Annotated in this window: 55 protein-coding genes and 1 pseudogene (1 of these 56 only partly in view); 33 read left to right on the top strand and 23 right to left on the bottom strand. The window is 58.8% G+C overall.

What is annotated here, in order from left to right; all coding sequences use genetic code 11:
- Both IU397_RS18635 and IU397_RS23425 read left to right on the top strand, forming a co-directional pair.
- Positions 1–137, top strand: the 3' portion of a protein-coding gene (locus tag IU397_RS18635; protein ID WP_204416676.1) for a VWA domain-containing protein. It extends 1,132 nt beyond the left edge of the window; 137 of the gene's 1,269 nt are visible here — the last part of the coding sequence; its start codon lies off the left edge, out of view; its stop codon occupies positions 135–137.
- A gap of 366 nt (positions 138–503) precedes the next feature.
- Positions 504–932 (top strand): annotated as a pseudogene (locus IU397_RS23425) (integrase core domain-containing protein); the annotation flags it as partial.
- Between the two features lie 52 nt (positions 933–984).
- Here the strand turns inward: IU397_RS23425 and IU397_RS18625 are convergent.
- Both IU397_RS18625 and acnA read right to left on the bottom strand, forming a co-directional pair.
- Entirely contained in the window at positions 985–1,677 is a 693-nt protein-coding gene (locus tag IU397_RS18625; RefSeq protein ID WP_204416674.1) for an SDR family NAD(P)-dependent oxidoreductase, read from the bottom strand.
- Positions 1,678–1,730: 53 nt separating this feature from the next.
- A complete protein-coding gene (gene acnA / locus IU397_RS18620; RefSeq protein ID WP_204416672.1) occupies positions 1,731–4,421 on the bottom strand; it encodes an aconitate hydratase AcnA in 2,691 nt (896 codons plus the stop codon).
- A 224-nt stretch (positions 4,422–4,645) separates the two neighbouring features.
- Between acnA and IU397_RS18615 the strand changes: the two genes are divergently transcribed.
- Positions 4,646–5,350, top strand: coding sequence for a thioredoxin family protein (locus IU397_RS18615; protein WP_204416670.1), 705 nt, complete (start codon positions 4,646–4,648; stop codon positions 5,348–5,350).
- Here IU397_RS18615 and IU397_RS18610 read toward each other — a convergent pair.
- Positions 5,342–5,884, bottom strand: a complete 543-nt coding sequence (locus IU397_RS18610; protein WP_370541728.1) for a DUF6886 family protein — start codon at positions 5,882–5,884, stop codon at positions 5,342–5,344. The two genes, IU397_RS18615 and IU397_RS18610, sit on opposite strands and share 9 nt — an antisense overlap.
- Before the next feature lie 19 nt (positions 5,885–5,903).
- Positions 5,904–6,785: a lysophospholipid acyltransferase family protein gene (locus IU397_RS18605; RefSeq protein WP_204416666.1), complete on the bottom strand. Its 882-nt coding sequence runs from the start codon at positions 6,783–6,785 to the stop codon at positions 5,904–5,906.
- A gap of 296 nt (positions 6,786–7,081) precedes the next feature.
- Here IU397_RS18605 and IU397_RS18600 point away from each other — a divergent pair, with 296 nt between their 5' ends.
- The 4 genes from IU397_RS18600 to IU397_RS18585 all read left to right on the top strand — a co-directional run bounded on the left by IU397_RS18600 (position 7,082) and on the right by IU397_RS18585 (position 10,048).
- Complete coding sequence (locus tag IU397_RS18600) at positions 7,082–7,249, top strand: chitin-binding domain-containing protein (protein WP_204416664.1); 168 nt, start codon at positions 7,082–7,084, stop codon at positions 7,247–7,249.
- 218 nt (positions 7,250–7,467) lie between these two features.
- Positions 7,468–8,490, top strand: a complete 1,023-nt coding sequence (locus tag IU397_RS18595; RefSeq protein WP_204416738.1) for a FliG C-terminal domain-containing protein — start codon at positions 7,468–7,470, stop codon at positions 8,488–8,490.
- A 122-nt stretch (positions 8,491–8,612) separates the two neighbouring features.
- Positions 8,613–8,975 (top strand): hypothetical protein, encoded by a 363-nt coding sequence (locus IU397_RS18590; protein ID WP_204416662.1) that lies wholly within the window; start codon positions 8,613–8,615, stop codon positions 8,973–8,975.
- Between the two features lie 125 nt (positions 8,976–9,100).
- Positions 9,101–10,048, top strand: coding sequence for a hypothetical protein (locus IU397_RS18585; protein WP_204416660.1), 948 nt, complete (start codon positions 9,101–9,103; stop codon positions 10,046–10,048).
- Positions 10,049–10,618: 570 nt separating this feature from the next.
- On the opposite strand, the gene IU397_RS18580 is transcribed toward IU397_RS18585, so the two are convergent.
- Positions 10,619–12,433: an extracellular solute-binding protein gene (locus tag IU397_RS18580; RefSeq protein WP_204416658.1), complete on the bottom strand. Its 1,815-nt coding sequence runs from the start codon at positions 12,431–12,433 to the stop codon at positions 10,619–10,621.
- A gap of 287 nt (positions 12,434–12,720) precedes the next feature.
- Complete coding sequence (locus tag IU397_RS18575) at positions 12,721–13,257, bottom strand: peroxiredoxin-like family protein (RefSeq protein WP_204416656.1); 537 nt, start codon at positions 13,255–13,257, stop codon at positions 12,721–12,723.
- Positions 13,258–13,347: 90 nt separating this feature from the next.
- On the opposite strand from IU397_RS18575, the gene IU397_RS18570 reads away from it, so the two are divergent.
- The 4 genes from IU397_RS18570 (at position 13,348) to IU397_RS18555 (ending at position 16,812) form a co-directional block, all read left to right on the top strand.
- Entirely contained in the window at positions 13,348–14,112 is a 765-nt protein-coding gene (locus IU397_RS18570; protein ID WP_204416654.1) for an AraC family transcriptional regulator, read from the top strand.
- Positions 14,113–14,225: 113 nt separating this feature from the next.
- A complete protein-coding gene (locus IU397_RS18565) occupies positions 14,226–15,242 on the top strand; it encodes an ABC transporter substrate-binding protein (RefSeq protein ID WP_204416652.1) in 1,017 nt (338 codons plus the stop codon).
- A gap of 9 nt (positions 15,243–15,251) precedes the next feature.
- Positions 15,252–16,019, top strand: a complete 768-nt coding sequence (locus tag IU397_RS18560; RefSeq protein ID WP_204416650.1) for an ABC transporter ATP-binding protein — start codon at positions 15,252–15,254, stop codon at positions 16,017–16,019.
- Positions 16,012–16,812, top strand: a complete 801-nt coding sequence (locus tag IU397_RS18555) for an ABC transporter permease (protein WP_204416648.1) — start codon at positions 16,012–16,014, stop codon at positions 16,810–16,812. Before IU397_RS18560 ends, IU397_RS18555 begins: the two co-directional genes overlap by 8 nt.
- A gap of 14 nt (positions 16,813–16,826) precedes the next feature.
- On the opposite strand, the gene IU397_RS18550 is transcribed toward IU397_RS18555, so the two are convergent.
- The 3 genes from IU397_RS18550 to IU397_RS18540 all read right to left on the bottom strand — a co-directional run bounded on the left by IU397_RS18550 (position 16,827) and on the right by IU397_RS18540 (position 20,889).
- Positions 16,827–18,206 (bottom strand): short-chain fatty acyl-CoA regulator family protein, encoded by a 1,380-nt coding sequence (locus IU397_RS18550; RefSeq protein ID WP_204416646.1) that lies wholly within the window; start codon positions 18,204–18,206, stop codon positions 16,827–16,829.
- Between the two features lie 47 nt (positions 18,207–18,253).
- Entirely contained in the window at positions 18,254–19,474 is a 1,221-nt protein-coding gene (locus IU397_RS18545; RefSeq protein WP_204416644.1) for a multidrug effflux MFS transporter, read from the bottom strand.
- Between the two features lie 68 nt (positions 19,475–19,542).
- Positions 19,543–20,889: a M10 family metallopeptidase C-terminal domain-containing protein gene (locus IU397_RS18540; RefSeq protein ID WP_204416642.1), complete on the bottom strand. Its 1,347-nt coding sequence runs from the start codon at positions 20,887–20,889 to the stop codon at positions 19,543–19,545.
- A gap of 290 nt (positions 20,890–21,179) precedes the next feature.
- Here IU397_RS18540 and IU397_RS18535 point away from each other — a divergent pair, with 290 nt between their 5' ends.
- The 9 genes from IU397_RS18535 (at position 21,180) to IU397_RS18500 (ending at position 29,210) form a co-directional block, all read left to right on the top strand.
- The gene (locus IU397_RS18535) at positions 21,180–22,712 is read left to right on the top strand and encodes an acyl-CoA carboxylase subunit beta (RefSeq protein WP_204416640.1); all 1,533 of its coding nucleotides are present in this window, start codon (positions 21,180–21,182) and stop codon (positions 22,710–22,712) included.
- Positions 22,713–22,818: 106 nt separating this feature from the next.
- Positions 22,819–23,226, top strand: coding sequence for a RidA family protein (locus IU397_RS18530; RefSeq protein WP_204416638.1), 408 nt, complete (start codon positions 22,819–22,821; stop codon positions 23,224–23,226).
- Positions 23,226–23,576, top strand: coding sequence for a hypothetical protein (locus IU397_RS18525; protein ID WP_204416636.1), 351 nt, complete (start codon positions 23,226–23,228; stop codon positions 23,574–23,576). The genes IU397_RS18530 and IU397_RS18525 overlap by 1 nt, the downstream gene beginning before the upstream one ends.
- Positions 23,573–23,956, top strand: coding sequence for a DUF6497 family protein (locus tag IU397_RS18520; protein ID WP_204416634.1), 384 nt, complete (start codon positions 23,573–23,575; stop codon positions 23,954–23,956). Before IU397_RS18525 ends, IU397_RS18520 begins: the two co-directional genes overlap by 4 nt.
- 223 nt (positions 23,957–24,179) lie before the next feature.
- Positions 24,180–24,305, top strand: a complete 126-nt coding sequence (locus IU397_RS23660; RefSeq protein WP_255569828.1) for a hypothetical protein — start codon at positions 24,180–24,182, stop codon at positions 24,303–24,305.
- Positions 24,306–24,620: 315 nt separating this feature from the next.
- Positions 24,621–24,977, top strand: a complete 357-nt coding sequence (locus IU397_RS18515) for a hypothetical protein (RefSeq protein WP_204416632.1) — start codon at positions 24,621–24,623, stop codon at positions 24,975–24,977.
- 340 nt (positions 24,978–25,317) lie between these two features.
- Positions 25,318–25,515: a hypothetical protein gene (locus tag IU397_RS18510; RefSeq protein ID WP_204416630.1), complete on the top strand. Its 198-nt coding sequence runs from the start codon at positions 25,318–25,320 to the stop codon at positions 25,513–25,515.
- Positions 25,516–25,644: 129 nt separating this feature from the next.
- Positions 25,645–27,645 carry an acetyl/propionyl/methylcrotonyl-CoA carboxylase subunit alpha gene (locus IU397_RS18505; RefSeq protein WP_204416628.1) on the top strand — a complete coding sequence of 667 codons (2,001 nt, stop codon included), beginning with the start codon at positions 25,645–25,647 and terminating at the stop codon, positions 27,643–27,645.
- The gene (locus tag IU397_RS18500) at positions 27,642–29,210 is read left to right on the top strand and encodes a hypothetical protein (protein WP_204416626.1); all 1,569 of its coding nucleotides are present in this window, start codon (positions 27,642–27,644) and stop codon (positions 29,208–29,210) included. Before IU397_RS18505 ends, IU397_RS18500 begins: the two co-directional genes overlap by 4 nt.
- 1 nt (position 29,211) lies before the next feature.
- Here the strand turns inward: IU397_RS18500 and IU397_RS18495 are convergent, their stop codons facing one another.
- Positions 29,212–29,682 (bottom strand): DUF4174 domain-containing protein, encoded by a 471-nt coding sequence (locus tag IU397_RS18495; protein WP_204416624.1) that lies wholly within the window; start codon positions 29,680–29,682, stop codon positions 29,212–29,214.
- Between the two features lie 149 nt (positions 29,683–29,831).
- Here IU397_RS18495 and scpA point away from each other — a divergent pair, with 149 nt between their 5' ends.
- Positions 29,832–31,976 carry a methylmalonyl-CoA mutase gene (gene scpA / locus IU397_RS18490; protein ID WP_204416622.1) on the top strand — a complete coding sequence of 715 codons (2,145 nt, stop codon included), beginning with the start codon at positions 29,832–29,834 and terminating at the stop codon, positions 31,974–31,976.
- Complete coding sequence (locus IU397_RS18485) at positions 31,973–32,353, top strand: nuclear transport factor 2 family protein (RefSeq protein WP_204416620.1); 381 nt, start codon at positions 31,973–31,975, stop codon at positions 32,351–32,353. The genes scpA and IU397_RS18485 overlap by 4 nt, the downstream gene beginning before the upstream one ends.
- A 22-nt stretch (positions 32,354–32,375) precedes the next feature.
- Here the strand turns inward: IU397_RS18485 and nhaA are convergent, their stop codons facing one another.
- The gene (nhaA, locus tag IU397_RS18480) at positions 32,376–33,572 is read right to left on the bottom strand and encodes a Na+/H+ antiporter NhaA (RefSeq protein WP_204416618.1); all 1,197 of its coding nucleotides are present in this window, start codon (positions 33,570–33,572) and stop codon (positions 32,376–32,378) included.
- Between the two features lie 126 nt (positions 33,573–33,698).
- Here nhaA and IU397_RS18475 point away from each other — a divergent pair, with 126 nt between their 5' ends.
- The 4 genes from IU397_RS18475 (at position 33,699) to IU397_RS18460 (ending at position 36,445) form a co-directional block, all read left to right on the top strand.
- Positions 33,699–34,301, top strand: coding sequence for a VOC family protein (locus IU397_RS18475; protein ID WP_204416616.1), 603 nt, complete (start codon positions 33,699–33,701; stop codon positions 34,299–34,301).
- A 67-nt stretch (positions 34,302–34,368) separates the two neighbouring features.
- Positions 34,369–35,040 (top strand): molecular chaperone DjiA, encoded by a 672-nt coding sequence (locus IU397_RS18470; RefSeq protein ID WP_204416614.1) that lies wholly within the window; start codon positions 34,369–34,371, stop codon positions 35,038–35,040.
- A gap of 5 nt (positions 35,041–35,045) precedes the next feature.
- Entirely contained in the window at positions 35,046–36,053 is a 1,008-nt protein-coding gene (locus IU397_RS18465) for an endonuclease/exonuclease/phosphatase family protein (RefSeq protein ID WP_204416736.1), read from the top strand.
- A gap of 38 nt (positions 36,054–36,091) precedes the next feature.
- Positions 36,092–36,445 carry a hypothetical protein gene (locus tag IU397_RS18460; RefSeq protein WP_204416612.1) on the top strand — a complete coding sequence of 118 codons (354 nt, stop codon included), beginning with the start codon at positions 36,092–36,094 and terminating at the stop codon, positions 36,443–36,445.
- 124 nt (positions 36,446–36,569) lie between these two features.
- Here the strand turns inward: IU397_RS18460 and IU397_RS18455 are convergent, their stop codons facing one another.
- The 6 genes from IU397_RS18455 to IU397_RS18430 form a co-directional block, all read right to left on the bottom strand.
- Complete coding sequence (locus tag IU397_RS18455) at positions 36,570–38,108, bottom strand: Ppx/GppA family phosphatase (protein ID WP_204416610.1); 1,539 nt, start codon at positions 38,106–38,108, stop codon at positions 36,570–36,572.
- A 100-nt stretch (positions 38,109–38,208) separates the two neighbouring features.
- Positions 38,209–40,377 (bottom strand): RNA degradosome polyphosphate kinase, encoded by a 2,169-nt coding sequence (locus IU397_RS18450; RefSeq protein ID WP_204416609.1) that lies wholly within the window; start codon positions 40,375–40,377, stop codon positions 38,209–38,211.
- Between the two features lie 84 nt (positions 40,378–40,461).
- Entirely contained in the window at positions 40,462–41,133 is a 672-nt protein-coding gene (locus IU397_RS18445) for a DnaA ATPase domain-containing protein (protein WP_204416607.1), read from the bottom strand.
- A 2-nt stretch (positions 41,134–41,135) separates the two neighbouring features.
- Positions 41,136–42,212 (bottom strand): AI-2E family transporter, encoded by a 1,077-nt coding sequence (locus tag IU397_RS18440; RefSeq protein WP_204416605.1) that lies wholly within the window; start codon positions 42,210–42,212, stop codon positions 41,136–41,138.
- A 129-nt stretch (positions 42,213–42,341) separates the two neighbouring features.
- Entirely contained in the window at positions 42,342–42,845 is a 504-nt protein-coding gene (locus IU397_RS18435) for a fasciclin domain-containing protein (RefSeq protein ID WP_204416603.1), read from the bottom strand.
- Between the two features lie 155 nt (positions 42,846–43,000).
- Positions 43,001–43,516, bottom strand: coding sequence for a fasciclin domain-containing protein (locus tag IU397_RS18430; RefSeq protein ID WP_204416601.1), 516 nt, complete (start codon positions 43,514–43,516; stop codon positions 43,001–43,003).
- A gap of 213 nt (positions 43,517–43,729) precedes the next feature.
- Between IU397_RS18430 and proS the strand changes: the two genes are divergently transcribed.
- From proS to IU397_RS18415, 3 genes are all read left to right on the top strand, one after another.
- A complete protein-coding gene (gene proS / locus IU397_RS18425) occupies positions 43,730–45,067 on the top strand; it encodes a proline--tRNA ligase (RefSeq protein ID WP_204416599.1) in 1,338 nt (445 codons plus the stop codon).
- Between the two features lie 362 nt (positions 45,068–45,429).
- Positions 45,430–46,722 (top strand): lipoprotein-releasing ABC transporter permease subunit, encoded by a 1,293-nt coding sequence (locus IU397_RS18420; protein ID WP_204416597.1) that lies wholly within the window; start codon positions 45,430–45,432, stop codon positions 46,720–46,722.
- Positions 46,715–47,389 (top strand): ABC transporter ATP-binding protein, encoded by a 675-nt coding sequence (locus IU397_RS18415; RefSeq protein ID WP_204416595.1) that lies wholly within the window; start codon positions 46,715–46,717, stop codon positions 47,387–47,389. Before IU397_RS18420 ends, IU397_RS18415 begins: the two co-directional genes overlap by 8 nt.
- Before the next feature lie 61 nt (positions 47,390–47,450).
- Here IU397_RS18415 and IU397_RS18410 read toward each other — a convergent pair whose 3' ends face one another.
- On the bottom strand, positions 47,451–47,888 hold the full coding sequence (locus IU397_RS18410; RefSeq protein ID WP_204416593.1) for a DMT family transporter: 438 nt from the start codon (positions 47,886–47,888) through the stop codon (positions 47,451–47,453).
- A gap of 479 nt (positions 47,889–48,367) precedes the next feature.
- Complete coding sequence (locus IU397_RS18405; protein WP_204416591.1) at positions 48,368–49,045, bottom strand: DNA-3-methyladenine glycosylase I; 678 nt, start codon at positions 49,043–49,045, stop codon at positions 48,368–48,370.
- Between the two features lie 136 nt (positions 49,046–49,181).
- Between IU397_RS18405 and IU397_RS18400 the strand changes: the two genes are divergently transcribed.
- From IU397_RS18400 to IU397_RS18390, 3 genes are read left to right on the top strand one after another with little or no spacing between them, the layout of a single operon-like run.
- On the top strand, positions 49,182–50,219 hold the full coding sequence (locus tag IU397_RS18400; protein ID WP_204416589.1) for an NADP-dependent oxidoreductase: 1,038 nt from the start codon (positions 49,182–49,184) through the stop codon (positions 50,217–50,219).
- The gene (locus IU397_RS18395) at positions 50,212–51,357 is read left to right on the top strand and encodes an iron-containing alcohol dehydrogenase (protein ID WP_204416587.1); all 1,146 of its coding nucleotides are present in this window, start codon (positions 50,212–50,214) and stop codon (positions 51,355–51,357) included. The genes IU397_RS18400 and IU397_RS18395 overlap by 8 nt, the downstream gene beginning before the upstream one ends.
- On the top strand, positions 51,354–51,812 hold the full coding sequence (locus IU397_RS18390; protein ID WP_370541725.1) for an acyl-CoA thioesterase: 459 nt from the start codon (positions 51,354–51,356) through the stop codon (positions 51,810–51,812). Before IU397_RS18395 ends, IU397_RS18390 begins: the two co-directional genes overlap by 4 nt.
- Before the next feature lie 100 nt (positions 51,813–51,912).
- Here IU397_RS18390 and IU397_RS18385 read toward each other — a convergent pair whose 3' ends face one another.
- Positions 51,913–52,866 carry a hypothetical protein gene (locus tag IU397_RS18385; protein ID WP_204416583.1) on the bottom strand — a complete coding sequence of 318 codons (954 nt, stop codon included), beginning with the start codon at positions 52,864–52,866 and terminating at the stop codon, positions 51,913–51,915.
- Positions 52,867–53,405: 539 nt separating this feature from the next.
- On the opposite strand from IU397_RS18385, the gene IU397_RS18380 reads away from it, so the two are divergent.
- Positions 53,406–55,031 (top strand): long-chain-fatty-acid--CoA ligase, encoded by a 1,626-nt coding sequence (locus IU397_RS18380; protein WP_204416581.1) that lies wholly within the window; start codon positions 53,406–53,408, stop codon positions 55,029–55,031.
- Between the two features lie 312 nt (positions 55,032–55,343).
- Here the strand turns inward: IU397_RS18380 and IU397_RS18375 are convergent, their stop codons facing one another.
- From IU397_RS18375 to IU397_RS18365, 3 genes are read right to left on the bottom strand one after another with little or no spacing between them, the layout of a single operon-like run.
- Positions 55,344–55,700 (bottom strand): alpha/beta fold hydrolase, encoded by a 357-nt coding sequence (locus IU397_RS18375; protein ID WP_204416580.1) that lies wholly within the window; start codon positions 55,698–55,700, stop codon positions 55,344–55,346.
- A gap of 5 nt (positions 55,701–55,705) precedes the next feature.
- Entirely contained in the window at positions 55,706–56,242 is a 537-nt protein-coding gene (locus tag IU397_RS18370; RefSeq protein ID WP_204416578.1) for an alpha/beta fold hydrolase, read from the bottom strand.
- Positions 56,229–56,534 (bottom strand): helix-turn-helix transcriptional regulator, encoded by a 306-nt coding sequence (locus tag IU397_RS18365; RefSeq protein WP_204416576.1) that lies wholly within the window; start codon positions 56,532–56,534, stop codon positions 56,229–56,231. The genes IU397_RS18370 and IU397_RS18365 overlap by 14 nt, the downstream gene beginning before the upstream one ends.
- Positions 56,535–56,769: the final 235 nt, after the last annotated feature.

Genomic DNA, 56,769 nt, shown 5'->3' with positions numbered 1-56,769 from the left:
CCATGCTGCCCCATGTCGACAGTTTCCGCGCCGGGCATTCCATTGCGTCGTTGGAAGCCTTGGCTGAGGCACTGTCAAAGTGGGACGATATGGGAGAGAAGGCGCGTCTTCTTTCGGCGTTGCGCGGGACAGATTGATATGCGTTTGCCAAATTGAGCGTGCAAGCACGCGTTTCGATATCTTGTTTAAGTGTAAAACACATAACTTGATCTGAAGGGCGTGTCAGTTTGTGGTGCTGGGGATAGTCTGCGGATTGGCCGTGGGACCGGAGCGTCTTATCGCTGGCAATGTGTGATGTTTCGCGAAGGGTCTGCAGAGGTGTTCTGCTGGAGCAGTACCGCCCCGAGGGAAGCCGCTATTCGACGTGCTTGGCCAGCCAGACATCCAGATCGACCTCTAGTGCCTCAACCCATTGGTGCAGCTTTTTGCGGAGTGGCGCGGATCAGAAAAGAAGCCACTGGGGCCTTTTCCCGAGGAACATGTCGTAGAACGCACCCTTCATCTTCAGCTGGGATTGTTTGGCTGCAATGGCGAATAGGTTCTTGTCAGGAGATCGGGTTACCCGCGAACTGGGTCGAATTGCCGAGATGCGTGGCCACCCATGCCTCCCGGTGGTCGGTGATAACGATGCGGAACTGACTTCAAACGCGATCCTGAAGTCGCAGGAAGACCGCTAGGTCGAACGGCACTCTATCGCGTTGGCCAAACCGATGCAGAACGGGTTCGTGGAAAGAAATATTCAATGGGTTCATGAGGGATGATTGCCTGAATGAGCATTCGTTCGACAGCTTGCGCAGTGCTCGCAGTTTCGTGGCGGCATGGTGCGCCGACTTCCATAATCACCGACCCCATTCCAGCCTCGCTGGCCTGACACCGGAGAAATATGTTGCCGGTCAAAAGAGGACCAAAATCTGAACGGAGCTAAACGATAACAGCGGACTAGGTGGGGAGTAGTCCAGCGGCTCCGAAACAAAACGTTTGGGGTCAAAGGCGGTAGCCGCCATTGACCGTTAGGATCTCGCCCGTGATGGCGCCAGCTTTGTCGGAGGCAAGAAAGCGTACCGCCGCAGCGATATCTTGAGCGGTCGCAAGTCGCCCTAAGGCTGTCTCTTTCTCAAATAGTGCGATGAGATCAGGGGGGCGCGCGTTTTCCGCACGTTCAACCGCGCCGGGGGCCACGGCGTTGACGCGGATGCCCCGGGGGCCGAGCGTTTTGGCCATGGCCCGCGTCCACGTTTCCAATGCGGCTTTTGAGGCGGAATAGGCCGGAGCGGCTAGGGCTGGCAAGCGTGCATTCTGAGAGCTGATATTGATCACGGCCGCGCCAGGCCGAAGATGTGGTAGGGCTGCTGCGAGAAGCGCCATGGGTGCCAAGACGTTGACTTCAAAAATCTTTCGATGCGAGGTCAGGTCGATCGCCTCGGCTGGTGTCTCGGCGATAACCCCCGCATTGTTGACGATCAGATCGAGTTGCCCGAAGTGATCCATGACTTGATTGATCAGGTGCTGTGGCGCGCCATCCGTGGCCAGATCGCAGGCAACAGCATGACCAGGGAGCCAAGTAGCGGGCATGGTGGTGTTGTAGGACAGGGCGACGTCGTGATCGGTAGCCAGATCCTCGACAATTGAACGCCCGATTCCGCTGGCGCCTCCGGTCACAAGAGCGATTTTAGGCATGCAGACCTCCAACCTATGGTAAGCTGTGACTTACCATAGGTTGGAGTGCAGTCCTAGGCGGCTTTCGCGAGGTTCCGTAGAACGTAGTGGAGGACGCCGCCATTTTCGACATACTCAATCTCGACCTCGGTATCGATCCGGCATTTCAGGGCGATCTCCTTGACCGTCCCGTCCGCCATGGTGATCGTACACGGTACCATCGCCTGGGGTTTGAGATCACCCGCAAGACCCATGATCGAGACGGTTTCTTCACCGGTCAGCCCCAGGGATTTGCGCGTGTCACCGCCGGTGAATTCGAACGGGATGACGCCCATACCGACGAGATTGGATCGGTGGATTCGCTCGAACGATTCCGCGATCACGGCCTTGACGCCCAGCAAGGACGTGCCTTTGGCGGCCCAGTCGCGAGACGAGCCCGCCCCATATTGTTCGCCACCAAAGATCACCAGCGGTGTGCCCGCATCCTTGTAGGCCATCGCGGCATCGAAGATGGAGGTTTCAGCACCGTTCGGTCCTTTGGTATAGCCGCCTTCGACGCCGTCCAGCATCTCGTTCTTGATGCGGATATTGGCGAAGGTGCCGCGCATCATGATCTCATGGTTGCCGCGGCGCGAGCCGTAGGAGTTGAATTCGCGTGGGGCCACCTGCCGCTCGACCAGATACTTGCCCGCGGGTGTGGTGTCCTTGAACGATCCGGCGGGAGAGATGTGGTCGGTCGTGATCATGTCGCCCAACAGCGCCAGCACCTTGGCATCGTTGATGTCGGTGATGATGCCGGGCTCCATCCCCATCCCCTGAAAATAGGGCGGATTCTGGACATAGGTCGAGGCCGTGGGCCAGTCATAGACCTGGCTGTCGGTCGTCTTGACCTCCTGCCATTTGTCGTCGCCTTTAAAGACGTCGGCATATTTCGATTGGAATGCCTCGCGGGTGACGGTCTGTTCGACGAGTTCCGCGATCTCGGCCTGGCTGGGCCAGATGTCTTTCAGGTAGACATCGTTTCCGTTCTTGTCCTGGGCGATCGGGTCAGAAGCCAGGTTGATGTCGAGCGTGCCGGCCAGGGCATAGGCCACGACGAGAGGCGGGGAGGCCAGGTAGTTGGCGCGCACGTCGGGGCTGATCCGGCCCTCGAAGTTGCGGTTGCCTGACAGAACGGACGTGGCGACCAGGTCGCCCTCGGCGATGGCCTCGCTGAGTTCCGCCTGAATCGGGCCGGAATTTCCGATGCAGGTTGTGCAGCCATAGCCGACCAGGTTGAAGCCGATCTTGTCGAGGTCTTCCTGTAAGCCTGCAGCCTCAAGATATGCGCTGACAACCTGGGAGCCGGGGGCAAGCGAGGTTTTTACCCAAGGCTTGCGATCCAGGCCCAAGGCGGCGGCCTTGCGAGCGACCAGGCCCGCGCCGATCATCACATAGGGGTTTGAGGTGTTGGTACAGGAGGTGATGGATGCGATAACGACCTTACCCGATTCCATGGTGTAGTCTTCACCTTTGACGGGCACTTCCTTTCCCATGGGGCGTTTGAACGTCTCTTCCATCTCCCGGCGGAAGGCGGTTTTGCCATCGGTCAGGGCGACGTAATCCTGCGGGCGTTTGGGGCCGGAAATGGCGGGGACGATCGTGCCCATGTCGAGGTGTAGCGTGTCGGTGTAGACAGGCGCATAGTCCGACCCACGCCAGAAGCCGTTTTCCTTGGCATAGGCTTCAACCAGGGCGATGCGGTCTTCGTCCCGGCCTGTGGTGCGCAGGTAGCGGAGCGTTTCGCCATCGATGGGGAAGAACCCGCAGGTCGCGCCGTATTCCGGGGCCATGTTGCCGATGGTGGCGCGGTCGGCCAGGGGCAGACGATCAAGACCTTCGCCATAGAATTCGACAAACTTGCCGACGACGCCTTTGGCGCGCAGCATCTCGACCACTTTCAGCACCAGATCAGTGCCGGTCGTGCCTTCCGTCATGGAGCCCGTTAGCTCAAACCCGATGACCTCGGGGATCAGCATTGAGATCGGCTGACCCAGCATAGCGGCCTCAGCCTCGATCCCGCCGACACCCCAGCCCAAGACGGCGGCGCCATTGACCATGGTGGTGTGGCTATCGGTGCCGACCAGCGTATCGGGATAGGCGACCTCATCCCCGTTCTGGTCGGTGTCGGTCCAAACGGTCTGGGCCAGATACTCCAGGTTCACCTGGTGGCAGATGCCGGTGCCGGGGGGAACAACCCGGAAGTTATTGAACGCGGACTGGCCCCATTTCAGGAACGTGTAACGCTCCATATTGCGCTCATATTCGCGGTCGACATTCATCTGGAAGGCACGCGGATTGCCAAACTCATCAATCATCACCGAATGGTCGATGACCAGATCGACAGGGTTCAGCGGGTTGATCTTTTCGGGGTCGCCACCCAAGGCCACGATCCCATCGCGCATTGCGGCCAAGTCGACCACGGCCGGAACACCAGTGAAGTCCTGCATCAATACACGGGCGGGGCGGTAGGCGATCTCACGCGGGTTTTGGCCACCTTTGGTCGCCCATTCCGCGAAAGCTTTGATGTCCTCAGTGTGGACGGTTTTGCCATCCTCGAACCGCAACATATTCTCAAGTACAACTTTCAGAACGGCAGGCAACTTGGAGAAATCGCCAAGACCAGCCTCGGTCGCGGCATCAATTGAATAATAGGCGATGGATTGATCGCCAGCGGTCAGGGTCTTGCGGGTCTTGGATGTGTCATGGCCAACGGTGATGGGCATTTGTGGCTCCCTTCTGTGATACCTGCGATCTGGAGTAGCTGCTGCTCTCCTGCCGCAGTCTTGGGGTCAGGATCAAGTGTTGAACGGGCAGGTGCGTCCATTTGTATACCATTGCACACAAAAAATAGTGCAAATTACTGACTGTAACGCAGCTCTCTCGATTGGTTGATTGGAGGATGAACCGGAATGGGTTTAGAAGCGACAGGCACTTTGGAGAAATCGCAATGCTGAACTCACGTATTCTTCTGCTTTTGGGTCTTGTCCTGGGCCTATCTGCGCCGTCCGCGGTTGCGGAAGACCGGAAGGTGGTGATCGAACTATATACGTCTCAGGGATGTTCTTCATGCCCACCTGCGGACGCCCTGCTGGAGCGATTGGCCGAACGTGATGATGTGATCGCCCTGTCGTTGCATGTGGATTATTGGGATTACATTGGCTGGAAGGATGTTTTCGGTCGGCCCGAGAACACCAAACGGCAAAAGGTCTATGCCCGCGTTGCGGGGAGCCGCACGATCTATACCCCGCAGATGGTGATCGGTGGGGTTGACCATGTGGTGGGGGCCAAGCCGATGGATGTGGCCGACCTGTTGGAAAAGCATAAGTCCGTGCCGGTGGCAGTTGCATTGTCGGCCAATGCCGTGGACGGGGCCGTCGTGATCACGGCGCCACAGCCCGGCACAGATATCGGCGAAGCCGTTGTTCAAATTGTGCGTTATCGCCCTGCAGCGACAGTGTCGATCAAGCGGGGTGAAAATGCGGGGCAGACCCTGAACTACACCAATATCGTCACCGAATGGGATGTGATCGGGACCTGGTCCGGCGATGGCCCGCTGGAGGTTTCGGCCGAACTGGCCGGGGACGACCGCGCAGTGGCTATCGTTCAAAAAAAAGGCCAAAAGGCTATTCTGGCGGCTGTAGAACTACCTTGATTTAAGCTGCCAGCTTTTGGCGTTCTTTAGTCGGATCCCGCTGACATGCAGGGATGTCGTCCACAATGATCGCAAGGTCGATAGGTCCTCGGTCACCCTCAATTCGCTGCCGGACTTCTCAATAAGACCGGGGAGATCCCGCAAATGTGCGCATTCCTTGGGTATAACCGCATCGTGTGACACCCACATCCCAACGTCACCCAATGCCAAAAAGTTGTCATTTGGCAGATCATATCTCCACAGGCTTGCACCGGCGATACGATCCATCCAATCGTGTTCGACATAGGCAATCATGCGGGCACGGCTTTCGCGCCAGATCTGTTTTATATCATCGGGTTGCGACGTGGCGGTTGGCCAGACAAGGATGCGCGGACAATCTCGCGGAAAGAGGTAAAGTGCCTGATATGCCTCCTCAATGGCCCAAACCAGGGGACCATTGAGCCATTCCTGCCCAGGTTTTCTTGCAACGGGCACCCTTACAGAGCGTGGTACAAACTCAGTGATCGTAGGATCGTCGCTGAAGTGGAACAACATCTTCGACACGGCGACGACCTCATTTCCAGCGGCGATGGATCCAGAACCACTGCGCCGTATCTTCCGCAATGCGTGCCTCAAGGCTTTCATTCAAGGCAAGTGTCATGGCCGCCGCATCGGAGCGCGGGATGGGTGCATCGACATGGACGCGGTAGTCCAGGGGGTTCTCGGTCGATCGAATGCCATAGATCGGGATCAGCAGGGCATCATAGCGCAGCGCCATTTCCGCCGCCGTTAGCGCCGTCTTGGCGGGTTTGCCGAGAAAAGGCATCCGCTGTCCTTTGGTGATGTGCAGATCGTTCAGCAGCATCATGGGAACACCCTTGATCAGCTGCTTCACGAAACCGGTCATGCCTGCGGGAGTGGACGGATAGACAGGCCCCGCTACGGCGCGGATCGTATCGACATAGTGATCGTTGAAGTAAGGATTCCGCATTGGGCGATAGACCCCGCCAAAGCCGATGCCCCGGATGTTGAGCGCCGCTCTTGCCGCTTCGTAATTGCCGAAATGGGCCGAGACCGCGATGATCCGCCGTCCCTGGGCATGTGCGTCCCGTAAGGCGGCGGCGCCCTCTCCGGTGACCGGAAAATTCCGAGCCCGCTTTGCAAGATCCGCAGGGGCATAGTTTTCAATGAGAACGCGACCCGTATTGCGTGAAACCTCATCCGCGATCTTTTCACGGCGGAATCGGGACAATTCGGGATAAATCATCGCCAGATTGGCCCGGCTGCGCGCCGTGTATCCGATCAGAGGCCCGATCACGTGTTGTGTAAGCGCCCCAAACACCTTGATCCGTGTTGCATATGGCAGCATCAACGCCGCCCGGATCAGCATCCTGATCGTGAAATCTGTCACTCGATCCATTGGCCCGGTTGTGTCGGTCTGTGTTTGGTTCGGCATAGGCACCTTATTCTTGATCCGCTTTGACATAGGACGCCGAGCCCCCAATCACAAATCCCGCTTCTGGATCATGTGCCGCGCTGCTGGGTTGGCCGACGACCAGAACAACAATGCCCAAAGGCGCAGGTATCGCCTTAAATTTGTGCGGATGCCAGTTTTTCACCTGATCTCAATACGATGCGATCGAGCGAAGCAGGGGGTAAAGCAATCTGGACCCTTCTACAGGGGCAAGCATTTGTCGGTGGGGCGTTTCATGCTACTTCTTAATCACCGAAATCATGAGACAGGACTGACCAATGAAGATCAAAACGACCCTCGCGGCCCTCCTGCTTGCCGCCGTTCCAACAATGTCGCTGGCCTATAATTGCAACTACGGCAAGGCCGAAACGGCGACAATCACCTGCTCCGCTGGTATGGTGTTTGATGCAAATAGCGGCAAATGCGTGGATCAGGTCAACAGCTGATACCACGCCGCGTGTGATGATGAATCCCGGTCTGCTACCATGCAGTCCGGGATTTTGTTTGCGATAGTCACTTCTGCGCAAATTTATCGTTCATTTTTCGTTCCGGGTAACTCGGCCTTAAATCTGTTGCTGCTACTCCAAGATAACATTCCAGAACGGAGTTGATCTTGGATCCCCTTCCCGCTTTGAACGCACCCGAACGCGACCGGTTGCCGGGTATGTCCGCACCCAAACGTGCACCTGCCACGTTGACGCGTCGCCAAAAGGCGGCCGTTATCGTTCAGTTGTTGCTATCAGGTGGGGTTAATCTGCCCCTGAAAGACATGTCAGAGCTTGATCAGGTGCGATTGACAGCAGAACTGGCCGGCATGCGCAGCGTTGACACATCTACACTGACCGCTGTTGTGCAGGAATTCATTCACGAGCTGGAGAGCATCGGTCTGTCCTTTCCTAAAGGTATCGAAGGGGCGCTATCAGTGCTTGAAGGTCATATCAGCACAGCCACGTCCGCTCGCTTGCGGCGTGAGGCTGGCGTGGTGGCAAAGGGCGATCCATGGGAACGCATCGCCGGGCTGGAGAATGAACGCCTCGTCCCGGTGCTGCAGGAAGAAGCGGTGGAGGTGGGGGCCGTCATGCTTTCAAAACTCAGCGTGCAAAAGGCCGCGGAGTTGCTTGGCTTGCTACCTGGTGAGCGGGCCCGCCGTATTTCCTATGCGATCTCACAAACGGCCGAGATCGGGCCGGAAACCGTACGGCGCATCGGGCTGTCGATCTCTGATCAGTTGGAAGCAGTACCGGTCAAAGCGTTCGAAGCCGAACCCGTAGAGCGGGTGGGGGCAATCCTGAATTCCAGTGTCGCTTCAACCCGCGAAGATGTCCTTGAGGGGCTGGACCAGACCGATGCCGCCTTTGCGGAACGGGTGCGCAAGGCCATCTTTACCTTCACCAATATTCCTGCACGCGTTGCACCAAGGGACATTCCCAAGGCGATCCGAGGAATCGAAGCCACTGATCTGTTGACTGCCCTTGCCTCGGCAAAAGGCGAGGACGAAAAATCGCGCGATTTCATCCTTGAAAACATGTCAAAGCGCATGGCTGATAACCTGCGGGAGGAGATGGCTGAGATAACCTCGGTCAAGGAGAAAGACGCCGAAGCGGCTCAAAGCGCTGTCGTAGCGAGCATTCGCGCACTGGAGCAAGCCGGGGAGATCCTGCTTATCGCTGACGAGGCCGACGAATAACCGCCGAACTGCTCCGATAGCTGTGTTGTCACGCTTGACTTGGTATGAACCAAATTTTGACAAAGTTCCTCAATACCGCCTCAGTCATGGGATGGCTGTGATCAAAGACTAGATCGGGCGTGGTGGGCAAGGCGGCGTTAGATGCGAAGCGGATAGGCAGTATGTTGGGATCGGTTCAATTGCGGGCCATGGCATTGGACCGGCTGGGCCTTATCACGCTCCTGTCTTCCTTTTATTTCTTCCAGGTGTGGGGTTTGACCAATTTTGGCAGCCCCTTCCCAAGTCACACTCATTACGGTTTTATGGTATTGAGTGCGATTGGTATTGTCCTGCCACGCTTGTGGTGGGTGCTGGTTTTAAACGCCATTGCTTTTAGCGCTTATCATGTCAGTTCTCTGCCAGTCGCATCCAATAACCAAACAACAGCATTTTTCTTTTCACTAATCGTGGTCGAGATCACTGTTCTTGCTCGGCCAATCAACTGATCACAGCGTGACGTTTACTTTGCCTAAATTGTTTCGCTTGGTCGGTTTCTACTGCCAGTTTTATATTTCTTTGGCATTTACCATAAGATCAATATAGACTTTTAGATCCCACTGTAAGTTGCGCCGTGGTCCTCTATCGTGCTCTATTTGAAGTTGTGTTGTTGGCTAACTGGGTTGTCGAGCATTACGGTGCAATCTATGCGACGTTCATCATTGAACTGATTGCGATGGTTGCCTTGTTTATAACGCGGCTCAAGCCTTTTGGTATGTTGATTGGCATTCTATTCCATATAATTATCGGATTTACAGGATGCGCATACTACAAAGACTTTTCGACCATCGTCCTGCTTCTTTATGCCCTGTTTCTTCCGCGGGAGGTTTTTACAGTTTGGTTGCCCATTTTTTTGGGGGTGGGAGATCGCCGAAATCGCATTTTGAGTATTGGCCGCATAGCTCTGCTGGTTCTGGTAGCGGCCTATCTTGCAGCATCCTTGTCGGCGGTCAGCCCGGATCTGTTCTTGCCAACTGATCGCGGTTTTATGCCATTTTTTGCCGTATATGCCCTGGCATTTTATGGGTTTGTCATTGCAGCGATGCCGCGTGATGGCGGAACGTCTGGCGATTACCGCTATTCGGGCTGGCTAATCATTCCAGTGCTATTCTTTTTGAATGGATGGAGCCCTTATTTGGGTTTGAAGACCGAGAGTAGCATCGCAATGTTTTCGAATTTGCACACGGAAGGCAGAGAAACCAATCATTTGCTCCACGGTGTCGTCTCCGGTCTTTGGGCGTATCAGCAGGAGCTTGTGTTCCCAATATCGTCCAACAGTCCAGCTTTTGACCAGCAGTTCATAAAACAGGATTTGCAGTTCGTGCGGTTTGAACTTGATCGACTACTGGCGCAGAATCCAAACCTGGAAGTTACTGTTAAAGGACCAGATGGGCTGGTATCGACGGCAGACAATTGGAACAATGCATATCTCAAGGCAAACGTCTTTGCGCAGCATTTCTTAATTTTAAGCCAGTTGACTTTGATCGACCAAAAGTCTGCACACACTAGAGCTTCTAATTAATACATGCTCGAAAACGAAATTACTGAAGCGCGACTGGGCCTGACTGCATAATGAACTGTTGCTGTCAGAATGACAATTTCAGCAGATTGAGCTTGCAATTAGTCACAGGTTAGATGCGTTCGCGGCTCAAAAGCATCAAAGTGGCATTTCGCCCTGCCCGAAGCACTGGATACAGCGCTTTGGATATACGTGGTGAGCCAAAGACAACTGCGACCAATTTGTTGAATATACCAGACCGCGTACTCAGCAAGGCCAGCCGATGGACACATTCGTCGCCGAAATAGACGGTTTCGCATCAATGATGGCCATCCCTTCATTCAGGTCATATCCGTGATCTTTCAGAAACTGAACTGCCGGATCATCGTCCCTGGCATTGATCAGCTCTACTGGGCCCACCGTCTCCCGCAAACGTACCATCCCGACATAGTGCGAACAAAACGGACAGTCGCCATCATACGCGATCTTCATAGGAAAGCTTTGCCCCAAATTGTTATCGATCCACCGGCATATGAAACATAGAACGAAAAAGTGGCGCAGCTATGACGTTTCATCGGGCAGAAATGAGGCGATCTATTGGGATGCGATCCACCAGATATCGGGCATGAAGCCCAGCCAGTCGCCATAGATTGGCAGGCGTTCGGGATATTGCAGATCGGCCTGATGGGCGAGGTAGGATTTCGGCTGATACCAGATCGGCACCACATATCGGCCAGCCGTCAGGATGCGGTCCAGGGCTTTGACCGACGCGATGAAGTCCTCTTGGCTGTTGGAGGTCAGCATTGTGTCGATCATCGCCTCCGCCGCGGGGCTGTCCATACCCATCCAATTGCGTGTGCCTGGCTTTTCTACACCGTCGCTTCCCCAATACAGCCGCTGCTCGGTCCCGGGGCTCAGGCTCATGGGGCGGCTGTAGGGCGTCATGGCAAAGTCGTAGATTTGGGTGCGCTCTTTGTACTGCGCGCTGTCGACGGTCGTGATCTGGACGTCCATGCCAAGGGCGGTCAGCGCCTCTATATAAAGTTCGGCGATGTTCGCCTCTTGCGCTGAACCAGCCTGGAGCAGGAATTCAAAGGCAAACGGTGCACCATCGGCGTTTTTCAAAGTGCCACTTTCGGCGCTCCACCCGGCTTCTTCCAACAGCTTCAACGCAGCGCGGCGACCCTTGCGATTGGCTTTTTGTCCGTCGCTGACGGGCAGGGCATAGCCTTCGATGGTGCCAGGGGGCAGGTCTTGCGCAAATGGGGCCAGCAACTCAGCGACCCGTCCATCCGCCGGACCATCTGACATCGCCAATTGCGAATTCGCGAAATAGGACGTGATGCGCGGTTGCGATCCGCCATTCAGGGTACGGTTGATGAATTCGAAGTTGAAGGCCTGGATCATCGCCTCGCGCACTCGCCAATCCGCAAAAAGCGGGTTGCGTGTATTCATCACAAATCCGGCGATACCGGATGGGCGTTGATGGGGGATCTCGGATTTGATGACCTTGCCGGTGGCCACGGCCGGAAAGTCGTAATTGCTGTCCCATTTGGCGGCGTTAGTCTCTCGCACATAGGAGATCTCTCCGCCCCGAAATGCCTCAAACGCGATATCGCCGTCGGCGAAATACTCATATGTGATCTCATCAATATTGTGTTGGCCGCGGTTGAACGGCAGATCCGAGCCCCACCAGTCGGGGTTCTTTTTCAACGTTATGCTGCGGCCAGCATTCAAGTCCTCGATGACATACGGCCCAGATCCAATAGGGGCTTCCATGCTGGGCCGGTCGAATGCTCTGCCGTCGAACGCCGCCTTTTTGAGAATGGGTGGAAGTCCAAGGATCAGCGGCAGTTCATTATCAGGACGGGTAAAGGTAAAGCGCACCGCCCGCTCTCCGACAGCCTCCGCCTTGGCGACCTTGGCCCAGGAACTGTGATAACGGGGATGCCCCTGCGTCCCGAGCATTTCGTAAGACCACAGGACATCTTCAACTGTGACGGGGCTTCCATCCGAGAAGGTCGCCTCCTGTCTGAGGGTGAATTCCACCCAGTCCCGATTCGGTCCTGTCTCTACCGATTCGGCCAATAGACCGTAAAGCGTGAAGGGCTCGTCCCACGAGCGGCCCATCAAGCTTTCAAATCCGTAGACACGCCAGCCATAGGGAGCGCTGCCATTGAGGATGAACGGATGCAGGCTGTCAAAGCTTCCAACCTCTGCAAAAGTGACGGATCCGCCCTTGGGCGCGTCAGCGTTCACATGGGGCAAAGACACAAAATCCGGTGGCAGGGCAGGGTCGCCATACATAGCTATGCCGTGGCGCGGTTCAGCCGACGCGAATCCCACACTCGTCGTCACGGCAACAACAGTCGCGATCGCCCGTGATCGGATGAAATATTTTGACAACATTTTCACTGAACCCCTGCTCCGGCCTTATTTCATTGTCATGTAGCGTACGGTGGGTATCGAGTGTTTTCAAACTTTTAACTTGGACTGGTCGGCGGGTTTGCGTATAACGAGTGCACTGCTCGATAGGTTTCTTGCCTGTATGAAACCTGCCTCAATAACTTAACGCCGGCCTTGTGCCGGCGTTTTTTTGCGCAGATTTCTGACCGAGAAGAAACAATCGCCTTGCCATCCGCGCAGCAAAAAGCCCGGACCTTTCGGTGCCGGGCCTTGGTAAAATCGACTGTTGGTCAAATGGCGCCAGCGTATTCGCCCCGCGCGGGATAGCTGTTGGCGATTGCAAAATCCAGCGCCTGGACCAGTTCAGAAAAATGCGGTCGGACAAAGGGCATGGTTTGAACCGATCCGTAGTAAAGCGACTGATCGGGGGAGACCATGAACAGGCCGGGTTCCGAAAAAAGGGCGGGCTCCTCGATCCCGATGGAGGTTTTCCCGCGCGAGGTTGAGATATACAGCCCCCAGTCCCGCGCAACACCCAGGTTCAGATCGTACCCAAAGCGCAGGTTGGTCGCCTCGATCTTGTCGGCCATCTGCCTTGTCCGGTCTGCATCGTCGCTGCTGACGGCAATTGTACCGACGCCCCGTTCCGCAAACTCATCGACACGCGCCTGAAACTCCGCCAGGTAGGTTGCGCAAAGCGGACAATGCAACCCCCGGTAAAAGCAAATCACTGTCCCGGTCTTTGAGGCTTCATCAGACAGATTGAAAGTCGCTCCGTCCAGTGTCGGTACGGTCAGGTCGGGGGTCTTTTTGCGGGGAAGCAGCATCGCTAGATCCTTTCGGCGTTGCATTTCTTTGCTAAGGGGTAGCAAGATATCAAATCGAATAAATCAAAAATAATTGATCGAAACGCCGATATGCCTGACCAAGATCGCCTTTCGGCCCTGATGTCCCGTTTCTCCCTGCGTGTGACCGTATGTGCCGGCGCAGAGGCCAATTTTGTGGTCAGGGGGGATCAGGCCACTGCACAGCCGCAATGCATGTTTTTGTCCCGCGCACCGATCCCAGAGCTTTGCGACGGGCATGCGATGTTGCAGGCGCGGGTCAATTGGGGCGGCGCCGACAATCCGTTGCTGGCCGCATTGCCGCAACTGGTCCGCCACGATCTGACAAAGGACCCGACCACCGCTGCTTTGGCAGGCCTGTTGGTGACGGAACATCGGGCACGGCGCTGCGGGGCAAACTCGGTCCTGAACCGTTTGGGAGAGGTGCTTTTGGTCCATCTGTTGCGCGGGCAGATCGAACGGGGATCTGTCGAGCCCGGGCTTTTGGGCGGTCTCGCCGATCCCCGCCTCAGCCGCGCGATTGTCGCCTTGCATGATGATCCGGGACGGCCCTGGCCGATCGAGGCGATGGCCCAGAATGCCGGCTTGTCGGTTAGTCGTTTTGCAGAGCTGTTTCGCGGTGCCGTGGGCGAAACGCCATCCGCATATCTGCGCAAGTGGCGCCTGACTCTGGCCAAACAGGATATCGAGCGTGGCGACCGGGTCGGCCAGGTTGCCCGTCGCTATGGGTATGGCTCCACCGAAGCGTTGGGCCGCGCCTGTCAAACCGCCTTTGGAGCGACTCCGATGAATCTGCGCAAGGCAGCGCGTTCAAACGACCAGGAATGCGTCGGTTGACAACACCCCGTCTCAATACGATCACTTTGATCAACTGCCTTTTGAAATCGGCGGGCCAAGATAATGCAGAGCCGGGCTGCCAGTTTCGGTGATGCGCTCAGGGAGGATATCAGATGACCAAGATCAATCGCCGTATGGCCGTCGCACTCATGGGGGGCGCTGCTGCCATGGGCCTTGCTACACCAAGCATCGCGCGAGGAAAGAAGGTGACGGTGGGGGCGCTGCGATTCACCAGCCATTCCGGCAGCTTCATCGCCTTGGAGCGAGACTATTTTGCCGAGGCTGGTCTGGACGTCGAATTAAAGTTCTTTCAAGCCGCCCCACCCATGGCCGTGGCCATCGCCTCGGGTGATGTCGATTACGCCGTGACGGCCATGTCGGGGGGCCTGGTGTCCCTGGCTGACAAGGGCGCAATCAAAATCATCGGTGGCGCGCTTTCCGAAGAGCCGGGGATCGACGGGCAAAAGATCCTTGCCTCGGACGCGGCCTTCCAGGCAGGGCTGACCGCTCCTGCCGGGCTGGATGGCAAGTCTTTTGGCATGTCCGCGGCGGGATCCTCTTTCCACTATATGGGTTCCAAGGTTGCGCAGGCCGAGGGTGCCTCCCTGACGTTCAAGCCGTTGCAAAAGGTGGGCGCGATCATCGGTGCGCTGAAATCCGGCCAGATCGATGCCTGGTCCATCGTGCCTCATATCGCCAAACCGCTGGCCGCATCCGGTGCAGTTCACATTATCGGAAACGTGTCCGATTACCTGCCGAACTATCAAGTGACCACCGTCTTTACGTCGGCCAAGAATGCCTCGGATGAACGCGAACTGACCGAAGGATTCCTGACCGGCTTTTCCAGAGGGGTCGCAGACTACAATGCAACCATGATTGACAAGGCGGGTGGCGATGACGGTGTGCAGCAGATGGTCGATCTGATCCATAAATACGTCTATACGGATCGCCCGCGCGACAAGGCGGCGCCATCAATCATCAACGGCACGATGCGGCTGAACGAAGGGGCGGCGCTCAATACCGCTTCCCTTCAGGATCAACTCAGCTGGTATCAGTCGGAAGGGCTGGTAGGGGCCGATATCACCCTCGATACGGTGGTGGATACCAGCTATGTCGAAACGCTCAGCTAGCGTCAGCTGATGGAGATCCGCCTGTCAGGCATCAACCACGCCTATGGCGATGTGACGGTGATGCAGGATATCTCACTCGACATCCCGTCGGGTCAGATCGTCTGCATCGTCGGCCCGTCCGGGTGCGGTAAGTCCACCTTGTTGCGTTTGATCGGGGGGTTGGAACGCCCGCAGGCGGGGCAGGTCCTGCAGGTTGGTGACCCGCCTGCCGGGTGCCTGAACCCGCTCACCTATATCTTTCAGGATTTTGCGTTGCTGCCCTGGCGCACGGTGCAGGGGAACATTTCTCTGGTTTTGGAGGATCACGGGCTGCCTGCACAGCAACGGCAGGGGATCATTGACGCGGTTCTGGCGCGAACCAACCTGGGCGACTTTGCCCAGGCCCTGCCAAAACAATTGTCCGGTGGGATGAAACAGCGCGTGGCGATCGCGCGCGCCTTGGCCGTGAACCCGGCCGTGATGCTGATGGATGAGCCTTTGTCGGCGCTCGACAGTCAAACGCGCGAACTGCTCATGGAGGATCTGATCGCCCTGTGGCAACGCGCGCCGTTCACCGCCGTCTACGTGACCCATAACTTGGCCGAAGCTGTGCGGCTGGGGCATAAAATCGTTGTCTTGTCCCGCCGTCCGGGGCGCATCCGCGAGATTGTCACACTGGATACGCCGATCACAGTTCGTCAAAGCGGTGACCCGGACCTGCAGCAAACCCATGACATGCTTTGGGCGATGTTGCGGGATGAGGCCCGGGCCGCCGATGCCGAACTGATCCATGGCTGAACCGCAGCGCGCCCAAAGTGTTCCGTTCCGCGGGGCTGGCTTCAAACCCTCTCCACGGCGCGGCATGGGCCTGGCCGTTTTCGTGGTCTTGATCGGCTTGGCTGAATGGGGAACGCGGGCCGGTTGGATCTCGGCCCTGACATTGCCCAAGCCAACGGATGTGGTGCAAACCTTTGTCGATCTGTACCAATCCGGATTGCTGTGGAAGCATATATTGCCGTCACTCGGGCGTCTGGGTGTCGGCGCTGCCTTGGGGGCGACACTGGGCATCGGCGTGGGGCTGTTGATCGGGCTCTTTTCCTATATTCGCGCAGGTCTGGTGCCGTTGGTCGCGGCGATTTTTCCGATCCCCAAGATCGCGCTGTTGCCGCTTTTCGTGATCTGGTTCGGGATTGATGAGGGGTCAAAATATGCGCTGATCGCATTTGGCACCTTCACTCCAACGGTGGTGGCCACCTATGGCGCGGTCGATAACGTGGACCGCACGTTGATCAGGATGGGACAGAGCTTTGGTCTGTCCTGGGTGTCGATTGTGCGCAAGATCGTCTTGCCTGGCGCGATGCCAGGCATCCTGTCAGGGCTGCGCATCAGCCTGGCGATTGCGATTATCCTGCTGGTCGCGGCCGAGATGTTGGGGGCCGAATACGGTATCGGCGCCTACATCCTTGAGGCCGGATCGCTTTATGATCTTGAACGGCTGTTCGCAGGGGTCGTGATCCTGTCGATCTTGGGTGTCATCGTCAGTTTTCTGATCGGCCTGATCGAACGCCGGGTGCTGCGCTGGCGGATCTGAGGCGCTTATCCTCATCATGTGATCTCATAGGGCAGGACGCCGCGGTGATGGGGGCGAATGGTCAATGTTCGCTCCAGTGGGGGCACGGCGCGTTGGTGGCAATCGCGCCGCTCGCAGATACGACAAGAAATACCGATGGGCTCAAAGGCCTGTGGTGTGTCCACGTCCATTCCGTCGGCATAGATCAGCGCGCCTGCATGACCGACCTCACATCCAAGCGCGATGGCGAACCGGCGCACCGGCGCGCCCCAAGCGCCGCCGGGTTTGCTGACATCGCGGGCGAGCGAGACATAGCGCACGCCATCGGGTGTTTCGGCAAGCTGGCGCAGGAACTGGCCGGGCGTTTCGAAGGCGCGGTGAACATTCCATAACGGGCAGGCGCCCCCAAACCGAGCGAATTGCAGCCGCGTTGCCGAATGCCGTTTGGTGATCGTGCCGGCCTGATCCACCCGAACAAAGAAGAAGGGCACCCCCTTCGCGCCGGGGCGCTGCAAAGTGGACAAGCGGTGGGCCACCTGCTCGATCGACGCGCCGAACTGACGGGCCAGTACTTCCACGTCATGGCGCGTATTTCGTGCAGCAGTCAGGAAGCGTTGATAGGGCAGCAAAGCGGCACCTGCAAAGTAATTCGCCAACCCGATACGCGCGATATCGCGGGCCTCGGGCGCATGAAAGCGCGCCAGGTCGAGGGTCGCATCAATGAGGTCCCCGTGATCCATCAAGGCCAGGTGGTGCAGGATCTGAAACCGGCGCGTGGGTTCCGAGGCACGGGTCGACAGGGTCAGGACCTGCTGTTCGGCATCATACATGCGCAACTCTGCCGCTGTGGTCTGGGCGATTGTGATGCCCCGCGCCGCGAGCCGCCCCAATGCTGTGGTGACGGGATCGCCGGTATCGGCGATCCGCTCGGCCGCGCGGTCGACTGCATCCAGGTAGTTGTCGCAATAATGGAAGAAATCGCGCACCTCTTCCCACGGCGATACCGGCACGCGGGACTGCCCCAGCGCATCATCGAGCGAGGCCAGCCGTTCATGGGTCTGGCGGTACGCGCGGTGTAGTTCGAGAAACGCATGGGCCAGAGCTGGTGCGTTGGAGGCAGCCAACCTCAGATCGGCCAAAGGTGGCGTATCGGGAAAAACCGGATCTGCCAGGGCTTCGCGCATGTCACTGACCAGACGCTCGGTCTCACCCAGGCTCAGCTCAGTGACATCGAAGCCGAATTCCTGCGCCAATGCCAGGACCACCCCGGTGGAAACCGGGCGATTATTGTTTTCCATCTGATTGAGATAGGGCAAGGATACACCCAGCTTGGCTGCGAACGCCTTTTGTGTCAGGCTCAAGCGCTGCCGGACTTCTCGCAGTTTTACCCCGGCATAGAGTTTCTGATTGGCCATCGCTATTTGCACCTTTGCTCAACAGGTGCGTAGTCTTTGCAAACTGGTCACGCAACGCCCAATGTGCGCTCCCGTTGGATCACCAGAAGGATTGCCAGCACAGCAACAGCTGATGTCACGCATATCAGGAGCAGCAAGGGAAAGGCGCCCGATCCCGGTGACAGCAGCAGACCGGCCACCGCCGACAATGCGGCACCACCCCCGATCATGATGGCCCCGCCCAGCCCGCTGGCCGTTCCCGCCAGATGCGGCCGGACAGAGAGCATGCCGGCTGTTGCGTTTGGGATGACCAGACCGTTGCCCAGGCCCACAAAGATAAAGAACCCAAAAAATACAGCAGGCTGCATGGTGGTGCTCAAGTCGATCAAAAGCAGCAGAACCATGCCCAAAAGGGTCAAACCTGTGCCTGTCAGAACCATCATGTTCAGCCCAAACCGCGTCGAATACCGCCCCGACAGGTAATTTCCGGCGGCATAGCCCACCGCCGGTGCGCCAAAGTAAAATCCCATCATTGTTGGGCTCAGCCCGAAAACATCCGTCGCAATGAATGGGGCCCCCCCGAGATAGGCAAAGAATGCGCCAGAGGCAAAGGCCGCCGCCGCGCAATAACCCCAGAAGCGGCGCGATGTCAGCAGTTCGGGGTAGTCTCGCACTTGTGCCGCGAAACTGGTGGAGGTTGCCGTGGCCGTTTCGCCCAAATCACGCCAGATCAGGATAAAGATCAGGCCGCCGCAAATCAGCATAAGCCAGAAATTCGCTTTCCAGCCAAAGGCTTCATCCAGGACCCCGCCTGCCATCGGTGCGACCATAGGCACAATCGCCATGCCCATAGTGACATAACCGATCATCGATGCTGCCTCGTTTGGCCCGACCATGTCGCGCACAACCGCCCGGCTTAGCACCAGACCCGCTGTGATCACCGCTTGGGCCATGCGAAAGATCAAAAAGACCTCGACCGTCTGTGCCAGCAATGTGCCTAGCGTTGCCAGCATGAACCCCGCAACGGCCCAAAGAAGGACGGGTCTGCGGCCATAGCGATCCGAAATTGGGCCGATAAAAAGCTGCAACACGCCGTTCACACCCAGATAGACCGGCACCGATAGCGCGACGATCCAGGGATCAGCCTCGTAATACGCGGCCATGGAGGGCAGGGATGGCAGGAAGATATTCATCGACATGGCCGAAACACCCGCCATCAAAACCAGCGTCATGATGTGGGGCGGCGTATGTTGATCGAGGAAAACGGGTTTTCGAACGGTGTCAGCCATCGTGAATAGCTAGAACTGGCCGGGCAACTTGTCCATTGCCCGGACCGCAGGTCTGCTGTGCAGATCTGTCAGGCGATTGTCAGATCGTCCCAGAGGGCTGCGATGCGGATATCCTCGACCCGCAAAACGTCACCTCCGCCGAAATCGTAAACAACATCGGCACCGTCTTGTTGTGCAATTTTCTGGGCTTGGTGGACAGAGTTCACCCCCACCATATCCAGAAGGATCGTGTCGATATCATCTTTGAAATCGGTGATCCGATCGTGGTCGCCGCCTTCACGGAACGCAAATGTATCGCGCCCCTTGCCCCCCGTCATGACATCATTGCCGCTATTGCCATTCATGCGATCATGGCCGTGATTGCCGAGCAGGATATCGTTGCCTTCATGCCCGATCAGCGTGTCATGGCCCCAGCCGCCACTGATGCGATCATTGCCCTGATTACCGCGCAACGTATCTTCGCCGTCGCCACCAAAGATCCGGTCGTCGCCGCTACCGCCCCAGACCATGTCATCACCTTTGCCACCGTCAATCTCATCAAAGCCGCCATGGCCCCAGATCAGGTTATCGGCTGTGTTGCCGGTGATCGTATCGCCAAGTCGGCTTCCGCGCGCATTCTCGATCACGGTCCCGTAGGCGATGACGACATCATCGTAACCGTTAAACTGCGAGAATTGCCCTTGTCGCAGATCGATCTGGACGGGCGTTACATTTTTCTGCGCCGACAGGGTGTCGGTCCCGCCAGCATCATAGATCGCGTCGACTGTTTCACTACGGGGGCCATAATAGGTTGTGTTGCCCTTGCGCGTCTCGGTGTTGGCGCCCCAGAGATCCTGTAACGCTAGGATGTCATAAAGTTGCAGAACATCCCCGTTTTCCTGGATATCGGGATTATAATCATACGACATGACCGTGTATTTGTTGCTCTCAAACTGCGCAGGCAGTTCAGCATCATGTTCAAACGGATGACGCAGGGCCAAGGCATGACCGACTTCATGTAAGATCAGGCTGGGATTGTCGGCCAGATTGAGCCCGGTATCAAAGACGGTGAAAGCGTCATATTCAGCCAGCCCGCCATCGCCATAATAGCTGTAATTGTAGCCGCCGATTCCGGCAAATCCCGGCAGGTCGGCCTTGCCAAGATTAAGGTCTGGATCAGCCTGGCCCGACACTTCGACAAAACGAATATTCGCAATGCTTTCAATGTGATCAAGGCCCTCGCGAACGGCATCACGCTCTGCGCCATTCATCGATTTCCACCCAGTATAGTCTCGCCATAGGTCGCTCGGCTGACGTCCATTGGCGAACTGATAGGTGAAGACATAGGCCGGGTCAGAAGTCCGGTTGATCCATTTGTTTGAAAGGCCGTCCAGATCGAACTGAAGGGCGTTGAGTATCTCAGGCTTCGTTGGCAAAGCGATCTCCCCGAATACACAGAACCAGACACACCCGGCATTTTTGCCGGATTACCGGTGTTATCTTATAACTCACAGCAATTGTCTGGTTTTTTTGGATCTGTTTCTGTCATCTGAGGTGAAATCCGCTGATTACCGTTTGGTAAACCGGCGATTAAAATCCTTGGAGCGATTTGCAGATATACAATTTTCAGAAGGTATTCGAAGTAGAGTTTGCAAATACGCTCCTTTCCGCTTCAACCTCCTGCGACCCTTGAGATATACAAACAGCGTGGCACAGGGAGAAACACATGAAAGACATCCTGGAACAACTTGAAAGCAGGCGTAAAAATGCGCGTGAAGGTGGCGGCGCGCGGCGGATCGCGGCCCAACATGCCAAGGGCAAGTTAACGGCACGCGAGCGAATCGAGTTGTTGCTGGACGAGGAGTCCTTTGAGGAATTCGACATGTTTGTCGCCCATCGCTGTACGGATTTCGGGATGGAAGATGACCGGCCCGCGGGCGACGGGGTGGTCACCGGTTGGGGCACCGTGAACGGACGCATGGTTTATGTGTTCAGCCAGGACTTCACCGTGTTTGGTGGATCGCTGTCTGAAACCCATGCCAACAAGATCGCAAAGATCATGGATATGGCGGTGCAAAACGGTGCGCCGGTCATTGGTCTGAACGACAGCGGCGGCGCGCGTATCCAGGAAGGCGTTGCCTCCCTTGCCGGTTATGCGGAGGTGTTCCAGCGCAACATCATGGCATCTGGGGTTGTGCCGCAGATCAGCGTGATCATGGGGCCCTGTGCGGGGGGGGCGGTGTATTCTCCTGCGATGACGGACTTCATCTTTATGGTGAAGGATAGCAGTTACATGTTCGTTACCGGCCCGGACGTTGTGAAAACCGTGACAAATGAGATGGTTACGGCTGAAGAACTGGGCGGCGCGTCAACCCATACCAAGAAATCCAGCGTCGCCGACGGCGCGTTCGAGAATGATGTGGAGGCGATGGCAGAGGTGCGCCGGTTGGTCGATTTCCTGCCCCTCAATAATCGGGAAAAGCCCCCCGTGCGGCCGTTTTTCGATGATCCGGCACGGGTGGAGTATAGTCTGGATACGCTCGTTCCGGCCAATGCCAACACGCCTTACGATATGAAGGAACTCATCGCGAAACTTGCCGATGAAGGCGATTTTTACGAGATACAACAAGACTTTGCCAAGAACATCATCACCGGCTTCATCCGTCTGGAAGGGGCCACCGTGGGCGTTGTCGCGAACCAGCCGATGGTGCTGGCGGGCTGTCTGGATATCGATAGCAGCCGCAAGGCGGCGCGGTTCGTGCGGTTCTGCGATGCGTTTGAGATCCCGATTTTGACGCTGGTCGATGTGCCCGGCTTCCTGCCTGGGACCAGTCAGGAATATGGTGGCGTGATCAAGCACGGGGCCAAGTTGCTTTTTGCCTATGGCGAGGCCACTGTGCCGAAAGTCACTGTTATCACACGAAAAGCTTATGGCGGGGCCTATGATGTGATGGCGTCGAAACACCTGCGCGGGGACTTTAACTATGCCTGGCCAACTGCCGAGATTGCAGTGATGGGAGCCAAGGGCGCGACCGAGATCCTGTATCGCAGCGAGTTGGGGGATGCTGACAAGATCGCGGCGCGGACCAAGGATTATGAAGATCGGTTTGCAAACCCCTTTGTGGCCGCGGAAAAAGGGTTTATCGACGAGGTGATTCAGCCCCATTCGACCCGTCGTCGTGTGTCGCGCGCCTTTGCGAGCTTGCGGGGCAAAAGGCTGCAGAACCCGTGGAAAAAGCATGACAACATCCCGCTGTGATGGCCATGTCTGGATCCCGCACAGCGTATGCAGAACCTATGCACAAACCATACATACGCTCCGGTCGCCGAGTTAGGGCTTTGGTCATGGGCGTCGGGGTATCTGTATGACTGACCCGATCTTTCACGTGATCGCGGATGGGCCGCGACCCGTGGCGCCGTTCAGCCATGCGGTGGAGCAGGGCGGTTGGATCCTGCTAACGGGGCAGATGCCGACGGATCCGGCGGCGCCTGACGCGCCGCTGCCTGAGGGCATCGCGGCGCAGACCCGCCGTGTGATGGATAATCTGGAAGTTGTTCTGAAGAGCCTCGGTCTGGATCTGAGCCACGTTTTGCAATGCCGCTGCTACCTGACGGCCTTCGACCGACATTTTGCAGAGTTCAACGCAGCCTATCAAAGCTATTTCCCGGCAGATCGCCGGCCTGCGCGCACGACTATCGGTGTCACAGCCTTGGCCGTGGGCGCATTGGTCGAGATCGACTGCGTTGCCAAGCGTCCGGACAAGGCCGGCTAATGGCGTCGCACTGGCATATCCTGCGCGACGGGGCGGTTGTTATCGTGACCCGGCAACTGCCCCCCCGATTCGATGTGATGGCCCAGACGGAATTGCCCGATGCGGGCCGATTGAAGATCGCGCAGCAGGTCCGGCAGGACATGTGGCGGCTGCTTCAGAAGCTACGGGGCTTCTCTCCGGTCGTGTCGGTGGAGCGTCACGCCGCTGGTTTGACGGTCCGTGCAGGTGGGCGGGCCATGCACCCCTTTCACCGCACGACCCTTGAGGCGCAGTTGGCTGAATTGCTGGCCGAGCCGGAGCGGCGTGCCCGGTGGCTGCGTCACGCCAAGTTGAAGGAAGCCTTGAAATGAAGGTGATTTGGGCCGCAATGCTGGCCTGCTGTGCCACGGGTTCGTGGGCCGGGGATCTTCCATCGGGGCAGGAGACCACGCTGATCGACAGCCTGCTGGAGGAGCAATCGGGGACCGGAGAGACGTGGTTGGTCCTGCGCTATCTGGCGCCGCGGATCGCGCGTGGGGCAGGCGATCTGACCTATGAAGACGTGGCGCTGGACCTGGACAGATTGTGCGAAACAGACGGATTGGAGGCGCTTCGGCTGACCTCCGCCGATGTGGCACAAATTGTGATCATTTTGATGGATAGAGAGGTGCCAAGAGGCACACCAGACCCTGATGCAGCAATGTTCATCAGTGCCTATGAGCCGTCGGAAAATGGCTGTATTTGGCAATGAGCGTCGATTTTGCACAAAATATTGATGTTTTCGGACGGCGTAACCATGCCGCTGCGGCATTCGAGCCACAATCGGACAGCGTGCAGTTGGATGCCTGTTTTTTCAGAGGGTTGTGGCGTAGGTTACACATAGACCGCGGCCATGCGGTCTGTATCTTACTACGGGGCGGCCGTGATCGGCATCAATGTCGGAGCGAGCCGTCAAACTATGTCAGGAGACTAAAATGGCCAAGAGCATCAAGGCACTTATGCTGGTGGGCCTGGTGGCGTTCGTCGCTGCTTGCGCACAACAAGAAGAAGAAGTTGTTTTCGAACCGGTTGAGCCGGAACCCGTTCTCAACAAGTTCTAAGCTCTTTCGGGGGCGGGCGTCACAGCCTGCCCCCGCACCTCGTCCTTCGCAGTCCCGGGGAGGAGAGGTGTTTTCAAGTGGCGGTTTTCTGCACCGCGTACCGGGCCTCTCGACCCATCGCAGTAGACTACTATGTCCAAAGGCATTAAGGCGGTCTTGCTTGTTGGCTTGTTGGCATTCGTTGACGCGTGTGCTCAGCAAGAAGAAGACGTCTTTATCGAACCAGAACCCGCGTTCGAAAAGTTTTAAGCCCGCGCAGAGATTGGCCCTGGTGCCTGTCCCTCCATCCTTTCGCCCGCGACCGGAGCAGGGCTGATGGAAAAACATCGCGGCATGCCGAGTCGCCTTCCGGGTACCGATTTCCAATTTACAATTCGCCGTCCCGCCAAGGGGACACCCCCGGCGCTGCGGGCGCGGGAACGTTATGCGGACCGGCGTCCGGCGGACCGGCGCGCGGATGAGGGGTTTCTGACAGCGCTGTGGGACCTTTATGGCGATGCGCCATTTGCCCGGGGTAATCTTGATGCCGGGCGCTTGAATTGGTTGTTCGGGCGAGAGATCATTCCCGCCGAGGATCCGTTCAACCCCGAAAGCTATGATGCAGTTTTGCAGATTGATGTGGCACGGGCGCAATCGTCATTTCCGGCCCTAATTGACCGGAATATGTCCTAATGTTGCCTGTTTGGAGCATAGTTGCGCACACAACGGCCCGCTCTACCCTCCCCATAAATGGTGGGTTTCGCGATCACGCACAGTATTGCATGTTGTCACTGCAGACGGTGATCTCCAGCACAATATCTACCGCCTGCGAATGTCAAAACCGTTACCCTTCCCCTCGAACGAGGCCCAACTTGATTGTTGGGTCTCGTTTTTCTTTGTCGAACAGACATGACCGGCAATGGATTGCCGATGATCGGCGGGCGATGTTCACTTCTTTGACCGGCCTCTTTTGCGATCAAGGTTTAGCGCTTACATCACATTCTATAACAACACCGAGCGGAGGCTCTTCGGTATGCAGTATAAAACTTGGATGGCTGGTCTTTTTGTCATGGCGGCTTTGGCAGCTTGTGGCGACAACGATTTTGAACGCGGTCTTACCGGTGCGGCGGCAGGTGCCGTTGTGGCGGAAGCAACGGATAACGATCCCTTGGTCGGCGCGGCCGTTGGCGGCACGGCTGGCGTGTTTAGCGACGACATTCTGGGCAGATAACGCCTTTTTGCGGCCCTGGTTTTTCGGGTCGCGTCTGAAAAACATGACCGCTGTCGGGCCTGAGGTGCCCGGCAGCGGTTTTTCGTATGCGCAGACATTCGGCGCTGGCCAAAGACAAAGGGACAACAGATGTTCAAAAAGATCCTGATCGCGAACCGAGGGGAAATTGCGTGCCGGGTAATGAAGACCGCCCGCCGGATGGGGATCGATACGGTTGCCATTTATTCCGAGGCGGATGCGCAGGCGTTGCATGTGCAGATGGCGGATGAGGCTGTGCTGATCGGGCCTCCGCCCGCGAACCAAAGTTACATCGTCATCGACAAGGTGATGGCCGCGATCAAGGAAACGGGGGCAGAAGCCGTCCATCCGGGCTATGGTTTTCTGTCCGAGAACAAGCTGTTTGCCGAGGCGCTGAATGCCGCTGGTGTCGCTTTTATCGGCCCGCCCGCCACGGCGATCGAGCAGATGGGCGACAAGATCACCAGCAAGAAGATCGCTCAGGAGGCCGGGGTCAGCACGGTGCCGGGCTATATGGGCCTGATCGAGGATGCGGAGGAGGCGGTCAAGATCTCGGGCCAGGTCGGCTATCCGGTCATGATCAAGGCCAGTGCGGGTGGCGGCGGCAAGGGGATGCGCATCGCCTGGAATGACGAGGAAGCGCGGGAGGGCTTTCAGTCATCCAAGAACGAGGCGGCCAACAGTTTCGGCGATGACCGGATTTTCATTGAAAAATTCGTCACGCAACCGCGCCACATTGAAATTCAGGTGCTGGCCGATGCCCATGGGAATTGCATCTATCTGGGGGAGCGCGAATGCTCTATCCAGCGGCGCAACCAGAAGGTCATCGAAGAGGCGCCAAGCCCGTTCCTGGACGAGGCGACCCGCAAGGCCATGGGGGAGCAGGCGTGCGCCTTGGCCCAGGCAGTGGGCTATACCAGTGCGGGGACGGTTGAGTTCATCGTCGATGGCGACCGGAACTTCTATTTCCTGGAGATGAATACCCGCCTGCAGGTCGAACATCCCGTGACCGAATTGATCACTGGCGTTGATCTGGTGGAGCAGATGATCCGCGTCGCCAATGGCGAGCCTTTGACCCTGACGCAAGCCGATGTGCAGTTGAACGGTTGGGCGATGGAAAGCCGGCTTTACGCCGAGGATCCCTATCGCAACTTCCTTCCCTCCATCGGGCGGCTGGTGACCTATCGCCCCCCCCAGGAAGTGGCCACCGATACCCATGTGGTGCGGAATGATACCGGGGTGTATGAAGGTGGTGAGATCAGCATGTTCTACGATCCGATGATCGCCAAGTTGTGCACATGGGCGCCCACTCGGGCCGAGGCCATTGGTGGTATGCGGACCGCCCTTGATTCCTTTGAGCTGGAAGGGATCGGGCATAACCTGCCGTTTCTGTCGGCGGTGATGGATCATCCGAAATTCGTGTCGGGCGAGATCACGACCGCCTTTATCGCCGAGGAATATCCCGATGGGTTTGACGGTGTTCATCCCAATGAGGAGACCCAGCGCCGGATCGCTGCTGCGGCGGCTGCCATGTACCGCGTGGCCGAGATCCGGCGAGCCCGGATCAGCGGACGGATGGACAACCACGAACGCAAGGTGGGCACTGACTGGATCGTCGCGGTGAACGGCGCACGCTTTACCTGCACCACGGATGCTGATCGGGACGGGACCACGGTGACCTTCGACGATGGCTCTGCCCTGCGGATCGTCAGCGCGTGGACCCCGGGCCAGAGCCTCGCCCGGATCGAGATCGACGGGGTCGAAACCGTGCTGAAAGTGGGCAAGGCGACATCTGGTTACCGGATCCGGTATCGCGGCGCCGATATCAAGGTGCAGGTCTGGACCCCGCGGCAGGCAGAATTGGCGGCATTGATGCCCGAAAAGATAGCGCCTGACACATCGAAACTGCTGCTCTGCCCCATGCCCGGCCTGATTGTGACGGTCAACGTGGCCGAGGGTGATGAAGTGCAGGAGGGGCAGAACCTATGCACCGTTGAAGCCATGAAGATGGAGAATATCCTGCGGGCAGAACGCAAAGGTATTGTATCCAAGATCAATGCAGCGGCCGGTGATAGTCTGGCCGTGGATGACGTGATCATGGAGTTTGAATGACGACGGCTGCAGATGCTTCTGGGGACATGCCTGACCAGGCGGGTTCGGCCTATCTGTTGCCGATCCTTGCCTGTGGTGTGGCCCTGCTGGCGTTTTTGGCGTTACAGATCGCCACTTACGTGGTCGCTGGCGGTTACTTTGAGTATCCGCTGGATGATCCTTATATCCACATGTCTATTGCAGAGCAGATCCGCAACGGCGGCTATGGGGTCAATGCAGGGGAGTACGCGGCCGCTGCGTCGTCGATCCTGTTCCCATTTCTTTTGCTGCCTTTTGCGGGGGAGGAACTTCAGCGCTACCTGCCGCTGATCTGGAATATCGTCGGATTGGCTGCCGCGGCGCTGCTATGGGGGCGGATCCTGTTGCAAGGGGGATTGAGCGGCACGGTCTGGGGCATGCTGCTGGCCATCATCGGACCCTTGGCGCTCAACATGGTGGGCGTTGCTTTCACGGGGATGGAGCATAGCCTGCATGTGGCGGCGAGCCTGGCGATCATCTCTGGCCTGTTGACGTTCACGGCCTTCGGGCAGGTCGGTTGGCTGCTGATCCTGGGCATTGCCTTGGCCCCGTTGTTGCGGTTTGAAGGAGCGGCGTTATCCTTGGCTGCCGCGGGCGTGGTTATGCTGTTTGGCAGATCCGTCGCGGCATTTGGGTTGGCCGCATTGGCCGTTCTGCCGACCGCGGCGTTCGTGGGGTTTTTGATGTCGTTGGGGTTGGAGCCCTTACCCAGTTCTGTCTCCGCCAAGTTGGCGGATGTCGGGGAGGAGGCGGGTGGCTTTCTGCAGTTCGATAACACTTTGCTAACAGGCTATGTTCAGCGCGGTCTTCTGGCTCTTGTCGCAATCGGCATGGCGCTTTTGCTCCACCCGCGTGTGCGCCAATCGCATGTGATGTGGGTCCTGGCTGCTGCGATCCTGGCGGCATTGGCCCATATCGCCTTGGGGAAATTCGGCTGGATGAACCGGTATGAGGTCTACATCTTCGTGACCCTCGCCGCTTCAGTCGTCGCTGCTGTCGGTGCGACCGGGACCCGCACACTGCTTATCGCGCCGGTTCTGACCATCGTCTATGTTGGTGTCTTCTATGTCAGTCTGGCGGCCACTGTTTTTCCATACACGACCCGACCGGTCCATTTACAGCAGGCACAGATGGCACGGCTGGCCAAGCAGCATCTAAAGCAGCCTGTTGGCGTCAATGATCTGGGCTGGGTGGCCTGGCGCAATCCTGATTACGTGCTGGACCTGTGGGGCCTGGCCAATCACGAGGCGCGAGCCGCGCGTCTTTCAGGGGCTGAACCGGGCTGGGCTGCGGATCTTCTCGCGGAGCGCGGCATTGAGTTCGCCATGATTTACGAGCCATGGCTTGCCCGGGAAATCGGCCCGGATTGGCAGCGCCTGGGCCTTTTGCAGATGAGGTACACCTCCCCCTATATCGGCTGGCGTGAAGTGATGTTTCTGGTCGCCCCCGGTACCGATACGGCACCGTTTGCGGATCACGTGCGGGACTGGGCGCAGGAACTTCCGCCCGGCTCTCGCTTTGTCTTCCAGCCGGGGATGGGGGGATGATCTATTGCGACAACTCCAGCTTGCGGTCCCGCAATTCCTGTTTCCGCAGGGGCATCTTGTCGATGGAGCGGCTGATCTCGCGCACGTCCCAGGGGAAGGGTTTGCGCAGCTTGACGCCGCCATCCTTGCCGATGAGCACCAACATGAAGCCGCGTGGGCGCAGTTTGCGACGCAATTCCGTAGGCTCTGACGGATCGGTATCCGTGATGATGACCACATCGCGCTCGCGCAATTCTTCGCTGCGGGCGGTCAACAACTCCATCTGGCGGGTAAAGGCCGGATCAAGTTGGGTCTGGGCAAAGACGACCACGGGGCGCTTTTGCCACAGGAATTCGCCCAGATCGACTTGGTTTGCGTCGATGACGGTCACGCCCTCAGGTGTGGCCGCCGTTTCGGCCGATGTGGTGTCTTGGGCCAATGCGGCCGGGCCTGTCAGGCCGATTGCCAAAAGAAGTGGTATGATTGGTTTCATGAAGCCTCCGGTCATTGCCCATATAAGCCGCCCGACGCCGGTTGGAATGCCCAAATTTTCGTGTGCGCCCGGAATGCCGCGGCGCGATCCATCTGAACACTGGCAGCGTGCGGTATTTGCCGGGTTGCCGCCGACCCAAGGAGTGCCCGATGACAGATCTGCCTGAGGACTGGAAAGAGCTTGCCGCGAAGGAGTTGCGCGGACGCGCGGTGGAGGATCTGACCTGGGAGACGCTGGAAGGGATCCGGGTCAAGCCGGTCTACACGGCGGCAGACACGGTGGGCCTGGACCATATGGGGGGCGTGCCTGGGCAGGCGCCGTTCACGCGCGGGGTCAAGGCCACAATGTATGCGGGCCGCCCCTGGACAATCCGGCAATACGCAGGCTTCTCCACCGCCGAGGAAAGCAATGCGTTTTACCGCAAGGCCTTGGCGGCCGGGCAGCAGGGTGTCAGCGTGGCCTTCGATCTGGCAACCCACCGGGGCTATGATAGTGACCATCCCCGGGTCGAAGGGGATGTCGGCAAGGCCGGCGTCGCCATCGATTCGGTCGAGGACATGAAAGTGCTGTTCGACGGCATCCCCCTGGACAAGGTCAGCGTATCGATGACGATGAACGGTGCCGTGATCCCGATCTTGGCCAATTTCATCGTCACCGGCGAAGAGCAGGGCCATGACCGTGCGGTCCTGTCGGGCACCATTCAGAACGACATTCTGAAGGAGTTCATGGTGCGCAACACTTACGTTTATCCTCCTGAGCCGTCGATGCGGATCATCGCGGATATCATTGAATACACGGCGGCTGAGATGCCGAAGTTCAACTCGATCAGCATTTCCGGCTATCACATGCAGGAGGCGGGTGCGAACCTGGTGCAGGAACTGGCCTACACCCTGGCCGATGGCCGCGAATATGTGCGCGCCGCGATCAGTCGGGGGATGGATGTGGATGCCTTTGCCGGGCGGCTATCGTTTTTCTTTGCCATCGGGATGAATTTCTTCATGGAAGCGGCCAAGCTGCGGGCGGCGCGCCTGCTCTGGCACCGGATCATGGCGGAGTTCGAGCCGAAAAACCCCAAATCATCGATGTTGCGCACCCATTGCCAGACTTCCGGTGTCAGTTTGCAAGAGCAAGACCCCTATAACAACGTGGTCCGCACCGCTTACGAGGCTATGGCTGCGGCACTTGGTGGGACCCAGTCGTTGCACACCAACGCCTTGGACGAGGCGATTGCGCTGCCCACCGATTTCGCGTCTCGCATCGCACGCAATACCCAACTGATCCTGCAAGAGGAAACGGGCATTACCAATGTCGTCGATCCGCTGGCGGGCAGTTACTATGTCGAAAACCTGACCGCGGAACTGGCGGACCAGGCCTGGGCCCTGATCGAAGAAGTCGAGGAGATGGGGGGCATGACCAAGGCCGTGGCCTCTGGCATGCCCAAGCTGCGGATCGAGGAAACCGCCGCCCGGCGCCAGGCCATGATCGACCGCGGTGAGGAGGTCATTGTCGGCGTCAACAAGTATCGCCTTGACCAAGAGGACCCGATCGACATCCGCGATATCGATAATACAGCCGTGCGGGAGGCACAGGTCACGCAACTGGCGGGCATCCGCGGCACGCGTGATGCGGCGGCTTGCGATGGCGCCCTTGCGGCGCTTGAGCAGGCCGCCTCCACCGGTGAGGGGAATCTCCTCGCGCTGGCCGTGGAAGCCGCGCGCGCCCGCGCCACGGTCGGTGAAATCAGCCTGGCCATGGAACAGGCCTTTGGCCGCCACCGGGCCGAGGTCAAGACGCTGGCCGGTGTCTATGGCGCCGCCTACGAAGGCGATGATGATTTCGCTGCCATCCAGACATCGGTCGAGGCCTTTGCCGAGGCCGAGGGGCGCCGCCCGCGCATGCTCGTCGTCAAGATGGGCCAGGACGGCCATGACCGCGGCGCCAAGGTCATTGCCACGGCTTTCGCCGATATTGGCTTTGATGTGGATGTGGGCCCCCTGTTCCAGACCCCGGACGAGGCCGCGCAGGATGCCATCGACAACGATGTCCATGTCATTGGCATCAGTTCCCAGGCTGCGGGCCACAAGACCCTCGCTCCCAAACTGATCACCGCTCTGAAACAGCAGGGCGCGGGAGAGATCATCGTGATCTGCGGTGGCGTGATCCCCCAACAGGATTATCAGTATCTCTATGATGCCGGCGTCAAAGCGATCTTTGGCCCGGGCACGAATATTCCCAGCGCGGCTCAGGACATCCTGAATCTGATCCGCAAGGCGCGGCCCGAGGCTGCGGAATGAGCAACTATTCCCGGTTGGAGCGCATCGCGCAGATGGAACATCTGCTGGGTGCGGGCGACTGGGAGACGGGCGCGCAGTTCTTCACACCGGATGTCCGCTACCGTGTGGGCGCCCGGGAACCAGTGGCAGGCATAGACGGGATCCGCCGCTATATGGAAAGCCAGGCCGCCCGGATCCGCTGGACTGGCCATACCCTGTGCTGGCAGGCCGAGGACGACGCCACCCAGACAGCGGTGATCGAAGTGATCTCTCATTTCCAACGGGTCGCCGATGATGCGCCGATCGATCTGCCTTGCACCGACATTTACCGATTTGACGGGGACAGGATCTGCGACTGGCGGGTCTATGCGGATATCGCCATTCTTGGCGTCACCTGAGCCCGCAGCGGCCTGACGGATGTTACTGGGCAGGCACCGGATCCGCATCCTCTTCGGTGGCCTTGCGGGAGGCCACGATCAACGCCCCATATCCCATCACGGCAGAGATGACGGAACCGGCCAGAACACCCAGCCGCACCTGGTTCATCAGGATCGGATCGTCAAAGCTGAGCGACCCGATGAACAATGACATGGTGAACCCGATCCCGGCCAGGCAGGCCACACCGTAAATATGCAGCCAGTTGGCGCCATGGGGCAGGCGGGCATAGCCCAGCTTCACTGTGGCCCAGGTGAACCCGAACACGCCAATCTGCTTGCCCACGATCAAACCCAGTGTGATCCCCAACGGCAACGGCGCAAGGAGGTCGGCAAGGGACAACCCGTCCAGTACAACGCCTGCATTGGCAAAGGCAAAGATCGGCACGATCAGGAATGTGACATAGGGTTGAACCCCATGTTCCAGTGAATGCAGCGGGGATTTGCCCCAGCGATCTTTCAGCGGGATGCAGAATGCCAGGATCACCCCCGCCAGTGTTGCATGGATGCCGGATTTCAGCACCAGATACCACAACACAACACCCAGCATCAGGATCGGCCCGGTCCGGTGGACGGCCCTGAGGTTGAGGATGACCATCGCCGCCAAGGGGACAAAAGCCATCACCAGGTAGGTGACCTTAAGTTCCTCGGTATAGAAAAAGGCGATGATGAGGATCGCGCCCATGTCATCCAGAATGGCCAGGGTCAGCAAAAAGATCTTGAGAGATATGGGCGCTCGGCTGCCCAGCAGCGCCAGAACTCCCAGCGCAAAGGCAATGTCCGTGGCAGCCGGGATCGCCCAGCCTGTCATCCGTACCGGGTCCCCCCAGTTGATCATGGCAAAAATGATGGCGGGCAAGGCCATGCCCCCGACAGCGGCCAAGCCGGGCAACACCACGTCGCGCGGGTTCTTCAGCTTGCCTTCCAGCAATTCGCGCTTCAACTCCAACCCGACATAGAAAAAGAAGATCGCCATCAAACCGTCATTGATCCACAAGATCACCGGTTTCGACAGGTCCTCGCCATCGATCAAGACCGACAGATAGGCCCCCAGAATGCTGTCATAGAACGGCGCAAGCGCACTATTGGCCACGACAAGCGCTGCAATGGCCGATAGCATCAACAAAACACCCCCCGCGGCATCATGGCGGAAAAGGCGTTCTATGGTGCTGGAAATGGCCATTCAAATCATCCAAGTTGCGAGGTCTACCATTGAACGGGGGAGTAACGCATGCTGCGTTTGGTGCAATACAGGACTGCACAAAATCACAAAAAATAGCCCTTTGTACTGTCAAACCGAGGTGAATTTATGCTTTTCGACCATATCGCCATCGCAGCTCCTGATCTGGCCACCGGTACCGGCTGGGTCGAAGAGCAACTCGGGCTGTCTTTGCAGCCCGGTGGCCAACATGCCCATTTCGGTACGCATAACGCTCTGATGTCCCTTGGCCCTGCCGAATATCTGGAGGTCATCACCATTGACCCGGATGCGCCACCGCCAGCCTATCCGAGGTGGTTCGATCTGGACCGGTTCCAGGGTAAGCCGCGCGTGACCAACTGGATTCTGCGATCCGATGACATCGACCAAGCGCTGGGCCAAGTGGATCCGGGGGCCGGTCAGCCCGTTGACTTGGCCCGCGGGGCGTATCGCTGGCGCATGGCCGTGCCGGCAACCGGCATTTTGCCATTCGACAATATGCATCCCGCCTTGATCACGTGGGATGGACCGCATCCGGCAGCGGCTTTGCCGGATATCGGCGCCCGCCTGTTGCAGCTTGACGTGTCCCATCCCGATGCAGACGCGTTGCGCGAAAGCCTTCCGTTCCAGGATGACCGCGTGTCGTTTGTGGCCGGTCCCGCCGGGTTGCGGGCCAGAATCCAGACCCCCCATGGGACGCGCGAACTGGGGTAACAAAGCACCCTATCCTTACGTAATACCGTACTTTTCCGCCCCCTGACGGTGGGTTAGGATTTTGTTCATGTCGATTTGGAGCAGAATAGCTGACGCCGTTGCGGCACTGGCACAGGGGGAAGGGCTGGCGACGGTCTTTGACCGGCTGCGCGCGCCGCCGGAACGGTCGGTCGCCTTTGCAATTGCCGTCATTGCCCTGGGGGCCAAGATGGCCAAGGCCGACGGCATGGTCACCCGCGATGAGGTCACGGCCTTTCGGGAGATCTTTACCATTCCCGAATCCGAGGAAGCTAATGCGGCCCGCGTCTTTAACCTGGCCCGCCAGGACGTGGCCGGGTTCGAGGAATATGCGACCCGGATCGGCAGTATGTTCGATCAGGGCCATGCCGCTCTTGTTGACCTGCTGGAGGGGTTGTTTCATATCGCCATGGCCGATGGGGAGTATCACCCCAACGAGAACGAATTCCTCAAGCGCGTGGCCGAGATCTTTGGCGTGCAGGGGCGCGATTTCCGTTCCATCCGGGCGCGGTTCGTTCCCGATAGCCGCCCCGACCCCCATGATGTTCTGGGGGTCGAGCCTGGCGCCAGCCGCGAAGAGATCCGCGTGGCCTGGCGCCGTCTGGTGCGTGAAAGCCACCCGGATGTCATGCTGGCGCGCGGTGTCCCGGAAGAGGCCGTGAAACTGGCCGAGAAACGCCTGATCGCGATCAACCGCGCCTGGGAAGAGATCGGCGGCTGATGGATCTGAGGATCGCCACTTATAATGTCGAATGGTTCGACGCGCTTTTTGACGATGCGGGCGCACTGTTTCTGGATGGGGGTTGGTCTGGTCGGCGCGATGTGACGCGGGCCCAGCAGGCTAAGGCACTACGCCATGTTTTTCGCGCGCTCGATGCGGATGCCGCGCTGGTCGTTGAGGCCCCAGATACCGGTCGGGTTCGCCGCACGGGCCCGGCACTTGAACACTTTGCCGCCTGGGCTGGACTACGGGCGCGCCGTGCGGTGATCGGGTTTGCCAATGATACACAGCAGGAGATCGCGCTGCTTTTCGACCCCGAGCGCCTGGGTGCACTCCATGACCCCTCAGAGGCAGGCGATGTACCGCGCTTTGACGACGCCTTCGACATTGATCTGGATATCGATGACACGCCGGATCGGGTCGTCTTTTCTAAGCCGCCCTTGGAACTGAAGGTCACGGCGGGGGGGCAGGTCATCCGTGTGATCGGTGTTCATGTGAAATCAAAGGCACCCCATGGGGCGAAATCGGAGGCAGATGTGCTGCGCATCGCCATTGCCAACCGTCGCAAGCAACTGGCCCAATGCATCTGGTTGCGCCGCCGTGTGGTCGCTCATTTGAACGCCGCAGAGGCCTTGATCGTCTTGGGCGATTTCAACGACGGCCCGGGTTTGGACGAGTATGAACAACTCTTCGGACGATCTGGCCTGGAGATTGTGCTGGGCTGGGGGGAGGACACCGCGCCAGCACTCGTTGAACCCCATGCGAAACAGGCCCTGTCGGGTCCGACCGCGGGGCGATTTGAAACGGCCCGGTTCTGGCAACCACACGAACAGCGCTACCTGTCGGCCCTGTTGGATTACATCATGGTGTCACCTGATCTGGCCAAGCGCGAGCCAATCTGGCGGATCTGGCACCCTTTTGACGATGGTCCCTGTTTTCAGGATCACGCATTGCGGGAGGCCCTTCTGACGGCCAGCGATCATTTTCCTGTCACGTTGGATATTTCACTCTGACCGTTCAAACGCCGGCTGATTTGATATACATTGGCAAAATGAAACACGTACAAGCATTGGCGCTCCTGGCCGCGCTTTCTACATCTGCCGCCATCGCCGAGGAACAATCCGGTGACATGTCCGAGGGCATGGGGCTGATCGAACGCGGTGCCATGATGTTTTTTCGCGGACTTGCCGACGAGATCGAGCCCGACATGGACAAGATGATGGAAGAGCTCGAGCCAGCCCTGCGGGGTTTGGCCGACAACATCGAACCTGCATTTCGGGAACTGGCGGATATGGTGGGCGAGATGAACATGTATCATCCGCCAGAACGCATGCCCAATGGCGATATCATCCTGCGGCGGAAGACGCCTTTACCCTCAGATCCATCTGGCGATATCGAGCTTTGATCTGCCTTCATTATGCGTTCGGAAATATCCCCGCCGGAGGCATCAATCCTTCTGTTGCACCGTAAGATTTTAAGCCTCCGGCGGGGATATTTCCGAACGCATAATGAAGTTGGTTTGGCAGTCGTTATTTCGTGAACTTGACGATTTGTTCTGCATCTAGGGCTTGGGCGAGCGAGTTGAAGCGGGCGGCGGCGACCTCACCGTAAAGGGCGGCGGATCGGGGCGGCAGCGTCAGTTCCAATTCGTGACGTTTGGGCCGGTGGCGCAGAGTACCCAGTCGTTCGGGCGCCGCGACAGAAAACATGGCACCGAACCGCATCGCCTTGCCCAGAATTTCCGCCTGTTTCGTCATCTTGGGCCCGATCAGTCCCAATAGTGGTTCGATCCGATTGCCGGGGCGGGCGTTGCGGTAGCGGTGAAGCAGGGCGAGGCCCAGAAAAATCCGCCCTTCATGGTCAATACCGCCGAGATTGCCACGGGTTGTATTGTCGAAACAGACCTCCGCTCGGTAATCGGGATGGGCGCGCCAGCTGACATCGTGCAACAGGCAGGCCGCCTTGATCAGGTGTTTGGGCATCCGGGTGGTTGAAAAAATCGGCAAGATGAACTTGTAAAGCGTGCGTCCGAAGCCGGGCAGGCGGGCATTGCGGGCCTCGTCATATCGGCAGGCTTCGATAAGGGGATTGCGCATGCGCAGATCCCGGGACATCTGTTCGTAGAGCATGCCCTCCCGGATTCCGTAACTTGAGGTTGTGACCTGCTTGATCTCGAAACGATTCATCAGGCGGCGCAGCACCTCTCCTGCAAGGGGTACGAGCGAGATCCGGGCCGATGAAAGCCCGGCCATATGGCGCAGTTCGTCAAGGTCATGGGCCTTTACCCAATCCAGCGTTTGGCGGATTGAACGCGGTGTCATCTGGTAATCGTGCAGAACCGCCATCGGATAATCGCGTCGGACCATATCCAGCCGGGCCACGGCGCGCCACGATCCGCCAACCAGGTAGAGGCGGCGATGGGGTTTGATCGTTTCCGCCATCTTGTCTAGCCAATGGTCGATTTGGTCACGCCGCTTGTTCTTGTTTCCGGTCAACCGCAGTGGGCCAAGGGGAGAGCTGACGCGCGCACCAACGTCGCCGCCGTCTACGGTGGCCAGCTCCATGGAGGACCCGCCGATGTCGCACACCAGGCCTTGCGCGTCAGGCCAGCCAAGCAGGACGCCCTGGGCAGACAGGCGCGCCTCCTCCTCCCCGTCAATGACGTAAAGATCAAGGCCGGTCTCTTCCAGAACCTGGGCGCAAAAATCTGTACCATCCGTGGCAGAGCGGACGGCAGCGGTGGCCACTGCGGTCAGCGGCGGGATCCCCATGCCATCTGCCAAGGCCACAAACCGTTTGATCGCAGACAGGGCGCGCGCGCGGCCTTCGGGATGTAAATGGCCGGTCTCGCCCATGTCCCGCCCCAGGCCGCACATGACCTTTTCGTTGTAAAAATAGGCGGGCGACCGCGCCGCACCGTCAAAGACCACAAGCCGGACCGAGTTAGAGCCCACATCAATCACCCCAACCCGCGACAGGGCGCGTGCTTCGGGATTGTCGAAGATCGGCCGACCGAACGCGCCCCAATCCGCGGTCTGGCTTTCTGGCGTGTCAGCCCTGCCGTCCATGGCCTCTGTCCCTTGGTGTCGCCCTTGTCGTGCACACTGCATGTAGCGTGACCCATCCGTCAATGCTCACCGAACCACCGGGCCAATTTCAGACGCAGGGTCAATCCTGGGAATGGGTCAGGGCCGGGACATCGCCGGCACCCGCAGATCCCCGCCCCGACAGCGACGGGTTCTCCATGAAAAACCGGTGACAGTTGAACCCGGCGCCGCTGGCATCCGGGCGCACGCTTTGGCCGTCGCCCGACAGGATCCAGGTTTGCGCGGTATCGGCCAGATTGGCCGCCATCACCTGGCTCACGATCTGGGCCTTGACCGTATCGTTGGTTATCTCCACCAGGGTTTCCACCCGCCGGTTGAGGTTGCGACCCATCCAGTCGGCGGATGATATATAGACGCGCGCGCGACGGGAGGGCAGGCCCGAACCCGCCCCGAAACAGACAATGCGCGAATGTTCCAGGAATCGGCCCACGATGGATTTGACCCGGATATTCTCGCTCAATCCTTTGACGCCTGGTCGCACCCCGCAGATACCGCGGATGATCAGGTTGATCTTCACCCCGGCCTGCGATGCCTCGTAAAGCGCGTTAATCACATCTGGTTCAATCAGGGAATTCATCTTGGCCCAGATCTCTGCCGGTTTGCCTTTCTTGGCAAATTCGGCCTCTTCCGCAATCCGCTCGATCAGGCGGGGTTTCATGCCTTTCGGGGAGATGGCCAGGTTTTCCAGCTTGGCCGGTTCGGCATAGCCCGACAAGTAGTTAAAGACCTTGGTCGCATCGCGCCCCAAAGCGGCATCACAGGTGAAAAAGCTCAGATCGGTATAAATGCGCGCGGTGATCGGATGGTAATTGCCCGTGCCGTAATGGGTATATGTCACCAGTTGGTCGCCTTCGCGCCGGACAACGACGCTGATCTTTGCGTGGGTTTTCAGGGTCATAAAGCCGTAAACCACGTGGGCGCCTGACCGTTCCAGCCTGCGGGACTGGCGAATGTTAGCGGCCTCGTCAAAGCGTGCTTTCAACTCGACCAGCGCGGTCACCGATTTGCCATCCTCGGCCGCTTCGCACAAAGCCGCCACGATGGGGCTGTTCTTGGACGTGCGGTAGAGGGTCTGCTTGATCGCCACGACATTTGGGTCGCGGGCCGCCTGATCAAGGAAGCGAACCACCATATCAAAGGTCTCATACGGGTGGTGCAGCAGCATGTCCTTTTGATGGATCGCGGCAAACATGTCGCCGTCATGGTCCTGTACCCGTTCCGGCACGCGGGGGGTGAAGCTGGGCCATTGCAGATCGGCGCGCGCGTCGATCACCAATTCTTTCAGGTCGCCCAGGCCGACCAGGCCGTTGACCTCGACGATCTCTTCCTCGGTCACGTTTAACTCGTCCTGAATGACCGCGCGCAAGCTGGTCGGCGCATCGGTCGAGACCTTCATGCGCACCACCTCGCCCCGGCGGCGGCGTTTCAGGGCGGTTTCGAATTCGCGCACCAGATCTTCGGCCTCTTCCTCGACCTCGAGGTCGCTGTCACGCAGGACCCGGAACGTGCAATTGCCGAGGGCTTTGTAGCCCGGGAAGATCAGGTCGAGGTTGAGCAAAAGCAGCTGTTCCATTGGCAGGAACCGGTGGCCGCCTTCCCGTTCGGGCAACAATACGAACCGCGCGATCTGACCAGGTACGGGGACGAGCGCCTGCAGGTTCGCCTTGGTCGCCTTGTTCTCCAACTGAAGTGCAAGGCAGAAACCGCCATTGGCGATAAAAGGGAACGGATGGGCCGGATCGATGGCAAGCGGGGAGACGATGGGAAACACATGGGATAAAAAGTAATCCGCCAGATAGGCGCGCTCGGACGCTTCCAGATCCTTTTGACTAACAAGTTGTATCTTTTCATTGGCCAGTTCGGCCAGGACATCATTCCAGACGGTCTGCTGGGCATGAAGAAGCCGACGCGCATCGGCATCGATCAGCACCAGTTGTTCGGCTGGGGTCAGGCCATCAACACCCGCTGATGTGTTGCCCGCGCGGGCCAATTCGCGCAGGCCCGCCACGCGCACGGTGTAGAATTCGTCGAGGTTCGATGCCGAGATCGAGATGAAGCGCACCCGCTCTAACAACGGCACCCGGGGATTCTTGGCCTCGTCCAGCACCCGCCAGTTAAACGCCAACCAACTGAGTTCCCGGTTGAAGAAACGGGCAGGACCAGACAGGTCGGTATTGGTTAATTCGATGGGTTCGGGAAACGGGGCTTTGAGAAAATCGGCATGTGTCATGGATAGGATATGGTCATTTGTTGTGACAGTTCAATGACATAGTGTGGGAAGCTGCCATGGGATGTCCACCTTGGTGCCGCGGTCTTAGGGCAGTTCGGGCGAATTGCTCAGCAGATCGGCGGCGAGCCGCATGCCCAACGGGCGCCCCGTAGACAACGTCGCGGCATCAAGCCGTGCCACGATATCGCGCGCCGCCTCGAACGAGCGTTCGATCCGCGTGACCAGCCAGGGGATTAAGGCCGGGGGCGGGGCCAATTGCCGGTCGGAAAAGAGCTTGAGCAGCAAGGCTGACAGCAGCGCATCATCTGGTGGCTCCAACTTGGCAGTGGGTGTTCCAACGAGGCGGGAGGCCAGATCAGGCAGGCCCATGGGCCAGGTCGACGGGTCACCATCACCTGTGATCAACAGCGGATGGCCATGGGCCAGGGTCAGGTTGTGAAGGTGAAACGCCGCCTCTTCAGCGGCCCTGTCGCTTGCGATCAGGTGCATATCCTCCACCACCAGCGCTGTACCCATGGGGGGCGCGTCTCCCAAGGTGCCCGCTTGCAGGATCTGCGCACCCGTTTCGGCGGCCCAGACATGGGCAAGATGGGTCTTTCCGCTGCCCGGCGGCCCGATCAGGATCAATTTGCCCAACGGCCAGTCGCGCCATCCGTCAAGTGCGGTCACAGCCAGGGCATTGGCGGGTGAGATAAAGAATGCGTCCCGATCCCGCGCAGGGCGCGTGGTCAGGTTGAACACCAGTTGTTCGGGCATGGCTATTCGCTGTCGACCGGTTGGTCGTGGGACAGGCCCTTGTACAGGCGAGAGGATTTGTAGTGATCAATCCCGAACCGGGCAATGACACCCAGCGATGCCGTGACCGGCACAGCCACCAGTAGACCCACAAACCCGAACAGCGCCCCGAATGCGGATAGGGCAAAGATAAGCCAGACCGGATGCAGGCCGACCGAATTGCCAACCAGTTTGGGGGTCAGGATGTTGCCCTCGACCATCTGCCCGACCATGAAGATGGCACCAACAGCGCCGATCCAGATCCATTCACCCCAGAACTGAAAGACCGCCAGCCCGATGGCGAGGATGCCGCCAAAAATCGCGCCGACAAACGGAATGAAAGAGATCAGGCCCGCGATGAAGCCTACGACCAACCCGAATTGCAGCCCCACAACCATCAACGCGACGGCGTAGAACGTCCCCAGGATCAAGCAGACCGTGCCCTGGCCGCGGATGAACGACGCCAGCGTGTTATCGATGCGGGAGGCCAATGTCCGGATCACCGGTGCATGGTCGCGGGGTAACAGATTGTCGATATTGGCAACCATCCGGTCCCAATCCAACAGCAGATAAAACGCCACGACAGGGACGAAAAACACCAATACAATCACGTTGACCAGGCCCGTCAGACTGCCGACGACGGTGTTGAGCAGGTCAAGCCCGCGGGATTGGATCGTCTCCCCCAAATTGCTGAGGGATTCCTGCATGGCAGAGCCGTCTTCCAGCAGGCTGGGGAAGCGTTCGGTCATGAAACTGAGCATGCTGTTGAAAATTCCGGGCAGGTTCTGCACCAGATTGGTGGCCTGTTCGATCAGCAGCGGAATGACGAGCAGGATCACAACCGCAAAAACCACGACCGCCACAAATGTGATGAGAGAGACAGCGAGAACGCGACTGGCCCCCTTTCGCTCCATCCAGTCGGCTACGGGATCCAGGATGTAGGCAATTGCGCCGCCCAGGATAAAAGGCAGTATCACATCGCCGAGCAGCCACAGCCCGGCCAGAAATGCCACGGCTGCGATGCCCCAGTATTTCGCCTGCTCCTGAATGGGGAGTGCCATGTCGCATCCTTCACCTAAGCCCTGATGCAGAGATTGCCCATGGTTGGGCCGGTTGCAAGGTCAAAGGGCCCAATAGGGACAGGCCCCCTTGTAACAAAGGGGGCTTGCCCGGATTTCAAGCGGTCCGGATCAGTGGCAATCGGGGCGCTTGCCCGGGATCAGCACCTTGTCGATCACGTGGATCACGCCGTTATCGGCCTTGATGTTGGCGACGACGACATTGGCGCTTTGGGCTGTGCTATCGGCAATCGACACGCCATTGCGGTTTTTAGTAATACACAGGCGGGCCTGGGTCAGCACCGGCTTGAAGTAGTTCGAGCCGGCGGGGATCCGGTCTGCGGTCAGGTTGCGATCATCGACATGGTACAGCAAAACATTGGTGAGCTGGCCTTTGTTCTCGGGCTTCAGCAGGCTGGACACGGTGCCGGCGGGCAGGTCATCGAAGGCATCATTGATCGGCGCGAAGACGGTGAAGGGGCCGGGGCCTTGTAGCGTATCGGCCAAACCGGCAGCCTGGACGGCGGCCACGAGGGTCGAAAAACGCTCGTCGGCTGCGGCGATCTCAACGATGTTGGCGGCTTGGGCGGTTGCGGCCGAAAGGCTCAAGGCGGCGGCGAGTAATGTCTTTTTCATGATCTTCCCCAGTAAGTGTCCTGTTGGACGGTCAGGTCGCTTGTGCGACATGGCAGGGGTTACGCCCGGTCCCGTGCGCTGGATGGAGATGTATCAGGATGTCACGGCTCCGTGATGTGCCGTGATCGTCCCAAGATGTTGTTTTGGTTGGGGTATTACCGCTTTTTCTTGTGGCAAATGGGGCGCTTGCCGGGGATCAGTACTTTGTCGATCACATGGATCACCCCATTATCCGCCTTGATGTCCGCCACGACGACATTGGCTGTTTCAGGTGTGCTGTCCGCGATCGAGACACCCGCCTCGGACGCGGTAATGCACAGCCGCTCGCTCGTGAGAACCGGTTTGAAGTGGGTCGGACGCATCGGGAACATGTTAGATGTCAGCTTTCGGTCATCAACATGGTAAAGCAAAAGATCGGTCAGCTGATCCTTGTTCTCGGGCCGCAACAAGTCTGACACCATTTCGGGGGGCAGCGCATCAAAGGCGGTGTTTTGGGGCGCGTAGATTGTGAACGGTCCCTTGCCCCGCAGCGTATCGACCAATCCGGCCGCCTCGACCGCGCCCACGAGCGTGGACAGCCTGTCATCCTGCTGGGCCTGCTCGACGATATCAGCAGCCTGGGTTGTCACGGCGGACAGGCAAATGGCAGTGGCGGTCAAAATCGATCTCATGCTGGCTTCCCCTGAAAACTGGTCTGGATCGCGATTGTTCGCTACACGTATAACGATTAAATGGACAAATCCCGTCGCGGGAAAAGCCTTATTCTGCTGACGATGTTGTGAGTTGCCTCGGCGCAGGTCTTTATCCCGTGCGCTGAGATGCTTGTGACAGGATGGCGTTTGACATACCCAAACGGGGATTTTGGTCGTGATCGAGGATCCGTGATGCGTCTGACCCGTTATTTCCTGCCCGTGATGAAGGAAACGCCTGCCGATGCGCAGATCGCCAGCCACCGCTACATGTTGCGCGCTGGAATGATCCGGCAGCAGGCGGCGGGGATTTATTCCTGGCTGCCTTTGGGGCTGAAAGTACTCAGACGGATCGAGCAGATCGTCCATGAGGAGCAGCAGCGGGCGGGTCACTTGCCGGTGCTCATGCCCACGATCCAACCGGCCGACCTGTGGCAGGAAAGCGGGCGGTACAATGCCTATGGGCCCGAGATGCTGCGGGTCCGGGACCGCCATGACCGCGACATGCTCTATGGTCCCACCAATGAGGAGATGATCACGGATATGTTCCGCGGCTATATCTCAAGCTACAAAAGCCTGCCGCTGACGCTTTATCATATCCAGTGGAAGTTCCGCGATGAGATCCGTCCCCGGTTCGGGGTGATGCGCGGGCGCGAATTTCTGATGAAAGACGGCTATAATTTTGATCTGACCAAGGAAGACGCGCTCCATGCCTACAACCGGCATCTGGTCAGTTATCTGCGGACCTATGAGCGGATGGGGCTCAAGGCGATCCCGATGCGTGCCGATGGTGGCCCGATCGGGGGTGATTACACTCATGAATTCCTGATCCTGGCCGAAACCGGCGAGTCGGATGTGTTTTACGACAGCGCGGTCTTGGACCTGCACCTTGGTGACCGGCAGGTGGATTATGATGACCATGTCGCTTGCAAGGCAGTGATGGATGAATTCACCGGCCCCTATGCCCGCACGGACGAGACCCACGATGATGACTTGTTCCTGGAGATCCCGGAGGAGCGCCGCAGCCGTGGCAGGGGGATTGAGGTCGGCCAGATCTTTTATTTTGGCACCAAATATTCCGAGCCTATGGGCGCTGTCGTCGTCAATGATGCGGGTGAGCGTGTGCCGGTCCATATGGGCAGCCATGGGATCGGCGTGTCGCGCCTGTTGGGGGCCATTATCGAGGCAAGCCATGATGAGAAAGGCATCATCTGGCCGGAAGGCGTGACGCCGTTCCATTGCGGGATCGTGAACCTCAAGCAAGGGGACGCCGCGGCCGACAAGGCCTGCGAGGATCTTTACGCGGCGTTGCTCGTCAAGGGGCTTGAGCCGCTTTATGACGACCGTGAAGAGCGGGCGGGAGGCAAGTTTGCCACGATGGATCTGATCGGGTTGCCTTGGCGGATAACTGTGGGTCCGCGGGGGCTGAAGAACGGCGTTGTCGAGCTGACGTCGCGCCGTACCGGTGAAAGTGAGGAACTGACGCCGGATGTCGCTGTTGCGCGTCTGGAACAAATCTACGCGCCGCACTGAACCGGGACGCTCCCGCCATTTTGTCCCGGCAAAGCCGGTCAAAAATGTTGGAGGTGGCGCGCACGCAACCTCTTGCGCGTTGAGAGGGTGCACCTGCGCGCGCTTGATGGCACCGCGCCCTTTTCAGATCAGCGGGGAGGTGAGTACAGTGCGCCGATCGCCGCCGCAGGCGGCGCCCGGCCCAACGGGACCGCGCCGCGCGCATCGCGCGACCGCGGTCCGGGCGGGAGAACCGCTGGCCGGGTCAGCATGTGCTGCCGCCGCCGATATACCTGGTTTTCTGGCCGTTCTCCTTGACCCGGACCCCTCGACACAGCAGGTTGCGCGCGAGCAGAGGTAGAACACAAAACAGGACCCCGCCCATGGCCAATGCTGCCGGCCCACCGCCATTTTCGCGGTTCGAATGGATGATCGCCTGGCGCTACATGCGGGCGCGCCGCGCCGAAGGCGGGGTCAGCGTCATGACCTGGATCTCCCTCATCGGCATCACTCTTGCCGTGGCCGCGTTGATCATCACCTTGGCGGTTCGGGCGGGTTTCCGGGCGGAGTTCGTTGACACGATCCTGGGCGCCAATGCCCATGTCACCATCTACCAGACCGTCGAGGCCGATGATGTGGGCCGTCCCAGCCGGGCCATCATCGACTTCGCTGAGATGGCTGACCGGATCCGCGATGTGCCCGGCGTGGTGCGTGCCGCGCCGCTGATCCGGGGTCAGGTTCTGGCCAGCCATGGGGGGCGCAATTCGGGTGTGGAGGTCTACGGGATCACCCTTGAGGATCTGCAGACCGTCCCGCGGATCAACGCGCCTGAGCAAAGCTCAGGCGATATCAAGCGGCTGGGCGATGGTGTGGCCCTGGGATGGGGGGTCGCCACGACGCTGGGGGCCCAGGTTGGAGATCGGATCAAGCTCGTCTCACCGGATGGTCCGCGCAACCCGCTGGGTGGGCGTAGCCCGCGGGTAAAGGCCTATGAGGTTGTTTATATCTTCCAGGCGGGGCGCTACGACATCGACAAGACCCGCATCTACCTGCCGTTTGCCGAGGCCCAGAGTTATTTCAACCGTGAAGGTTTTGCCGATGAGTTGGAGGTTATGGTGGCAGACCCGGACCGGGTCGATGATCTGGCCATTCCGTTGATGCAGGCCGGGGGGGAGCGTACGCTGCTTTGGACTTGGCGCGATGCGTCGGGTGCGTTCCTGCGGGCGTTGGAGGTTGAGGATACGGTCATGTTCGTGTTGCTGTCGATCCTCGTGTTGATCGCATCGCTCAACATCGTGTCGGGCCTCGTTATGCTGGTCAAGAACAAGGGCCGCGATATCGGGATCCTGCGGACGATGGGTCTGACCGAAGGTTCTGTCTTGAGGGTGTTCTTTCTATGCGGATCGCTGATCGGGCTTTTAGGGACGGTGTTCGGGGTGGTCCTGGGGTGCCTTTTCGCGCTTTATTTTGATCCGATCTTTGCGTTGGTGAATGGGGAGGGCGGGGCGGTCTGGGATGCCTCCACCCGGGGGATCTACCGGTTGCCGGCTGACCTGCAATGGGGGGACGTGTTATCCGCCATTGGGCTTTCACTCGGTCTCTCCTTTATCGTGACGATCTTTCCGGCGCGGCGTGCGGCGCGCATGAACCCGGTCGAGGCTTTGCGCTATGAGTGATCCGGTCCTGCGGTTGCGCGGTATCGTGAAGGCCTACCGTGACGGGGCGGTGCCCGTCTTGAACGGGGTCGATTTGGACGTGGCCGCGGGAGAGGTCGTGGGGCTGGTTGCCCCGTCCGGCGCTGGCAAATCGACACTGCTCCATATTGCGGGCCTGCTCGATGTAGCTGATCAGGGGACGGTTCTGTTGGCGGGCGCTGAGATGAGCGAGGCTGGCGATCCCCGTCGAACGGCTGCCCGCCGGGCCGATGTCGGGTTCGTCTATCAGTTTCACCATTTGCTGCCGGAATTTTCCGCGACCGAGAATATTGTTCTGCCGCAATTGGCGAGCGGCGTTGCGCCATCTGCTGCCGAAGCGCGTGCGGTCGAGTTGCTTGGTGCCGTCGGCTTGGCTGACCGCGCCGATCATCGTCCCGCTGCCTTGTCTGGTGGGGAGCAGCAGCGGGTGGCCTTTTGCCGGGCCCTGGCAAACCAACCGAAATTGCTGCTTGCCGACGAGCCTACGGGCAACCTGGATCCGGGAACATCCGATACCGTCTTTTCTGTCCTGATGGATCTGGTACGTGGCACCGGCATGGCGGCTGTGATTGCGACCCACAACTTGGATCTGGCGGCTCGGATGGACCGGCAGGTGCGCCTGGATACCGGGCAATTGGTTGCGGCGTGACGGCGATCCTCCTGCCCCATGGTCAGGACTTTGAGACGCGCCTTTCAGGCACGTGAGCCAATTATCCCCGTTGTGTCAGCAAAACACCTGCGGCCATCAATGCAAGGCCCGCCCCTCTGCTGAGGGTCAGTGGCGTTTGCGTCGCCCCAAAGAGGCCGAACTGGTCGATCATGGCGGCTGAGATCAGTTGCCCGATCAGCACGAAGAAAACCGCGTTTCCCACTCCGAAATGCGGCGCAATGAATGTGATCGACAGGACGTAAAACGCGATCAGCGCGCCTGCCAGAAACAGATGTTTTGGCGCTGTGGCAATGCCTTGGATCCCGCGCGGACCGGTGACCGCAAAGACCACGAGCGCCGACAGGAGTGCGACGCAGAACAGGATCACCGCCGCCAGCGCGGGCGCACCCAGATGCCGACCCAAAGCAGCGTTCAGCGCGGCAAGGACCGGGATGCCGATCCCGGCAGCTAACATCGTCAGGGCGTAGGGGTTGAGCATGGCTTTGGCCTTTTCCGCGAAAAGTTTTCTTGTTGCGGTAGATGAAGGGTGGCGCTTTGCAAAGGTGTGTTCCGCCTGTGATCGGATACGGATGCTTTGGCCTGCGCCTATGCGAGACGGGAATGGCGTTTTCCCGGGGTTTCATCGCCACCATCCGCGCTGTTAGGCCATGTTCGCCCAAGAGTTGTTGGTCTATTTCTGGCACGCTTCTGAGGGATGCTATTCAGTCCAGAGATGTGCTCACGCCCCGGGGCGACCTTCCGGCTCGGAGTGAGGTGTCGATGATATCCATGCGACACCTGTGCCAGGATCGTAGGGGAAATGACCGCAGGTTTCGGTCTTTGCACGTCCCGCAGAGCGTGGGTTGGTGGCTCAGGACTGCCCGTTGCATCGCCATCCGGCAGGGAAAAAGCTGACCGCGTCTCAACGTAATCGAAGCCCGCGCCATCCGCTTCCGGCTTTGCAAAAGATCGACAGACTTAAACGCTCATCGACAAGGTCCGGCTGATCTGGGCCATGGAGCGGCCCGATTGATCGGCCCATGTATTGAATGCAGTCTGCACCGCGGCCATCGCCTTTTTCGACGTGGGCGGTTTGTCGATCACCCCTTCGGCGACCAATCGGGCCACCACATCCGTCGACAGCAAAAAAGTATCCACCCCAAGGCTGCGCAGCATGTACTGTGCTGTTGTGCCGCCCAACCGTGACCCGTCGGTCTTGAGCCGCGCCAGCAGGCCGACAAAATCACGGCTCGGCCAGCCGCCAATGACGGCGCCGACCCCGCCCTCGGCCCGCAATTCAGTCACGAAGACTGCATTCGCCCGTACCGACTGGATCTTGGTCCCGTTGCGAACGATGCGCGTATCGGTGATCAGTTGATCGAACCAATCCTCGCTCATCATGGCACAGCGATCCACGTCGAACCCTTTGAAGGCGGCCTCGAACCCGTCCCACTTTGCGTCGATCACGGACCAGTTGAAGCCCGCCTGGAAAACCCCGCGAGTCATGGCCGACAACCAGCGATCTTCGGGTAACTCCGTGGGTGGCGTCTCGGGGGTGGGGATCGGGTAGGGCCCGCCCACAATCAGGTCTTCCAGCGCTGCAGCCCCGCCTTTGCGGTCTGCGGCAATGGCAAAGATCTCGTCATAACTGCGCATGGTTGTCTCCCCTGGCAGGCAGGGTGATATGGATCGGGGCAGGGTGCAACCCGCCGGGCGATCTCTGCTGCCACCAATCGCCTTGGCTTTCCCGTCCCGGCCATCTTAACCTGCTGGAAACCAAAGGGAGGCGACCATGGCAGACTTCAGCAAGATCGTTTTGGCGGGGCGCCCGCAGGGCGCTCCAACACCAGAGCATTTTCGCCTGGAACACGGCGCCCTGCCCCAGGCGGGGGAGGGCGAGGTCCTGGTCCGCACCATCTGGATGTCGCTGGACCCCTATATGCGCGGACGCATGGATGACGCCAAATCCTATGCCGATCCGGTGCCGCTGGGTGGCACGATGGAAGGCGGCGGAGTGGGGGAGGTGATCGCCTCCCACGCTCCGGGTTTCGCCCCAGGTGACATCGTGGTGGGTCGCACTGGATGGGCCAGCCATGCCGCACTCCCTGCGGACGAAATCCGCAAGGTCGACCCGTCGGTCGCGCCCATCTCCACCGCCCTCGGCGTGCTCGGCATGCCGGGCCATACCGCCTGGGTCGGCCTGAACGACATCGCCCAGGCAAAATCCGGTGAAACCATCGTCGTCTCCGCCGCAACCGGCGCCGTCGGCAGCCTGGTCGGCCAGTTGGCCAAGACCAAGGGGATGCGCGTCATCGGCGTGGCGGGTGGCCCTGACAAATGCGCCTTCGCCACGGATGAGCTGGGCTTCGATGCCTGCCTTGACCACCGCGCCGCACCCGACTGGAAAACACTCAGCGCCCAGATCAAAGAGGCCGCGCCCAAGGGCGTCGACGTCTATTTCGAAAATGTCGGCGGCAAGACCCTCGACGCCGTTCTACCCCGCATGAACACCTGGGGGCGCATCGCCATTTGCGGCATGATCGCCTGGTATTCCGGGCAGGGCGTGGCCGAAGCTGCCCCGCTGCCCGTCGCCTGGCGCACCATTCTGACCCGCCGCCTGCGCGTCCAGGGCTACATCATCTTTGACCACAATGATCGTTATGCGCCCTTCGCCCAAGAAGTCGCCCCCATGGTCGCGGACGGCCGCATCCGCTACCGCGAAACCGTGGCCGAGGGGCTGGAAAACGCGCCCCAAGCTTTCCTCGACCTGCTGAAAGGCGGCAATTTCGGCAAGCAACTGGTGCGCGTCGGGGAGGATCCCGGTGCCTGACACGTTCACCTTTAACACCTCCCCCAGCATCCAGTTCGGCGCGGGCCTGCTGGATGATCTCGCCACTCGCGCGGCCCCCCTTGGCCCCTGGGTGCTGATCGTCACCGACCAGGGCCTGATGGCCACTGGCATCGTCGACCGCGCCATCTCCGCCCTGACCAAGGCCGGGATCAAGACCGAGGTCTATGCCGATGTCATCGCCGACCCGCCAGAGGCGATCGTCCACGCCGCAGCGCAAGCCGCCCAAGGTTGCACCGGCATCCTCGGCCTCGGCGGCGGCTCGTCCCTCGATGTCGCCAAACTTGCCGCCCTCCTGGCCAAAGGGCACCAGATGCTGCCCGAAATCTACGGGGTCGGCAACGCCCGCGGCCCCCGCCTGCCGCTGATGCTAATCCCCACCACCGCCGGTACCGGGTCCGAGGTCACGCTCATCTCCATCGTCACCACAGGCGCGTCCGAAAAGATGGGGGTGGTCTCCCCGGTTTTGCTGCCGGACATCGCGCTCCTCGACCCCGACCTGACGCTGGGCCTGCCCGCCGCCACAACCGCCGCCACCGGCATCGACGCCATGGTCCACGCGATCGAGGCCTATGCCTCGACCAGCCCCAACAACAACCCGCTCTCCCGCATGCTGGCGGTCCAGGCACTGACCCTGATGGGCGCGGCGCTGGAACGGGCGGTGGCCAACGATCCCACCGCGCGCGCTGACATGCTCCTGGGCTCCATGCTCGCGGGTCAGGCGTTCGCCAACTCCCCCGTCGCGGCGGTCCACGCGCTGGCCTACCCGATCGGCGGCCATTTCAAGGTGCCCCACGGCCTCTCCAACGCGCTCGTCCTGCCCCACGTCCTGCGCTTCAACGCGGTCACGACGCCCGGCCCATACGCCGAGCTTGCCCCCCATGCCTTCCCGCATCTCAAAGGCCTCGGCCCCCAGGAAGGCGCCGCCGCCTTTGCCGAGGCGCTGGCCGACCTCGCCGCCCGCTGCGGCCTGCCGCCCAAGCTGCGAGATCTCGACATCCCGGAAGACGCGCTCCCCATGATGGCCCGGGACACCATGAACCAGACCCGCCTCCTGGTGAATAACCCCCGCGAGGTGGCTGAGGCCGACGCCCTCGCCATCTACCAGGCCGCGTGGTGAGCCGCCCCACGCCCAACTCGCGCGCGGCCTATCCGCACTTTGAGATCCTCGCCACCCGCTGGGCCGATAACGACATCTACGGCCACATGAACAACGCCATCCACTACCAACTCTTCGACACAGCAGTGAACGGCTTCCTCCTCCGCGAAGGCATCCTGGCCGGCCCCGGTGCAGCCAAGTGCAGGGGGGACGCCACCACCATCTTCCTCGTCGTCTCCTCCAGCTGCGACTACTTCGCCGAACTGGCCTTCCCCCAAACCATTGCCGCGGGCCTCCGCATCGCCCACCTGGGCAAAAGCTCCATCCGCTACGACATCGCCCTCTTCGCCGATGACGCCGAGACAGCCTCCGCCCAAGGCCACTTCACCCATGTCAACGTCCACCCCCAAACCCGCCGCCCCGAACCCATCAACCAGACAGCCCGCACCATCCTGAACCGCCTCCAACCGGTATAAGGCACGCAATCTGCCCACTGCTCGGAACGCCATGCATCAATTCACAGATGAGCAAACCACATGCAATGTGGATCACCACCGACTCTATCGTCAACACGGCTTAGCCAAAACTGTTTCGAAGATCGTCGGTCCCGGTATTCCAAAGATCGCACTTAGACAAAATCAATAAACGAGCGATCTGCTGGACATTGTAAACTTCGTATGGTCCCAGCCGGGTAGTATCGGTGGAGAATGCATGCGCAGTCATAAAATTGCGCAAGTACTCGCAAAAATTTATTGCATCTGGGATGTTTATCCGACGGTCTCTAACATCGACGCCGTCTGAGTAATCTGAAGGATTGTCGAGCGTTTTGTAAATGTTGACTTCTGTTTGGCGACCACGAGTTATCCAGTCTATTGTTCGTTCTGAGGCTGTTCCGGCATTTTGCAAACGCTCTTGGAATGGGAGCAAGACTACCGGATTCCATTTAAAGGTCCCTTGCCCAACTGATCTTGGCCTCTTTGCGCTCGCCTGTACTGTAAGTCCAAGTTCCTCTACTGCTGAATAAGCAAGATTAATCGCGACCGAGGTGTCCACATGCGAAGAGAAATTTTCTGTATGTTTTTGAAACATCTCTTTATAGCAAGGGTGCATTGACCATGGGGTAACGCTCTCGGTTTCGTAACTACGCGCCAGTTTGTGAATAGCATATACAAGTTTCTTGTCCGGCCAAGCTATAGCAGCAATCGCGACCGCGACTGGCAACGTTTCTCTGTGCGTGAACTGCTGAAAGAAGCCATTGCGTCGAAAAACATTCTCAAAGATGCTCTCCCGATCTACTTCATCACTAGGAAGTTCAAACCCAGAGTTAGGTGGATTCTTAACTAACGGAAAACCTTCAAGAATGAGGTTTGCCGCTGATATCAATTGGATAATGTTGTCAGCCTCGGTTTTCTCTTTTTGGAGCAGAAGCAATCGTCCCGCTTTTTCCGTATCACATTGGATGCTCATATCAGTTGACGCACTGGTACATGAAAATTCCTTCACGCCGCGTTCAGAGAAGGCATATTTCATTGACGGGTCAGGAATGTCCCGTGTTTGCCAGTTCGCGGTAGCGGAAATAGAATGCACTAGACTGATTTCATTCGGTCTAAATACGAAAAAAGTACAAAATTCTGGCACTAGTCGCCCCCAAGCAAGCGGTAAGTTCAGTTATTTGGCTTAAGCTCGCGAAACTAGCGATGCTTCAGTTCTCAGTCATCGGATCTTAATGCGACATCCGGTGTCTTTGGCATTGCTAAGGATGTTCTCCCGCATGTAACAACTCCCCCTCAACGCAAATAGTTCATGCTTTAGGGCGCCACTTATGACATTTGTCGAATTTTTCCTCGGGTTGAGTAAAGTGGACCTACTTTGCTTGTCCCACACAATCCTCACCACACCCTTAACCCACCGAGCGGCGCGTATGCATGGAATGTGCATGCTTTGTGCATAGGTTGTGCCTGCCTCCCACACGGCCTCGGGGGGCCGCTCCGGCCCCACCACATTCCCTGTTGAAACTTCATTCCGCACCGTGGAACATCGACCTAACAACAAAACGGGAGGACACCACTATGCAGGGCCAAATGATGCACCGCCCCCTGCGGATCGCCGACATTCTGACCTTCGCCGAAGACAGCCACAAGACCAGCGAAGTCATCTCCCGCACCGTCGAAGGGGATCTCAACCGCATCACCTACCCCGACATGGCGGCCCGCGCCCGCCAGATGGCCAAGGCCCTGATCGCGCTGGATATTTCCCTGGGCGACCGCGTCGCGACCCTCGCCTGGAACGGCTACCGCCATCTGGAGCTGTACTACGCCATTTCCGGCATCGGCGCCGTCTGCCACACGATCAACCCGCGGCTTTCGCCCGAACAGATGCTCTACATCATCGGCCATGCGGAGGACCGCCTCCTCTTCCTCGACCTCACCTTCGTCCCATTGGTCGAGAAATTGGCCCCTCAATTGCCCAAAACCCTCCGCTTCGTCGTCATGACCGCCCGCGCCCACATGCCCGACAGCCCCCTCGACCTCCTCTGTTACGAAGACCTCCTCACCGCCCAAGACCCCCACTACGCCTGGCCCGAATTCCCCGAGGATACAGCCTCTGGCCTCTGCTACACCTCCGGCACCACGGGCCACCCCAAGGGCGCGCTATATTCCCACCGCTCTACCGTGCTCCACACGATGTTGTGTGCGATCTCCCTGCGCGACTGCCTCCAACCGGGCCGCAAAATCCTGCCCGTCGTGCCGCTGTTCCACGTCAATGCCTGGGGTCTGCCCTATGCTGCGCCGCTCACCGGAGCGTCCTTAGTGATGCCTGGCCCCCGCCTGGACGGCGCCAGCCTATGGGATTTGATGAATGACGAACAGGTCTTCTCCGCCTGGGGCGTGCCCACCGTCTGGCTGGGTCTTCTGGCCGAGATCAAACAGCGCGGTGCCAAACCCGTGGGCTTTGGCGAGGTCATCATCGGGGGCTCCGCCGCCCCCCGCTCCATGATCGACGCGTTCGAGCGGATGGACGTTTCCGTCTGCCACGCCTGGGGCATGACCGAGATGAGCCCCGTCGGCACGGTCGGCCATCTGCCACCCTCCATGGACGACCACCCGCTGGAGCAACGCGTTGATGTCAAGGCGAAACAGGGCCGCCGCTGCTTTGGCGTGGACCTCAAGATCGTGGACGAAGCCGGGGCCGCTCTCCCCCATGACGGCCAGGCCAGCGGAGAGCTGTATGTCCGTGGCAACTCCATCGTTTCCGGCTATTTCGCCAACCCCGAGGCCACGGCCCAGGCGCTCGACCCCGATGGGTGGTTTGGCACCGGCGACGTTGCCAGCATCGATGCGGACGGGTTCCTCACGATCACCGACCGCGCCAAGGACCTGATCAAATCGGGCGGCGAATGGATCAGCTCGCTCGATGTCGAGAATATGGCCATGTCCCATCCCGGCATCGCCAATTGCGCCGTCATCGCCGTCCCACATCCCAAGTGGGACGAACGCCCTCTGATGGTCGCCGTCGCCGCCGAGGACATCCCGCCCAAGAAATCAGATATCCTCAGCCACCTGGCCCAATACCTCGCCAAATGGCAACTGCCCGACGACATCGTCTTTGTCGACACCCTCCCACTCACCGCCACCGGCAAAGTCTCAAAACTCACCCTCCGCCAGGAATACGCCGACCACGCCCTCCCCGCGTAGGGTGGGCGATCCACCCACCGCTCCCAATAAGATCCGCCCATTACAAACCGCGCGGAGCGAAGACCATCACCGGCCTCTGCCTCAAGCGAGCAAAGGTGGTGATAAGCCCCACTCCGCCACACTGACTGGTTCGCCTCGACGCAGGCGGCTGGTGGAAAACCCAAGGTCTGTTAAGCGGACTAAGCGCCATTTCGCTGCGATTGCGCCAATGGTTGCTTTCGGCTCCTTATTTGTCCGCTTGACCGCCGATAGGCCCGTCTCCGGCGCACGTGATTGCTCAGGTAATAAAGGTTTTCGACATTTGAGGCCTCGTTATTCGGATACTATTAGAAAGGTATTCAATGCCGAGAGAGCTGCATCGGGCGCTTCTTCGGGAATGAAGTGTCCAGACGGCATTGGTGCGAAGTTAGGCTGGTCGCACCAAGCGTTCCAAATGCGCTCAACATCGAAATGCTTACCTACAACGCCGCGCTCGCCCCACATTACGAGAGTTGGACATTTGATTGTTGTTCCACTCACACGATCAGTTTCATCATGTTGGCGGTCGATGTGAAAACCAGCACGAAAACACTCACACATGGCCGAAATTGCGTCCGGCGTCGTGTTGGCGGTCAGGTAAGCCTTCAACGCCAGTGCATCATAATGCACCGTCTTGTCAGAGAGTCCCAACAGGATTAACCGCAGAAAGGCATCGGGGTCTCCGGCACGGGATAGTCTTGTGTCAGGAACGAGAAGTAGAAATAATCCTGAGCAATCTGGGCGTTAGAATTTTCATAGAAATCCAGTGAGGAGATGATGTCCATAACGACGAGTTGAGTAACTGCTGCCGGATGATCGAGGGCAAGTCGTTGCGCTACTCGTGCACCTCTGTCATGGGCAACCAATGAGAATGTATCAAAGCCGAATTGTTGCATGACCGCTAACTGTTCTGCCGCCATTTCTCGTTTCGTGTAGGCGTTCGCACTGGCACTATAACCGGGCTTGTGCGTTTCACCGCGTCCACGAATATCGGTCAGAACAACCGTAAACCGGTCTGTCAGTTTTGGAGCAAGGTGGTGCCAACACAAATGGGTTTGCGGATCACCATGTAGCATCAATAATGCAGGTCCAGTGCCACCAACAAGGGCAAGAACCCTGCCATCGGCGACATTGATCCATTGCCGCGCAAAGCCGGGGAGCAGCTTTGCATCAGCATCTTCAAAGATGGTCATTGATCCACCTCTTAAACTCAGAAATTGCGGCTTCGTCGCGGTTGAAAAAGGACCACCGACCGATCTTGTTAACGTCTACAAATCCAGCGCGCCGCAACAGTTCAAGGTGACGGCTTACAGTAGGCTGCGCCATTTCTAATTTTTCGGTTAGCAGCGTGACACACACACCAATCTCGGACGGCTTGCCTGTCACTTGATGAGAAAAGTATGCGTCAGGTTCAGCTAGCCACTTCAAAATGGATAGTCTTGCTTCGCTTGCAAGGGCTTTTGATTGTTCTAGGTGATCAGCCATATCTGTTAATACTTAGTTATTTAGCTATGAGTCAATGCGATTTTTTGTCGTTTAATTTTCACTAATTGCCAAAGCAGACATACATGCTGTGCGCAGCATTGGTGCGATTTGGGCTTATTTTGTTGAAGAGGTCGCAGTGATTTGAGGTTCTGGCAGCCTCGCTGGGCTGTTCGCGGGCTTATTGTTCCGCTGGTTGTACCGGGCGGCCTGTCGGTCTGTCGTTTTGCCGGTTCGG

The organism is Actibacterium sp. 188UL27-1 (assembly GCF_016901225.1).
Classification (GTDB): Bacteria; Pseudomonadota; Alphaproteobacteria; order Rhodobacterales; family Rhodobacteraceae; genus 188UL27-1.
Note: the sequence above shows the minus strand (reverse complement) of the source record. Positions and strands in the feature narration are given on the sequence as shown.

Excerpts from the sequence above, each read along its gene's own strand:
- IU397_RS18625 (WP_204416674.1), bottom strand. The coding sequence starts at position 1,677 with ATGCCTAAAATCGCTCTTGTGACCGGAGGCGCCAGCGGAATCGGGCGT.
- IU397_RS18505 (WP_204416628.1), top strand. The coding sequence starts at position 25,645 with ATGTTCAAAAAGATCCTGATCGCGAACCGAGGGGAAATTGCGTGCCGG.
- IU397_RS18545 (WP_204416644.1), bottom strand. The coding sequence starts at position 19,474 with ATGGCTGACACCGTTCGAAAACCCGTTTTCCTCGATCAACATACGCCG.
- IU397_RS18615 (WP_204416670.1), top strand. The coding sequence starts at position 4,646 with ATGCTGAACTCACGTATTCTTCTGCTTTTGGGTCTTGTCCTGGGCCTA.
- IU397_RS18610 (WP_370541728.1), bottom strand. The coding sequence starts at position 5,884 with ATGTTGTTCCACTTCAGCGACGATCCTACGATCACTGAGTTTGTACCA.
- IU397_RS18415 (WP_204416595.1), top strand. The coding sequence starts at position 46,715 with ATGAGTGATCCGGTCCTGCGGTTGCGCGGTATCGTGAAGGCCTACCGT.
- IU397_RS18365 (WP_204416576.1), bottom strand. The coding sequence starts at position 56,534 with ATGGCTGATCACCTAGAACAATCAAAAGCCCTTGCAAGCGAAGCAAGA.
- IU397_RS18550 (WP_204416646.1), bottom strand. The coding sequence starts at position 18,206 with ATGGCCAATCAGAAACTCTATGCCGGGGTAAAACTGCGAGAAGTCCGG.
- IU397_RS18385 (WP_204416583.1), bottom strand. The coding sequence starts at position 52,866 with ATGAAATATGCCTTCTCTGAACGCGGCGTGAAGGAATTTTCATGTACC.
- IU397_RS18440 (WP_204416605.1), bottom strand. The coding sequence starts at position 42,212 with ATGGCACTCCCCATTCAGGAGCAGGCGAAATACTGGGGCATCGCAGCC.
- scpA (WP_204416622.1), top strand. The coding sequence starts at position 29,832 with ATGACAGATCTGCCTGAGGACTGGAAAGAGCTTGCCGCGAAGGAGTTG.
- IU397_RS18435 (WP_204416603.1), bottom strand. The coding sequence starts at position 42,845 with ATGAAAAAGACATTACTCGCCGCCGCCTTGAGCCTTTCGGCCGCAACC.
- IU397_RS18605 (WP_204416666.1), bottom strand. The coding sequence starts at position 6,785 with ATGCCGAACCAAACACAGACCGACACAACCGGGCCAATGGATCGAGTG.
- IU397_RS18405 (WP_204416591.1), bottom strand. The coding sequence starts at position 49,045 with ATGCGCAGTTATGACGAGATCTTTGCCATTGCCGCAGACCGCAAAGGC.
- acnA (WP_204416672.1), bottom strand. The coding sequence starts at position 4,421 with ATGCCCATCACCGTTGGCCATGACACATCCAAGACCCGCAAGACCCTG.
- proS (WP_204416599.1), top strand. The coding sequence starts at position 43,730 with ATGCGTCTGACCCGTTATTTCCTGCCCGTGATGAAGGAAACGCCTGCC.
- IU397_RS18495 (WP_204416624.1), bottom strand. The coding sequence starts at position 29,682 with ATGAAACCAATCATACCACTTCTTTTGGCAATCGGCCTGACAGGCCCG.
- IU397_RS18515 (WP_204416632.1), top strand. The coding sequence starts at position 24,621 with ATGGAAAAACATCGCGGCATGCCGAGTCGCCTTCCGGGTACCGATTTC.
- IU397_RS18510 (WP_204416630.1), top strand. The coding sequence starts at position 25,318 with ATGCAGTATAAAACTTGGATGGCTGGTCTTTTTGTCATGGCGGCTTTG.
- IU397_RS18535 (WP_204416640.1), top strand. The coding sequence starts at position 21,180 with ATGAAAGACATCCTGGAACAACTTGAAAGCAGGCGTAAAAATGCGCGT.
- IU397_RS23660 (WP_255569828.1), top strand. The coding sequence starts at position 24,180 with ATGGCCAAGAGCATCAAGGCACTTATGCTGGTGGGCCTGGTGGCGTTC.
- IU397_RS18455 (WP_204416610.1), bottom strand. The coding sequence starts at position 38,108 with ATGGACGGCAGGGCTGACACGCCAGAAAGCCAGACCGCGGATTGGGGC.
- IU397_RS18380 (WP_204416581.1), top strand. The coding sequence starts at position 53,406 with ATGCAGGGCCAAATGATGCACCGCCCCCTGCGGATCGCCGACATTCTG.
- IU397_RS18400 (WP_204416589.1), top strand. The coding sequence starts at position 49,182 with ATGGCAGACTTCAGCAAGATCGTTTTGGCGGGGCGCCCGCAGGGCGCT.
- IU397_RS18450 (WP_204416609.1), bottom strand. The coding sequence starts at position 40,377 with ATGACACATGCCGATTTTCTCAAAGCCCCGTTTCCCGAACCCATCGAA.
- IU397_RS18470 (WP_204416614.1), top strand. The coding sequence starts at position 34,369 with ATGTCGATTTGGAGCAGAATAGCTGACGCCGTTGCGGCACTGGCACAG.
- IU397_RS18460 (WP_204416612.1), top strand. The coding sequence starts at position 36,092 with ATGAAACACGTACAAGCATTGGCGCTCCTGGCCGCGCTTTCTACATCT.
- nhaA (WP_204416618.1), bottom strand. The coding sequence starts at position 33,572 with ATGGCCATTTCCAGCACCATAGAACGCCTTTTCCGCCATGATGCCGCG.
- IU397_RS18530 (WP_204416638.1), top strand. The coding sequence starts at position 22,819 with ATGACTGACCCGATCTTTCACGTGATCGCGGATGGGCCGCGACCCGTG.
- IU397_RS18500 (WP_204416626.1), top strand. The coding sequence starts at position 27,642 with ATGACGACGGCTGCAGATGCTTCTGGGGACATGCCTGACCAGGCGGGT.
- IU397_RS18595 (WP_204416738.1), top strand. The coding sequence starts at position 7,468 with ATGTCCGCACCCAAACGTGCACCTGCCACGTTGACGCGTCGCCAAAAG.
- IU397_RS18555 (WP_204416648.1), top strand. The coding sequence starts at position 16,012 with ATGGCTGAACCGCAGCGCGCCCAAAGTGTTCCGTTCCGCGGGGCTGGC.
- IU397_RS18570 (WP_204416654.1), top strand. The coding sequence starts at position 13,348 with ATGCCTGACCAAGATCGCCTTTCGGCCCTGATGTCCCGTTTCTCCCTG.
- IU397_RS18485 (WP_204416620.1), top strand. The coding sequence starts at position 31,973 with ATGAGCAACTATTCCCGGTTGGAGCGCATCGCGCAGATGGAACATCTG.
- IU397_RS18525 (WP_204416636.1), top strand. The coding sequence starts at position 23,226 with ATGGCGTCGCACTGGCATATCCTGCGCGACGGGGCGGTTGTTATCGTG.
- IU397_RS18565 (WP_204416652.1), top strand. The coding sequence starts at position 14,226 with ATGACCAAGATCAATCGCCGTATGGCCGTCGCACTCATGGGGGGCGCT.
- IU397_RS18445 (WP_204416607.1), bottom strand. The coding sequence starts at position 41,133 with ATGCCCGAACAACTGGTGTTCAACCTGACCACGCGCCCTGCGCGGGAT.
- IU397_RS18580 (WP_204416658.1), bottom strand. The coding sequence starts at position 12,433 with ATGTTGTCAAAATATTTCATCCGATCACGGGCGATCGCGACTGTTGTT.
- IU397_RS18410 (WP_204416593.1), bottom strand. The coding sequence starts at position 47,888 with ATGCTCAACCCCTACGCCCTGACGATGTTAGCTGCCGGGATCGGCATC.
- IU397_RS18370 (WP_204416578.1), bottom strand. The coding sequence starts at position 56,242 with ATGACCATCTTTGAAGATGCTGATGCAAAGCTGCTCCCCGGCTTTGCG.
- IU397_RS18600 (WP_204416664.1), top strand. The coding sequence starts at position 7,082 with ATGAAGATCAAAACGACCCTCGCGGCCCTCCTGCTTGCCGCCGTTCCA.
- IU397_RS18575 (WP_204416656.1), bottom strand. The coding sequence starts at position 13,257 with ATGCTGCTTCCCCGCAAAAAGACCCCCGACCTGACCGTACCGACACTG.
- IU397_RS18430 (WP_204416601.1), bottom strand. The coding sequence starts at position 43,516 with ATGAGATCGATTTTGACCGCCACTGCCATTTGCCTGTCCGCCGTGACA.
- IU397_RS18560 (WP_204416650.1), top strand. The coding sequence starts at position 15,252 with ATGGAGATCCGCCTGTCAGGCATCAACCACGCCTATGGCGATGTGACG.
- IU397_RS18420 (WP_204416597.1), top strand. The coding sequence starts at position 45,430 with ATGGCCAATGCTGCCGGCCCACCGCCATTTTCGCGGTTCGAATGGATG.
- IU397_RS18520 (WP_204416634.1), top strand. The coding sequence starts at position 23,573 with ATGAAGGTGATTTGGGCCGCAATGCTGGCCTGCTGTGCCACGGGTTCG.
- IU397_RS18475 (WP_204416616.1), top strand. The coding sequence starts at position 33,699 with ATGCTTTTCGACCATATCGCCATCGCAGCTCCTGATCTGGCCACCGGT.